The organism is Citrobacter sp. wls711, from assembly GCF_005281055.1.
Taxonomy (GTDB): domain Bacteria; phylum Pseudomonadota; class Gammaproteobacteria; order Enterobacterales; family Enterobacteriaceae; genus Citrobacter; species Citrobacter gillenii.
Genome location: NZ_SZXC01000022.1, coordinates 56,976 through 114,646, shown reverse-complemented (window position 1 = coordinate 114,646; position 57,671 = coordinate 56,976). Strand labels below are relative to the sequence as shown.

Annotated in this window: 55 protein-coding genes (2 of these 55 cut by a window edge); 14 read left to right on the top strand and 41 right to left on the bottom strand. The window is 54.7% G+C overall.

Annotated elements, in window-relative coordinates; all coding sequences use genetic code 11:
- Positions 1-1,167 carry the 3' portion of a phosphoenolpyruvate-protein phosphotransferase PtsI gene (gene ptsI, locus FDW98_RS08115; RefSeq protein WP_096756254.1) on the top strand. The gene continues 561 nt to the left of window position 1, outside the view, so the window shows 1,167 of its 1,728 coding nt (coding positions 562-1,728); its start codon lies beyond the left edge, outside the window; its stop codon occupies positions 1,165-1,167.
- 40 nt (positions 1,168-1,207) lie between these two features.
- Complete coding sequence (crr, locus tag FDW98_RS08110; RefSeq protein ID WP_049841435.1) at positions 1,208-1,717, top strand: PTS glucose transporter subunit IIA; 510 nt, start codon at positions 1,208-1,210, stop codon at positions 1,715-1,717.
- A gap of 138 nt (positions 1,718-1,855) precedes the next feature.
- On the opposite strand, the gene FDW98_RS08100 is transcribed toward crr, so the two are convergent.
- Entirely contained in the window at positions 1,856-2,095 is a 240-nt protein-coding gene (locus FDW98_RS08100; RefSeq protein WP_096756253.1) for a cytoplasmic protein, read from the bottom strand.
- Complete coding sequence (pdxK, locus tag FDW98_RS08095) at positions 2,092-2,958, bottom strand: pyridoxine/pyridoxal/pyridoxamine kinase (protein WP_096756252.1); 867 nt, start codon at positions 2,956-2,958, stop codon at positions 2,092-2,094. Before pdxK ends, FDW98_RS08100 begins: the two co-directional genes overlap by 4 nt.
- 82 nt (positions 2,959-3,040) lie before the next feature.
- Here pdxK and ptsJ point away from each other — a divergent pair, with 82 nt between their 5' ends.
- Positions 3,041-4,333, top strand: coding sequence for a transcriptional regulator PtsJ (ptsJ, locus tag FDW98_RS08090; RefSeq protein WP_096756251.1), 1,293 nt, complete (start codon positions 3,041-3,043; stop codon positions 4,331-4,333).
- A gap of 13 nt (positions 4,334-4,346) precedes the next feature.
- Positions 4,347-5,063, top strand: coding sequence for a type 1 glutamine amidotransferase (locus tag FDW98_RS08085; RefSeq protein ID WP_096756250.1), 717 nt, complete (start codon positions 4,347-4,349; stop codon positions 5,061-5,063).
- Positions 5,064-5,154: 91 nt separating this feature from the next.
- Here the strand turns inward: FDW98_RS08085 and cysM are convergent, their stop codons facing one another.
- The 10 genes from cysM to FDW98_RS08035 form a co-directional block, all read right to left on the bottom strand.
- Complete coding sequence (cysM, locus tag FDW98_RS08080) at positions 5,155-6,066, bottom strand: cysteine synthase CysM (protein WP_096756249.1); 912 nt, start codon at positions 6,064-6,066, stop codon at positions 5,155-5,157.
- Positions 6,067-6,184: 118 nt separating this feature from the next.
- Complete coding sequence (gene cysA, locus FDW98_RS08075; RefSeq protein WP_096756248.1) at positions 6,185-7,282, bottom strand: sulfate/thiosulfate ABC transporter ATP-binding protein CysA; 1,098 nt, start codon at positions 7,280-7,282, stop codon at positions 6,185-6,187.
- Entirely contained in the window at positions 7,272-8,147 is an 876-nt protein-coding gene (gene cysW / locus FDW98_RS08070; RefSeq protein WP_096756247.1) for a sulfate/thiosulfate ABC transporter permease CysW, read from the bottom strand. Before cysW ends, cysA begins: the two co-directional genes overlap by 11 nt.
- The gene (cysT, locus tag FDW98_RS08065) at positions 8,147-8,980 is read right to left on the bottom strand and encodes a sulfate/thiosulfate ABC transporter permease CysT (RefSeq protein ID WP_096756246.1); all 834 of its coding nucleotides are present in this window, start codon (positions 8,978-8,980) and stop codon (positions 8,147-8,149) included. The genes cysW and cysT overlap by 1 nt, the downstream gene beginning before the upstream one ends.
- Positions 8,981-9,994: a thiosulfate/sulfate ABC transporter substrate-binding protein CysP gene (cysP, locus tag FDW98_RS08060; protein ID WP_096756245.1), complete on the bottom strand. Its 1,014-nt coding sequence runs from the start codon at positions 9,992-9,994 to the stop codon at positions 8,981-8,983. It abuts the gene before it with no gap.
- A gap of 157 nt (positions 9,995-10,151) precedes the next feature.
- Positions 10,152-10,943, bottom strand: a complete 792-nt coding sequence (gene ucpA / locus FDW98_RS08055) for an SDR family oxidoreductase UcpA (RefSeq protein WP_096756244.1) — start codon at positions 10,941-10,943, stop codon at positions 10,152-10,154.
- A gap of 198 nt (positions 10,944-11,141) precedes the next feature.
- The gene (gene yfeX, locus FDW98_RS08050; RefSeq protein WP_096756243.1) at positions 11,142-12,041 is read right to left on the bottom strand and encodes a porphyrinogen peroxidase; all 900 of its coding nucleotides are present in this window, start codon (positions 12,039-12,041) and stop codon (positions 11,142-11,144) included.
- A 93-nt stretch (positions 12,042-12,134) separates the two neighbouring features.
- Complete coding sequence (locus FDW98_RS08045; protein WP_096756242.1) at positions 12,135-12,710, bottom strand: RpoE-regulated lipoprotein; 576 nt, start codon at positions 12,708-12,710, stop codon at positions 12,135-12,137.
- A gap of 60 nt (positions 12,711-12,770) precedes the next feature.
- Complete coding sequence (locus FDW98_RS08040) at positions 12,771-13,220, bottom strand: DUF2919 domain-containing protein (RefSeq protein WP_096756241.1); 450 nt, start codon at positions 13,218-13,220, stop codon at positions 12,771-12,773.
- Positions 13,207-13,632, bottom strand: coding sequence for a GNAT family acetyltransferase (locus FDW98_RS08035; protein ID WP_096756240.1), 426 nt, complete (start codon positions 13,630-13,632; stop codon positions 13,207-13,209). Before FDW98_RS08035 ends, FDW98_RS08040 begins: the two co-directional genes overlap by 14 nt.
- 212 nt (positions 13,633-13,844) lie before the next feature.
- Here FDW98_RS08035 and amiA point away from each other — a divergent pair, with 212 nt between their 5' ends.
- Both amiA and hemF read left to right on the top strand, forming a co-directional pair.
- Positions 13,845-14,714 (top strand): N-acetylmuramoyl-L-alanine amidase AmiA, encoded by an 870-nt coding sequence (gene amiA, locus FDW98_RS08030; protein WP_096756239.1) that lies wholly within the window; start codon positions 13,845-13,847, stop codon positions 14,712-14,714.
- Between the two features lie 2 nt (positions 14,715-14,716).
- A complete protein-coding gene (gene hemF, locus FDW98_RS08025; RefSeq protein WP_096756238.1) occupies positions 14,717-15,634 on the top strand; it encodes an oxygen-dependent coproporphyrinogen oxidase in 918 nt (305 codons plus the stop codon).
- An 87-nt stretch (positions 15,635-15,721) separates the two neighbouring features.
- Here the strand turns inward: hemF and eutR are convergent, their stop codons facing one another.
- The 21 genes from eutR to FDW98_RS07920 form a co-directional block, all read right to left on the bottom strand.
- On the bottom strand, positions 15,722-16,774 hold the full coding sequence (gene eutR / locus FDW98_RS08020) for an HTH-type transcriptional regulator EutR (protein ID WP_096756237.1): 1,053 nt from the start codon (positions 16,772-16,774) through the stop codon (positions 15,722-15,724).
- Positions 16,775-16,822: 48 nt separating this feature from the next.
- Positions 16,823-17,368: an ethanolamine utilization microcompartment protein EutK gene (gene eutK / locus FDW98_RS08015; RefSeq protein ID WP_096756236.1), complete on the bottom strand. Its 546-nt coding sequence runs from the start codon at positions 17,366-17,368 to the stop codon at positions 16,823-16,825.
- Positions 17,369-17,379: 11 nt separating this feature from the next.
- Entirely contained in the window at positions 17,380-18,039 is a 660-nt protein-coding gene (eutL, locus tag FDW98_RS08010; RefSeq protein ID WP_096756235.1) for an ethanolamine utilization microcompartment protein EutL, read from the bottom strand.
- Positions 18,040-18,048: 9 nt separating this feature from the next.
- A complete protein-coding gene (gene eutC / locus FDW98_RS08005; protein ID WP_096756234.1) occupies positions 18,049-18,945 on the bottom strand; it encodes an ethanolamine ammonia-lyase subunit EutC in 897 nt (298 codons plus the stop codon).
- Positions 18,946-18,965: 20 nt separating this feature from the next.
- Entirely contained in the window at positions 18,966-20,327 is a 1,362-nt protein-coding gene (eutB, locus tag FDW98_RS08000; protein WP_096756233.1) for an ethanolamine ammonia-lyase subunit alpha, read from the bottom strand.
- 11 nt (positions 20,328-20,338) lie between these two features.
- Positions 20,339-21,742, bottom strand: a complete 1,404-nt coding sequence (eutA, locus tag FDW98_RS07995) for an ethanolamine ammonia-lyase reactivating factor EutA (protein WP_096756232.1) — start codon at positions 21,740-21,742, stop codon at positions 20,339-20,341.
- On the bottom strand, positions 21,739-22,986 hold the full coding sequence (eutH, locus tag FDW98_RS07990; protein ID WP_096756231.1) for an ethanolamine utilization protein EutH: 1,248 nt from the start codon (positions 22,984-22,986) through the stop codon (positions 21,739-21,741). Before eutH ends, eutA begins: the two co-directional genes overlap by 4 nt.
- A 123-nt stretch (positions 22,987-23,109) precedes the next feature.
- Complete coding sequence (eutG, locus tag FDW98_RS07985) at positions 23,110-24,297, bottom strand: ethanolamine utilization ethanol dehydrogenase EutG (RefSeq protein WP_096756230.1); 1,188 nt, start codon at positions 24,295-24,297, stop codon at positions 23,110-23,112.
- Positions 24,287-25,126 (bottom strand): ethanolamine utilization protein EutJ, encoded by an 840-nt coding sequence (gene eutJ / locus FDW98_RS07980; protein ID WP_096756229.1) that lies wholly within the window; start codon positions 25,124-25,126, stop codon positions 24,287-24,289. The genes eutG and eutJ overlap by 11 nt, the downstream gene beginning before the upstream one ends.
- Positions 25,127-25,138: 12 nt before the next feature.
- Complete coding sequence (locus FDW98_RS07975) at positions 25,139-26,542, bottom strand: aldehyde dehydrogenase family protein (protein ID WP_096756228.1); 1,404 nt, start codon at positions 26,540-26,542, stop codon at positions 25,139-25,141.
- Positions 26,543-26,553: 11 nt separating this feature from the next.
- A complete protein-coding gene (eutN, locus tag FDW98_RS07970) occupies positions 26,554-26,841 on the bottom strand; it encodes an ethanolamine utilization microcompartment protein EutN (RefSeq protein WP_096756227.1) in 288 nt (95 codons plus the stop codon).
- Positions 26,842-26,962: 121 nt separating this feature from the next.
- Positions 26,963-27,256 carry an ethanolamine utilization microcompartment protein EutM gene (gene eutM / locus FDW98_RS07965; RefSeq protein ID WP_005121908.1) on the bottom strand — a complete coding sequence of 98 codons (294 nt, stop codon included), beginning with the start codon at positions 27,254-27,256 and terminating at the stop codon, positions 26,963-26,965.
- Positions 27,257-27,294: 38 nt separating this feature from the next.
- Complete coding sequence (pta, locus tag FDW98_RS07960) at positions 27,295-28,311, bottom strand: phosphate acetyltransferase (RefSeq protein ID WP_096756226.1); 1,017 nt, start codon at positions 28,309-28,311, stop codon at positions 27,295-27,297.
- The gene (gene eutT / locus FDW98_RS07955; protein ID WP_096756225.1) at positions 28,308-29,111 is read right to left on the bottom strand and encodes an ethanolamine utilization cob(I)yrinic acid a,c-diamide adenosyltransferase EutT; all 804 of its coding nucleotides are present in this window, start codon (positions 29,109-29,111) and stop codon (positions 28,308-28,310) included. Before eutT ends, pta begins: the two co-directional genes overlap by 4 nt.
- Positions 29,112-29,120: 9 nt before the next feature.
- On the bottom strand, positions 29,121-29,834 hold the full coding sequence (gene eutQ, locus FDW98_RS07950; protein WP_096756224.1) for an ethanolamine utilization acetate kinase EutQ: 714 nt from the start codon (positions 29,832-29,834) through the stop codon (positions 29,121-29,123).
- Entirely contained in the window at positions 29,812-30,291 is a 480-nt protein-coding gene (gene eutP, locus FDW98_RS07945; protein WP_096756223.1) for an ethanolamine utilization acetate kinase EutP, read from the bottom strand. The genes eutQ and eutP overlap by 23 nt, the downstream gene beginning before the upstream one ends.
- A gap of 12 nt (positions 30,292-30,303) precedes the next feature.
- Positions 30,304-30,639, bottom strand: coding sequence for an ethanolamine utilization microcompartment protein EutS (gene eutS / locus FDW98_RS07940; RefSeq protein ID WP_096756222.1), 336 nt, complete (start codon positions 30,637-30,639; stop codon positions 30,304-30,306).
- Between the two features lie 219 nt (positions 30,640-30,858).
- Positions 30,859-32,313, bottom strand: coding sequence for an MdtP family multidrug efflux transporter outer membrane subunit (locus tag FDW98_RS07935; RefSeq protein WP_096756221.1), 1,455 nt, complete (start codon positions 32,311-32,313; stop codon positions 30,859-30,861).
- Complete coding sequence (gene mdtO, locus FDW98_RS07930) at positions 32,310-34,358, bottom strand: multidrug efflux transporter permease subunit MdtO (RefSeq protein ID WP_096756220.1); 2,049 nt, start codon at positions 34,356-34,358, stop codon at positions 32,310-32,312. The genes FDW98_RS07935 and mdtO overlap by 4 nt, the downstream gene beginning before the upstream one ends.
- Positions 34,358-35,389 (bottom strand): multidrug transporter subunit MdtN, encoded by a 1,032-nt coding sequence (mdtN, locus tag FDW98_RS07925; RefSeq protein ID WP_096756219.1) that lies wholly within the window; start codon positions 35,387-35,389, stop codon positions 34,358-34,360. The genes mdtO and mdtN overlap by 1 nt, the downstream gene beginning before the upstream one ends.
- Positions 35,390-35,408: 19 nt before the next feature.
- The gene (locus FDW98_RS07920) at positions 35,409-35,684 is read right to left on the bottom strand and encodes a YtcA family lipoprotein (RefSeq protein WP_096759360.1); all 276 of its coding nucleotides are present in this window, start codon (positions 35,682-35,684) and stop codon (positions 35,409-35,411) included.
- Positions 35,685-36,088: 404 nt separating this feature from the next.
- Here FDW98_RS07920 and FDW98_RS07915 point away from each other — a divergent pair, with 404 nt between their 5' ends.
- A complete protein-coding gene (locus tag FDW98_RS07915; RefSeq protein ID WP_096756218.1) occupies positions 36,089-37,330 on the top strand; it encodes an anaerobic sulfatase maturase in 1,242 nt (413 codons plus the stop codon).
- Positions 37,331-37,373: 43 nt separating this feature from the next.
- On the opposite strand, the gene FDW98_RS07910 is transcribed toward FDW98_RS07915, so the two are convergent.
- Positions 37,374-38,969 (bottom strand): sulfatase-like hydrolase/transferase, encoded by a 1,596-nt coding sequence (locus FDW98_RS07910; RefSeq protein ID WP_226794662.1) that lies wholly within the window; start codon positions 38,967-38,969, stop codon positions 37,374-37,376.
- On the opposite strand from FDW98_RS07910, the gene FDW98_RS23615 reads away from it, so the two are divergent.
- Positions 38,896-39,300: a hypothetical protein gene (locus FDW98_RS23615; protein WP_226794686.1), complete on the top strand. Its 405-nt coding sequence runs from the start codon at positions 38,896-38,898 to the stop codon at positions 39,298-39,300. The genes FDW98_RS07910 and FDW98_RS23615 overlap by 74 nt on opposite strands.
- A 351-nt stretch (positions 39,301-39,651) precedes the next feature.
- Here the strand turns inward: FDW98_RS23615 and maeB are convergent, their stop codons facing one another.
- Entirely contained in the window at positions 39,652-41,931 is a 2,280-nt protein-coding gene (gene maeB / locus FDW98_RS07905; RefSeq protein ID WP_096756215.1) for an NADP-dependent oxaloacetate-decarboxylating malate dehydrogenase, read from the bottom strand.
- Positions 41,932-42,210: 279 nt separating this feature from the next.
- Here maeB and tkt point away from each other — a divergent pair, with 279 nt between their 5' ends.
- Positions 42,211-44,205, top strand: a complete 1,995-nt coding sequence (gene tkt, locus FDW98_RS07900; protein ID WP_096756214.1) for a transketolase — start codon at positions 42,211-42,213, stop codon at positions 44,203-44,205.
- On the opposite strand, the gene FDW98_RS07895 is transcribed toward tkt, so the two are convergent.
- From FDW98_RS07895 to aegA, 3 genes are all read right to left on the bottom strand, one after another.
- The gene (locus FDW98_RS07895) at positions 44,195-45,238 is read right to left on the bottom strand and encodes a DUF1176 domain-containing protein (RefSeq protein WP_096756213.1); all 1,044 of its coding nucleotides are present in this window, start codon (positions 45,236-45,238) and stop codon (positions 44,195-44,197) included. The two genes, tkt and FDW98_RS07895, sit on opposite strands and share 11 nt — an antisense overlap.
- A 120-nt stretch (positions 45,239-45,358) precedes the next feature.
- Entirely contained in the window at positions 45,359-45,937 is a 579-nt protein-coding gene (gene nudK / locus FDW98_RS07890; protein ID WP_096756212.1) for a GDP-mannose pyrophosphatase NudK, read from the bottom strand.
- A gap of 67 nt (positions 45,938-46,004) precedes the next feature.
- Entirely contained in the window at positions 46,005-47,984 is a 1,980-nt protein-coding gene (aegA, locus tag FDW98_RS07885; RefSeq protein WP_096756211.1) for a formate-dependent uric acid utilization protein AegA, read from the bottom strand.
- 264 nt (positions 47,985-48,248) lie between these two features.
- Between aegA and narQ the strand changes: the two genes are divergently transcribed.
- On the top strand, positions 48,249-49,946 hold the full coding sequence (gene narQ / locus FDW98_RS07880) for a nitrate/nitrite two-component system sensor histidine kinase NarQ (RefSeq protein WP_096756210.1): 1,698 nt from the start codon (positions 48,249-48,251) through the stop codon (positions 49,944-49,946).
- A 184-nt stretch (positions 49,947-50,130) separates the two neighbouring features.
- Positions 50,131-53,244: a multidrug efflux RND transporter permease AcrD gene (acrD, locus tag FDW98_RS07875; RefSeq protein ID WP_096756209.1), complete on the top strand. Its 3,114-nt coding sequence runs from the start codon at positions 50,131-50,133 to the stop codon at positions 53,242-53,244.
- A gap of 76 nt (positions 53,245-53,320) precedes the next feature.
- On the opposite strand, the gene ypfM is transcribed toward acrD, so the two are convergent.
- The gene (ypfM, locus tag FDW98_RS07870) at positions 53,321-53,380 is read right to left on the bottom strand and encodes a protein YpfM (RefSeq protein ID WP_001386977.1); all 60 of its coding nucleotides are present in this window, start codon (positions 53,378-53,380) and stop codon (positions 53,321-53,323) included.
- A gap of 388 nt (positions 53,381-53,768) precedes the next feature.
- Here ypfM and FDW98_RS07865 point away from each other — a divergent pair, with 388 nt between their 5' ends.
- Genes FDW98_RS07865 through FDW98_RS07855 form a run of 3 tightly spaced genes read left to right on the top strand, consistent with a single transcriptional unit; the run spans position 53,769 to position 55,493 of the window.
- The gene (locus tag FDW98_RS07865; RefSeq protein ID WP_096756208.1) at positions 53,769-54,134 is read left to right on the top strand and encodes an ArsC family reductase; all 366 of its coding nucleotides are present in this window, start codon (positions 53,769-53,771) and stop codon (positions 54,132-54,134) included.
- Positions 54,135-54,137: 3 nt separating this feature from the next.
- Positions 54,138-55,265: a succinyl-diaminopimelate desuccinylase gene (gene dapE, locus FDW98_RS07860; RefSeq protein WP_096756207.1), complete on the top strand. Its 1,128-nt coding sequence runs from the start codon at positions 54,138-54,140 to the stop codon at positions 55,263-55,265.
- A 27-nt stretch (positions 55,266-55,292) separates the two neighbouring features.
- Positions 55,293-55,493, top strand: coding sequence for a hypothetical protein (locus FDW98_RS07855; RefSeq protein WP_096756206.1), 201 nt, complete (start codon positions 55,293-55,295; stop codon positions 55,491-55,493).
- Between the two features lie 83 nt (positions 55,494-55,576).
- On the opposite strand, the gene ypfH is transcribed toward FDW98_RS07855, so the two are convergent.
- Both ypfH and FDW98_RS07845 read right to left on the bottom strand, forming a co-directional pair.
- Positions 55,577-56,275, bottom strand: coding sequence for an esterase (ypfH, locus tag FDW98_RS07850; protein ID WP_096756205.1), 699 nt, complete (start codon positions 56,273-56,275; stop codon positions 55,577-55,579).
- Between the two features lie 73 nt (positions 56,276-56,348).
- On the bottom strand, positions 56,349-57,671 hold the 3' portion of the coding sequence (locus FDW98_RS07845; RefSeq protein ID WP_096756204.1) for a tRNA(Met) cytidine acetyltransferase TmcA. It continues 693 nt past the right edge of the window; 1,323 of the gene's 2,016 nt are visible here — the last part of the coding sequence; its start codon lies off the right edge, out of view; it ends in the stop codon at positions 56,349-56,351.

The following is a 57,671-nucleotide window of genomic DNA, read 5'->3' as shown; positions in this document are numbered from 1 at the left end:
TCCCATACCTCAATCATGGCGCGTTCTCTGGAACTGCCTGCCATCGTGGGTACCGGCAGCGTCACCTCTCAGGTGAAAAACGACGACTATCTGATTCTGGATGCCGTAAACAATCTGGTTTACGTCAATCCAACCAACGACGTTATTGAGCAACTGCGTGCCGTTCAGGAGCAAGTTGCTACCGAGAAAGCGGAACTCGCTAAGCTGAAAGATCTGCCAGCTATCACGCTGGACGGTCATCAGGTTGAAGTGTGCGCCAACATCGGTACCGTGCGTGACGTTGAAGGCGCTGAGCGTAATGGCGCTGAAGGCGTGGGTCTGTATCGTACCGAATTCCTGTTCATGGACCGTGACTCGCTGCCAACTGAAGAAGAACAGTTTGCGGCGTATAAAGCCGTTGCTGAAGCCTGTGGCTCGCAGGCGGTCATCGTGCGTACCATGGACATTGGCGGCGATAAAGAGCTGCCGTACATGAACTTCCCGAAAGAAGAAAACCCGTTCCTGGGCTGGCGTGCTATTCGTATCGCGCTGGATCGTAAAGAAATCCTGCGTGACCAGGTTCGCGCCATCCTGCGTGCCTCTGCTTTCGGCAAACTGCGCATCATGTTCCCGATGATCATCTCTGTTGAAGAAGTACGCGCACTGCGCAAAGAGATCGAAATCTACAAACAGGAACTGCGTGACGAAGGCAAAGCATTTGACGAAACCATTGAGATTGGCGTGATGGTGGAAACACCGGCTGCGGCAACCATTGCACGTCATTTAGCCAAAGAAGTTGACTTCTTTAGTATCGGCACCAATGATTTAACGCAGTACACCCTGGCAGTTGACCGTGGTAATGATATGATTTCCCACCTTTACCAACCGATGTCGCCATCTGTTCTGACGCTGATCAAGCAAGTTATTGATGCTTCTCATGCTGAAGGCAAATGGACCGGCATGTGTGGTGAGCTTGCAGGCGACGAACGTGCTACACTTCTGTTGCTGGGGATGGGTCTGGACGAATTCTCTATGAGCGCCATTTCTATCCCGCGCATTAAGAAGATTATCCGTAACACGAACTTCGAAGATGCGAAGGTGTTAGCAGAGCAGGCTCTTGCTCAACCGACAACGGACGAGTTAATGACGCTGGTTAACAAGTTCATTGAAGAAAAAACAATCTGCTAATCCACGAGATGCGGCCCAATTTACTGCTTAGGAGAAGATCATGGGTTTGTTCGATAAACTGAAATCTCTGGTTTCTGATGATAAGAAAGACACCGGAACTATTGAGATTATAGCTCCGCTCTCTGGCGAGATCGTCAACATCGAAGACGTGCCGGATGTAGTTTTTGCTGAAAAAATCGTTGGTGATGGCATCGCTATCAAACCAACCGGTAACAAAATGGTTGCCCCTGTAGACGGCACCATCGGCAAAATCTTTGAAACCAACCATGCGTTCTCTATCGAATCTGATAGCGGCATTGAGCTGTTCGTTCACTTCGGTATTGATACCGTTGAACTGAAAGGCGAAGGCTTCAAGCGTATTGCTGAAGAAGGTCAACGCGTTAAAGTGGGCGACCCGGTTATTGAATTCGATCTGGCACTGCTGGAAGAAAAAGCCAAGTCTACCCTGACGCCGGTTGTTATCTCCAACATGGACGAAATCAAAGAACTGATCAAACTGTCCGGTAGCGTGACCGTGGGCGAAACCCCGGTTATCCGCATCAAGAAGTAATTCTGCGTAGGCCGGATGAGGCGTTTACGCTTCCATCCGGCAATCAGGCAGCACTTTACCGGATGGCGCTGCGCTTATCCGGCCTACAAAGAAACTCTCATCGTAGGCCGGATAAGACGTTCACGCCACCATCCGGCATTAAATCTGCGAGGTCATCGGGCGGTAACACGCTTCGCGCATCAAAATTTTCATCCCTTCAGGCCCGCTTTCCAGCATCCGTCTTTCTGAATCCGCCACCAGCAGTTCACAGTCATATCCGCCGGCAATACCAAACATCGCGCGCGCCACGCAGATATCTTCCAGCGCCTCGGTGCCGCTGGTATCAAAATGCCCCACTAAACGTCCATGCTGGCGAACCACCAACCGATAACTCTTCATCGCGCCTCCCCTGCCGGTGGCAGAATTAATTCATCACACCCGCACAGGTGGGTCCAGGTCATCACTTCCAGCACGCGCTGCGCAGCATCATGTGTGGCGGCGGTAAGCGCTTTTCCTGCAACGATACCGCTTATCAGTTCAGCGCAAAACAGATCGCCGGTTCCCTTGAGGTCCGTTTTCACCCGCGGATGGGCTAACACCTCAACCGTTTCAGCCGTCACCACCGCCACGTTGATGACCTCCTCGACATCACCCGGTGCGCTGGTAATTACCACCCATTTTAGCGTGTCGGTGAGCAGGGATTTTGCCGCCAGAATCGCCTCATCAAGCGTGCGACACGGTTTTCCACTCAGCATTTGCAGTTCAAACACGTTCGGCGTCACGCCCTGCGCCAGCGGGAGCAGGTGCGTGCGGTACGCCTCCGGAATCTCGGCCTTCACGTACATCCCGCTGTCGATATCACCCATCACCGGATCGACCAGAATACACAGCTCTGGATGCGCGGCGCGAACGGTTTCCAGCCACCGTGCGAGCAGCGCTATCTGCTCTGCGCTTCCCATATAGCCGGTCGTTACCGCCTTGAGTTCACGTAAGGCATCGCGCTCATGTAAAGCAATGAGATAACCATTAAACCAGTCGCCGGGGATAATCCCGCCATAAAAGGTTTCATAATGTGGGGTGTTACTGAACAGCACCGTCGGTACCGCCGTCACCCGTAACCCATGCGCTTTAATGGCCGGCACGGCAATACTGTTGCCTACGCTGCCATACACCACCTGTGACTGGACGGCGACGATATCGGTTTGTAACGCCCGATGCTTGTCGTCGAAGAGCACTGACTGTATTTCACTCTCCTGCTCCATAAACCTCTCCTCTCGCTGGACAGCGGGCTGATGCCTCACTATTATCGTCATATGCTAAAATTCATTTTGTCATAGGTCAATAATGATCGACGGAAAAACCGCTAACGAAATTTTTGACAGTATTCGTCAACATATCACTACAGGCGTACTTGTCGCAGGAGACACGCTGCCGCCGGTCAGGGATCTGGCAACGGTATTAAACGTTAATCGCAATACTGTCGCAGCGGCCTATAAACGCCTGGTCACTACCGGACTGGCACTTAGCCAGGGACGTAACGGCACGGTAATCAAGGGCGTATCCTCGCCCGTTGCGCTGGAAGGGGGGAATCCGGATACACCGCTAACCGACCTTTCCGGCGGCAATCCTGCGCCTTCACGCCTCCCCGACCTGAGTCACTATTTCGCGAAAATAAATAACTCCCCCCGCTTGTATGGCGACGAGGTTGTCTCCCCTGGGCTTAAGACGTGGGCGACGCAATGGATGCAGGATGTCCTGCCCGGCCCAGGTGAAATTGATATTACCAGCGGCGCCATTGATGCCATCGAACGGCTACTGTGCGCCCATTTGCTGCCGGGTGATAGCGTCGCCGTCGAAGATCCCTGCTTTTTAAGCAGCATCAATATGCTGCGTTATGCCGGGTACTCAGCAAGCCCGGTCAGCGTGGACAGCGAAGGCATGCAGCCAGACATGCTGGAGCTGGCGCTACAGAAAGGAGCGCGGGCGGTGATCCTGACCCCGCGCGCGCACAATCCAACCGGCTGTAGCCTCAGTGCTATCCGCGCCGCCCGGTTGCAGGATATCCTGTCACGTTACCCGCAAACGCTGGTGATTATCGACGATCACTTTGCCCTGCTGTCCGCATCCCCGTTGTACCCGGTGATTGCGCCGCAGACAAAACACTGGGCAGTCATCTGTTCGATGTCAAAAACATTAGGCCCGGATCTACGCCTCGCCATCGTTGCCAGCGATCCCGATACCTCGGCAAAACTGCGTCTGCGGCTTAACGCCGGCAGTCAGTGGGTCAGCCACCTGTTGCAGGATTTGGCCTGCGCCTGTCTGAGTGATGAGAACTATCAGCGCACGTTGGTGCAGACTCAGCAGTTTTACGCCGCTCAGCAACAAAAGCTAAGCCAGGCCCTTCAGCAACAGGGCATTGAACTTGCCGCTGGCGATGGTCTGAATCTGTGGCTGCCGCTACAGACCCACAGCCAGTCGCTCGCTTTCGCGCTGGCGAAAGCCGGCTGGCTGGTACGAGAAGGCGAAGTATTTGGCATCAATGCGCCGTCACACGGCCTGCGCATTACGCTGTCAACATTAGACGACCACGACATTACCAGGCTGGCGGCTGATATTCATCAGGCGCTGAAGCGCTAACCGGAGAGAATACATGCGAGTTCATTTTGTTATTCATGAGTCATTTGAATCTGCTGGCGCATATCTGCCATGGGCCGAAGAACGCGGTTACGCCATCAGCTGGTCGCGCGTTTACGCCGGAGAATCCGTTCCCGCCAGTACCGACGGTTTCGATATGCTGGTGGTCTTCGGTGGCCCGCAATCACCGCGTACCACGCTGGCAGAGTGCCCATATTTTGATGCTCAGGCTGAACAGCACCTGATCAACCAGGCGATTGCGGCGCGTAAGATTGTGGTCGGTATTTGTCTCGGTTCGCAACTGATCGGTGAGGCTCTGGGGGCGAGAGTGTGTCAAAGCCCGGAAAAAGAGATTGGTCATTACCCCATTACGTTGACCGACGCAGGTAAAACGCATCCGCTGATCGCCCACTTCGGTTCACCGCTGATGGTCGGGCACTGGCATAACGATATGCCGGGGTTAACCGATCAGGCCACGGTTCTTGCCACCAGCGAGGGTTGCCCACGACAAATTGTGCAGTACGGTAATTTTGTCTATGGTTTCCAGTGCCATATGGAGTTCACTGCCGAAGCGGTTGAAGGGCTGATCCAGCACTCAGAGCAGGAACTGGCGGATGCCAAAGGTAAACCGTTTATTCGATCCGTTACAGAAATGCGTGCATGGAACTACGCGCAGATGAACGAGAAGTTGTGGCAGTTCCTTGATTTGCTGGTAGAAAAACGTAACGATTGAACATTGCAGGCCGGATAACACGCTTTACGTCATCATCCGGCGATCGTGTCGTATGTTTGCCTGATGGCGCTACGCTTATCAGGCCGACAAATTAGATCCCTGCGCCCTGGTTGAAGTGCTCTTCACCGAACACGCCGGTCGAGAGATAGCGATCGCCGCGATCGCAAACGATCGCCACCACAACCGCACCAGGGTTTTGCTCTGCTATACGGCGCGCACCGGCTACCGCGCCGCCGGAACTCACACCACAAAAAATACCCTCGCGAACCGCCAGTTCACGCATGGTTTTCTCAGCGTCGTCCTGATGAATATCCAGTACTTCATCCACCAGCGAAGCGTTAAAAATCCCCGGCATATATTCCGCGGGCCAGCGACGTATCCCCGGAATACTGCTGCCCTCTTCCGGTTGTAATCCGACGATGGTCACGGGTTTGTCCTGCTCGCGTAGAAAACGCGACACGCCAGTAATGGTGCCGGTGGTGCCCATACTGGAAACGAAATGAGTGATACGGCCTGAGGTTTGCTGCCAGATCTCCGGCCCGGTGGTGGTGTAATGCGCGTACGGATTATCAGGGTTGTTAAACTGATCGAGTAGCGTGCCCTCACCGCGCTGAGCCATCTCCAGGGCTAAGTCGCGCGCCCCTTCCATGCCCTGCTCTTTGCTAACCAGAATCAGCTCAGCACCGTAGGCGCGCATCGCGGCACGACGCTCCTGACTCATGTTGTCCGGCATCAACAGCTTCATACGATAGCCTTTCAGCGCAGCAATCATCGCCAGCGCGATCCCGGTATTGCCGCTGGTCGCCTCGATCAGCACATCACCAGGCTTAATTTCTCCACGTTTTTCCGCTTCGACAATCATCGACAACGCGGCGCGATCTTTCACCGACCCTGCCGGGTTATTGCCTTCCAGCTTGACCCAAATTTCACTGCCGTTATCCGGCGCCAGACGTTGCAGTTTTACCAGAGGCGTATTGCCTATTGTTTGTTCTAATGTGTTCACGTTTTCTGCTCAATAAAATGCCGGGTGGCGCTGCGCTTACCCGGCCTACAGGTCATGATTTAGCCCGTAGGCCCGGTAAGCATAGCGCCACCGGGCGATAACTATGCGAATTAACCTATCAGGCGGATTGTGCCAGAGCAAGTTCGGTTTCACGCGTTTCAATCCGCTGTTCACCGTTATACAGACGCGCATTTTGCAGTCCCACAAACAGACGTTCACCGCGGCTTGGGGGGTTATCGCCCTGCATCACCACCGTCAGCGGCTCGTTATACCACCCCAGTGGCTGGACAACTAATTGGGTGTAGTGACCTTTCGGACTGGCTTCCAGCACCTGTACCGGCAGCGGCGAATCGAGGCTGGTACGGCGGCTCACATCGACTTCCCACGGACGCAGGAACAGATCGACCGGTCCCTGATACGCGGGCGTATATCCCAGCGGCCAGCGATGCGCGCCAACGTGGAACTGCCCACCGCGTACGGTGCCCTGCAGGCGGTTCACTTCGCCCATAAACTCCAGCACAAAGCGGGTGGCCGGTTCACGCCATACCTGATCCGGCGCATCGGCCTGCTCGATATGACCCTGGCTCATCACCACCACGCGATCCGCCACTTCCGTCGCCTCTTCCTGATCGTGGGTGACGAACACGCTGGTGAATTTCAGTTCTTCATGCAACTGACGCAGCCAGCGACGCAACTCTTTACGCACCTGGGCATCAAGCGCGCCAAATGGTTCGTCGAGCAGCAGGATCTGCGGCTCTACCGCCAGCGCACGCGCCAGCGCCACACGCTGCTTTTGACCGCCGGAAAGCTGCGCCGGGAAGCGTTCTGCCAGATGGGCCAACTGTACCATTTCCAGCAGTTTGGTGACTTTTGCTTTGATCGCCGCCGCATTCGGACGCTCGCGACGTGGCAGTACCGTCAGACCAAAGGCGATATTGTCGAAGACGGTCATATGCCGGAACAGCGCGTAGTGCTGGAATACAAACCCCACCTTACGCTCGCGAGCGTGCAGACGACTGACGTCCGTACCGTGAAAGCGAATATGTCCGCTGGACTGATGCTCCAGCCCGGCAATAATGCGCAGCAGCGTAGTTTTGCCTGAACCGGACGGCCCCAGCAGCGCGACCATCTGACCTGAAGGAATATCCAGTGAGATATCGTTCAGCACCTGGGTGCGACCAAAAGACTTCTTAATATTGGCAATCTCAATGCTCATGATTTTCCTCCTGCTGCGCGCGTTTTTCCTGGTTCTCCAGACGCCATTGCAACATGCTCTTCAAAAACAGGGTAACAATCGCCATCAGCGTTAATAACGCCGCAGCGGTAAAGGAGCCGACAGTGTTGTAGTCCTGCTCCAGTAATTCAATCTGCAGAGGCAGCGACAGGGTTTCGCCGCGAATCGAGCCGGACACCACCGACACCGCGCCAAACTCACCAATCGCGCGGGCGTTGGTCAGCACCACGCCGTACAGCAGCGCCCAGCGAATGTTTGGCAAGGTCACGCGGCGGAACATCTGCCAGCCGGATGCGCCAAGTAGAATAGCCGCCTCGTCTTCATTGCTGCCCTGGCTCAACATCACCGGTACCAGCTCACGCACCACAAACGGACAGGTGACGAAGACCGTGACCAGCACCATTCCCGGCCAGGCGAACATCACCTGCAGGTTGTGCTCATCCAGCCAGCCGCCGAGCGGGCCGTTGGAACCATAAAACAGCAGATAGACCAGACCGGCGACCACTGGCGACACGGCAAACGGGATATCCAGCAACGTCAGCAGCAACTGGCGACCGGGGAAGTTAAAGCGCGTGACCAGCCACGCCAGCAGCACGCCAAACACCAGGTTCACCGGTACCGCAATCAGCGCAATCAGCACCGTTAGCCAAATAGCGTGCAGCATGTCCGGGTCGGCCAGGTTCTGTAATACCGGCATTAATCCCTTGCTGAACGCCTGCACGAAGATATAAATCATCGGCACCAGCAAAATGAACGCGGAGACCAGCATACCCGTGCCGATCAGAAACCATTTCCCCCAGTTGATGTGGGGCGCGCCATAGCGTTTCAATTGGGTAATCTCTGCCATCAGTGACCTACCACGCGTCGACCAAAGCGACTCTGCAGGGTGTTAATCGAAAACAGCAACAACAGCGATGCCCCGAGGATCACCGACGCAATCGCGCTGGCGGCCGGATAGTCAAACTCCTGTAAGCGAACAAAAATCATCAGCGAAGTGACTTCCGTTTTCCAGGCGATGTTCCCGGCGATGAAGATAACCGCACCAAATTCTCCCAGGCTGCGGGTGAACGAAAGTGCGATCCCGGCAACCAGCGCCGGAGATAATTCCGGCAGCACCACTTTACGAAAGCTCTGCAAGCGCGTGGCGCCGAGTGTTTCCGCAGCTTCTTCATACTCCGGGCCTAACTCTTCCAGCACCGGCTGTACGGTACGCACTACGAACGGAATGCTGGTAAACGCCATGGCGACCGCAATACCGAGCCAGGTGTAGGTTACTTTAATATCCAGTTTCGCCAGCCACTCGCCGTAAAAACCGTTAACCGAAAACAGCGAGGCCAGCGTCAGGCCCGCCACTGCTGTAGGCAGCGCAAACGGCAGGTCCATTAACGCATCCAGCAGTGTGCGACCTGGAAAGCGATAGCGGGTTAAGATCCACGCCATCAGCAGGCCGAACACGCCGTTAAAGATCGAGGCCACAAACGCGGACAGCAGCGTGACCTTATAGGCTGCCACCACCTGCGGATTGGTAATCACTTCCCAGTATTGCGCCCAGCTCATTTGCGCCAGTTGCATCACCAGCGCACTGAGCGGCAGCAGCAATATCAGGCAGACAAACAGTAAGCTGGTGCCCAGGCTTAAGGTAAAGCCGGGCAGCACGCGTCGGGAGGAAACAGCAAACATTTACTTACGCCCCGCCGCCAACAGTTTGTCCAGCTCACCGCCGCTGACAAAGTGCGTTTTCATCACCTCAGGCCATGCGCCAAACTGATCTTCCACGCGGAACAACTCGGTCTGCGGGAATTTATCTTTCAGCTTATCCATCACCTGCGGGTTATTCACACGGTAGTAGTAATCCGTGATGATGGTCTGCGCCTGCGGGCTGTACAGCCAGTTCAGGTAGGCTTTCGCCGCTTTCTCAGTGCCATTGGCCTGCACGTTTTTATCGACCCACGCCACCGGGAACTCGGCGAGGATATTGGTCTTAGGAATAACGACCTCGAAACCCTGCGCTTCATACTGCTTACGAATGTTGTTCACTTCTGATTCGAAGCTGATCAGCACATCGCCCAGCCCACGTTCTGCAAAGGTGGTGGTGGCACCGCGACCGCCGGTATCAAAGACTTCAACATTTTTCAGGAACTGGGTCATGAACTGTTCGGTTTTAGCGTTATCGCCGCCGTCCGCTTTTGCTGCCGCACCCCACGCCGCCAGATAGGTATAGCGCGCGTTACCGGAGGTTTTCGGGTTTGGGAAGATCAGTTTGACGTCAGAACGCACCAGATCATTCCAGTCATGGATGTTTTTCGGGTTCCCTTTACGCACCAGGAAGCCCATTGTGGAATAGAACGGCGAGCTGTTATTCGGCAGACGGCTTTGCCAGTCGGCGGGGATCAGCTTTCCTTTGTCATGTAGAATCTGTACGTCAGTGACCTGGTTATAGGTCACGACGTCGGCTTTAAGCCCCTGCAGAATCGCCAGCGCCTGTTTTGATGACCCGGCATGAGATTGTTTAATCGTCAGCTTGTCACCGCCGTTATCCTGCGCCCATTGCTGTTCAAACGACGGGTTAAGGGCGGCAAACAGCTCACGAGACACATCATAGGAACTGTTCAGCAGTTCCGTTGCCTGCGCCTGACCGACCAGCAGCAGCGCCGCCAGCGTCAGGGTTCTTTTTTTCAGTAAGTTAACGGCCATTGCGCACCCTTATAAATTTAATGACTTTCTTATGGCCATCATATTTATAACGGGAGTAAAAGGAGTAACGGTTTTATATACCGTTTGATGATTTGAAAGTTGAAAAGAGAATAAGAGGTAACTCCTCCCCTGTTCGCGGGGAGGAGACAAGCATCACTCAGACGCCGACGCTAACACTTTCTGGCAGGGTGCTGCCGCCATCGATCACGTTCTGCGTGCCGGTTAAGTAGCTGGACTCATCAGACGCCAGGAACGCCGCCAGTTCACCGACTTCAAGCGGACACGCCAGGCGACGCAGCGGAATGGCTTTTGCCATTTCAGTTAACACTGATTCCGGATCGTCCGGGTTAGACTGACGCGCGATGTTTTCCGCCATTGGCGTGCGGACATAGCCGGGGCAAATCGCATTAACGCGGATGCCGGATTGCGCGTATTCCACCGCCAGCGATTTGGTTAAGCCGATAATCGCGGCTTTTGACAGCGCATAGGCCGTTTCCCCCGGATCGGCGACCATATCGCCGGTGACGGATGACATCATCACGATGCGCCCATCCTTGCGAGCAACCATCTCCGGCAGAACGGCTTTCGTCACATTCCAGACACCTTTGATGTTGATATCAATATGGAAGTCGCGATCTTCATCGCTCATTTCAAGGAAGCTGCCGAGGCGGCATACGCCTGCGTTGTTGACCAGAATATCAATTTTGCCCTCAATGTTCTTCGCGCGTTTTACCGCCGCCGTGACAGAAGCAAAATCTCTGACGTCCGCATGAACTGCCGTACAACGGTGACCGCGTCCAACAAGCTCATCCGCCAGTTTTTCAATCTCATCGGAGATATCCAGCAAGATCAGGTTCGCACCGTGGCGGGCAAATGTTCTGGCAATCCCTTCGCCAATACCCTGAGATGCGCCCGTAATCAATGCTGTTTTGCCCGTGAGTTTTCCCATTTCAATATTCTCCTTTTGAATATGAAGCATCCGCTTCATTCACGCAGAAGATACAGCATTAACAAATCAGTGCTGCGAAATGGCTCACTAAATCAGGTTAATTTCAGGTAAAAAAAATCCCCGACGGTGCGGGGAGATGTATTTTACGCCAGCGTGTAGGCCGGAGAAGGCGTTATGCCACCATCCGGCAACTCACTCTCACAGCGCCATTAAGCGGTCCAGCGATGGCGCAAAATAATAGCCGCCGGTCACCGGCTTGGTGAAGCGCAGCATGGCGTCACGTTTACCGTCGGTGTCGCCGAACATGCTCAGCAGTTGCTGCTCAATATTGTGCAGGCGCGCGCAGTAAGCGCAGAAGTACAGACCGTGCGTACCGCTGGCGGTACCGTATGGCAGGCTCTGGCGGACAATTTTCAGCCCTTTACCGTCTTCTTTCAAATCCACGCGGCTCAGGTGAGAGGTGGCCGGGCGATCGTCGCCGTCGATCTCTTCGTTGGCTTCTTTGGTACGACCAATCATCATTTCCTGATCGTGGATGCTCATGCGATTCAACTGCTTCAGGTTGTGCTCCCAGCGCTGCACGAACACATAGCTACCACCCGCATCCACGCCATCTTTGATAACCGCAACGTCACGACGCGTCTCTTCCCCGGCCGGGTTTTCCGTACCATCAACGAAGCCGCTCAGATCACGCTCTTCGACCCAACGGAAACCGTGGATCTCTTCTTTCACGTCGATGCAATCACCAAAGGCGTCCATGGCCGCCTGCGCAACAGAGAAATTCACGTCATGACGCAGAGAAAGAATGTGGATCAGCACGTCATACTGCGTTGCCGGGGCCAGACCTTTACCGTAAGGGATAAAGTCCTTTAACTCTTCAGCCCCTACTCCACCGCTCAGCGTGCGCCAGGTTTTGTTACCGAAAGCCACAACCGCGCCCAGATGGGCATCCGGGAATTTTGCTTCAAAGGTCGCCAACTTATCAGCAAATGTTTTGCTGGCAGCGCGCAAAGCCTCAACGTCGCCTTTTACATTGGCTTCAATCCAAATCGCCGCACGGCAATGTTCTGGCAAAATGCCACTCTGAACCTGAGACATTGTTCCTCCTGAAAAAAAGATGCCACGACCTCGTGGCATTGATGGGCGTTATTCTACCTGTTTTTTTAGTCTGTCGATTTGTTCAGACGCAAATTAACGCCGCCAGATAATTTTGCTTACTTTCCAGTCTTTCAGCGTATCGTCAGACGGCATTATGCCTTCAGGACCGCTCCACTCACCGGAAAAAATGTAGCTAATATGCTGACTTCCCTCAGCTTTACACTCAACACCTGCACTGTCATCGCCGGTCGCTTTCTGGCAATTACCGAACGCTTTGGTGTAAAGGTCACTAAACGGTGTACCGATTTCTGCACCGGACGCTGACGAAATATCGCCGTCCAGTACATCAATACGGCTGATGGTCCCCCCATCGCCATTGATCACCATCGCCAATTTATCTTCTTTCATTGCTTCAAAAAAGCGCACCACATTGCCGTTGTCGGTCTTCATCCCGCTGCGCAGGCGATAATCTCCGTCCAGCGCATCGGCAATGGCTTTCTCATCCAGCGGCGTCGCAGCAGTGAGTTGTCCCACCCCCTGCTCGGTGACTTCCGTCGAAGAACCAAACCAGTTCCACGGATTTGCGGCGGACCAGTTCACCGACGAGAGCGTCGAGCAGCCAGTCAGTACCAGCGGCATCGCGCATAACATCAAACGCAGCGATTTCATCTCACATCCTTTCTTTATTAATTAACGTTGCTTGGAGTCCGGCTTCATAAAAAAGTGCCGTTATTCTTTTTCGATGGCAAAACAGGCACGTAAACGCGGGTTAGTCAGTAGCCAGACCAGGGCGACAACATCGGCTACCAGCAGCGCCAGCCCAACGCCATTGACCGGATCGCCCCCCAACCACAGCAGTGGCTGCCAGCAAAGCAACGCCAACTGGGCCAAAATCAGTAATCCGCGCAGCCAGCGCCACAGCGCAGGAAATGCAAAACGCCGCCCGCTGAGTAAAAACGCCAGCACTGCGGGAACACCTGGGAGCAATCCCAGCCAGAACGCATCGTGATCGGGGTAAAACAAATTCAGTAAGGTGTTGCCCTGTTCGCGAGAAGATCCCGCAATCACAAACAGCACCCACGTACGCGCCTGAAGCAGCAGCACGCACCAGAACAAAACAGGGAGGCGCAGACGCCCGTGACTGTCATAGTCGGCGGGATGAAACTCAGTACTCTTCATCTTCAATCAAGCGCTTGCCCAGATTGAGTACGTCAGCATGTTCATATCCCAGACGTTCATACATGCCCAGCACGATGTCATTGTCGTCACGCACCATAATTTGAATCTTCGGGCATCCGCGGGCAATGAGCTTTTTCTCCAGCCGACTAAGCAGCGCATTAGCAATGCCACGAGCACGAAATTCAGGGTGTACGCCAAGATAGTACGCTGAGCCGCGATGACCGTCGTAACCCCCCATCACCGTGCCAACGACTTCACCGTTCACCTCGGCGACCAGGAACAAGCTGACGTCGTGATTCACCTTGCGCTCAATGTCCATTTCCGGATCGTTCCATGGACGCAGCAGGTCGCAGCGCTCCCAGAGGGTGATAACCTCTTCGAAATCTTCCTGGCGAAATACGCGTATCTCCATGGTATTGAGACCCTTTTTAGCCCTAAAAATAGTGATTATGGCGTGAACAACTGATTAAGCCAATATCTGACGCGAAGCGGCGTAAAAAATGGCATAATAAGCAACTGTCACGTATTGAAATGAAAAGTAAAACAATTATTATCCCGATCCGTCGCAACGGACTACGCGATACGATATAACATCTGGAACTTATTTATTACAACTCAGGCCGTATGAGCACTTTTAAACCACTAAAAACTCTCACATCGCGCCGCCAGGTGCTGAAAGCCGGGCTGGCTGCCCTGACGCTGTCAGGTATGTCGCCAGCTATCGCTAAAGAAGAAGCGCTAAAAACCAACAATGGTCACAGTAAACCGAAAGCGAAGAAATCGGGCGCAAAGCGCGTTGTGGTTCTCGATCCGGGTCACGGTGGCATTGATACCGGGGCAATTGGTCGCAACGGTTCGAAGGAAAAACACGTGGTGCTGGCGATTGCCAAAAACGTGCGATCCATCCTGCGTAGCCAGGGGATCGATGCCCGGCTGACCCGCTCCGGCGATACCTTTATTCCGCTTTACGACCGCGTCGAGATCGCCCACAAGCACGGTGCCGACCTGTTTATGTCCATCCACGCAGACGGTTTTACTAACCCCAGCGCGGCGGGGGCGTCGGTCTTTGCTCTGTCTAACCGCGGCGCCAGTAGCGCCATGGCAAAGTATCTGTCCGATCGTGAAAACCGCGCGGATGAAGTCGCCGGGAAAAAAGCCACCGGCAAAGATCATTTGCTGCAGCAAGTGCTGTTCGATCTGGTTCAGACCGACACCATTAAAAATAGCCTGACCTTAGGGTCGCACATCCTGAAGAAGATCAAGCCAGTACACCGTCTGCACAGCCGCAGTACAGAACAGGCCGCCTTCGTGGTGCTAAAATCGCCGTCCATTCCTTCGGTGCTGGTAGAAACCTCATTTATTACCAACCCGGAAGAAGAACGCCTGCTGGGCACCACGGCATTCCGGCAGAAAATTGCCACCGCCATCGCCAATGGCGTTATCAGCTATTTCCACTGGTTTGATAACCAGAAAGCCCACTCGAAGAAACGTTAATCATGAAGCCCGATGCCCAGCGCGTTAAACAGTTCCTGCTCAGCCTGCAGGATGATATTTGCCAGCAACTGTCTGCCGTAGACGGCGCTGAATTTGTTGAAGATAGCTGGCAGCGCGAAGCGGGTGGCGGCGGACGTAGCCGGGTGCTGCGTAACGGTGGGATTTTTGAACAAGCGGGCGTGAATTTCTCCCATGTCCATGGTGACGCGATGCCAGCCTCGGCGACAGCACATCGACCAGAACTGGCCGGGCGCAGTTTTGAAGCGATGGGCGTGTCACTGGTGGTGCACCCGCTCAACCCGTACATTCCTACCAGTCATGCTAACGTGCGGTTTTTTATCGCCGAAAAACCCGGTGCCGATCCGGTCTGGTGGTTTGGCGGTGGCTTTGATTTAACGCCCTACTACGGCTTTGAAGAGGACGCCGTTCACTGGCACCGCACGGCGCTTGATCTGTGCCAGCCGTTTGGCGATGACGTTTACCCGCGTTACAAAAAGTGGTGCGATGACTACTTTTTCCTTAAGCATCGCAACGAACAGCGCGGCATCGGCGGACTGTTTTTCGATGATTTAAATACCCCGGACTTCGACCACTGTTTCGATTTTATGCGAGCAGTTGGCACAGGCTATACCGACGCGTATCTGCCGATCGTTGAGCGGCGTAAAGTGATGAGTTGGGGTGAGCGCGAGCGCAACTTCCAGCTTTATCGTCGTGGACGCTACGTGGAATTTAACCTGGTGTGGGATCGCGGCACGCTGTTTGGTCTACAGACCGGCGGGCGTACGGAATCCATTCTGATGTCGATGCCGCCGCTGGTGCGCTGGGAGTATGACTGGCAGCCGGAAGCGAACAGCCCGGAAGCCGCCCTTAACGAGTTTATTCAGGTGCGCGACTGGGTGTCATTGCCTGATGGCGGCTAACGCCTTATCCGGCCTACAACTTCAAAAATGGCACCGTCCCTTAGGTCGGATAAAACGCGAAGCGTCGCATCCGACTCAATAATCTCATCACGCCCACTGACGCATACGCTGATGCAGCGTGAGCGACGGTTTCTCGGCGAATAGCTGCTGGTAATCGGTGGCAAACTGCCCTAAATGCCAGAATCCCCACTGCATCGCGGCATCTTTTACCGTCGTACTCTGCGACCACGGGCTGATAAGCTCACGGCGCACTGCGTTCAAACGAATGCGTTTTAACCAGGCATTCGGCCCGATCCCGAGGATCGCATGGAAGGCATTTTGCAAGGTTCTTCGGCTGACATGCAGCTGATTGCACAGGTCGAGCACGGTCAGCGGCTCCGACATATTTTCCAGCACATATTCGCGCGCACGCGACAGCAACCGACGGTAACTCTGATGGCTGATACTCTCGGCGGTGATGATCGGCTGGGCTTCATCCAACATGGTACCCATCGCCAACAGCAGATTATCCCCTAACACTTTGCGCACCGCAGGCTGGTGAAGATTTTCAGGATTCTCGCTAAACGTCGCCAGCGCCTGTTGCACAAAGCCCCACAATGCGGCTTTGTGTTGTTCTTTTACTTCCAGCGCCGACTGGTTGCGCAGCATATGCAGCACCCTTTCCGGGTTGTGCAGGAAGTTAGCCTGACGAGCGATTGCCTCTTCAGAGATCACGACGCCAAGAATGGTGTAGTCATCCGGCGTACTCAGCTCAAATTCCGTCCCGCCCGGACGGGTGGCAATTTCAGCGCTACCCAGACATTGGGTGCCAATAAACCCCTGTTCGCCGCGCGTAGCAGGAATACCAAACCAGAATGAATTTGGCCAGACGAGACAGGACTGACGTAGCGCCAGCCCGGTGTATTCACGGAACACCTGAATATCATCAAGCAGGATTTCAGTGAACTCGCCATGAAATTTACCTGGATGCAGCTGGTCGTAGATCTGCTGCCAGGCGGTAATGGTCAGCGCGTGCTCATACACATCCGTTGTTCGCCGCTGATGAACGTTGTCCACTTCCACTTTCGGCGTAAGTTTAACGTCTTCGGGTAATACTTCATGATAAAGATGGTGCAGGTTTGCAGTACGTTTCTTTTTCATGACCTTTGAAGCCGGAAGCTTCACTGAAGCCCCCGGCCCTCCGACAGGTTAATTTTTTAAGCGATAGCGACTACTGCGTTTACGCAACGCTCCGGCAGAAAAGAGCTGTTCCAGCGCAATTCTGGCTTTATCAAGTGACCAACCAAAGTGCGCGGCCACTTCCCCTGCCGTCATTCCCTGACGGACCGATGTTAACAGCGCCAGTAATTCGTCAGAGGATTCAGAGGACACCGGTGCTTCCTGCGTCTTCTCTGTTTTCACGTCTGATGTCACTTCCGGCTTCGGTTCTGATTTCTTCGGTTCTGGTTTTTTCGGCTGGCGCGTAAAACCGCCGATCAGCCACTGGGTGTCATCATCCGGCCGTCCTATCTCCTTGCGGCTGATAACACGTCCTGTACGCGCAGCAGCAGCACAACCGGCATCCAGCGCTGCACGACACGCCGCCAGATCGCCTTCCACCACCAGCGTTAGCCTGCCAGGATCGAGCACCTGGTGGCTAAGCAGACGCACGTTCGCGGCTTTCAGCATGGCATCCGCCGCATCTACGGCAGCCACCATGCCATCCACTTCCAGTAATCCCAGTGAATTGATCATTGCAACCTCTCTTACGCGCGCTGGACAGGATTACGGGCAATATCCAGAACAGCATCAGCGAAGGCATTACAGGCGGCTTTACAGGCGGCCTGGCTACCGGTTAAAAACGCCGCCGAGTAGTTGGTTTCTGACGGTGGCGGCACGTAGGTAACAATCTGTACATCGGCAGATTTCAGCGCAGCATCAATCCCGTAGGTTGCTTCTAATGGCGGAGCCACCAGATAAGCCATCGGATCGCCCAGTACGCATCCCGCCGTAGCAGAAAGATATGAACCGGTACGCGATACCACGTGTGCCAGGAAAGCCGTATTTTCTGCATCATTGGCCCACTGGAACGCGGCGCCATTTTCAATATTGGCCACCATCGCATCCAGACCCGCGCGAACTTCCGCCGGGTTAGGTCCACCGAGCATAATCAACACTTCACCTGCCGTTGGAGAAGGTCCGTGCGCCGCACCGGCATACAGCGAGCGGCCATAAACCACTTCGACCATTGCCTGTTTTGTCGCTTCGTCTGCGGCAATATACGCCACGTCATCAGAGTCTGCTGTGATGAGTCCGAGGCTACGTATATGTGGCGGTAATTTAAGTTCGCGGGCAAAACCGTCATTTACCGAGGCAATCACGCGCATGGCGGTGACTGAAGGTCTAATCAAATCTAATGCTGGCATGATGCCTCCTTAACGGGTCATGTTGATGCCGGACGCTTTTTGCTCCAGCATGCGTTTGGCCAAATCCACGATTACCGCAGCCGCTTCGACCGGTGGCGTACCGCCCTGGTGAATGTTGGAAATACAGGTTCTGTCGGCCTCAACGGTAGTCGCCACGCGCGGTGAATAGACCGCGTAGCAGGAAAGACTTTCCGACTGGCCTAAGCCCGGACGTTCACCGACCAGCAGGATCACCGCTTTCGCACCCAGCAGCTCGCCAATCTGATCTTCGATTTTCACGCGGCCATAGCGGACAAAGAACGGCGTGCCAACCTTCAGCCCAGCCTGTTTTAATCCAGACAACAATGGCGGCAGGATCTCTTCGTAGTTGGCGGTGATGGCATCCGTAGACAGGCCATCAGAGACAATCACCTGGACATCCGGGTTCGCCACGCACTGGGATTTCAGCGCTTCAATCGCTTCCGCACTCAGACGACGGCCCATGTCCGGGCGGGTCAGGTACAGATTTTTGTCACTGATTTCCGAGCGCACTTCCAGCAAGCCTTGTGCTTTCACCCACTCTTCCGGCACCTCTTTCAGCACGGTATCTTTCGAGCGTGAGTGGTCAGCCAGGAAGCGCAGCAGCGCCTGGGTACGCGGACGCGGGCCAGCACGACCGGTACAGACACGTGCAGCGGTGCTGCGACGCAGTTCCGTCAACACTTCTGCGCGGTGCGGGTTTTCAACGCCGATCCACGCTTTCGCTTCCGGCGATCCTAAATCCATGGCACAGCTTTCGCCCGTTGGTGCGGCGCACTGCGTGGTGCTACATTTCACTTCCGCTGACGGCGCTTGAGCCTGCGGTTGTGACTCACCCATTGACGCCATTACGCTGCGTACAATTTCTTCAATCTGTTTTTGATCCATCGTGTGTCATCCCCGCGTCATCAGAAGAACAGTGACGGATCGCCCGCCCGTTTGGTCAGGCGACCGTTTGCCATAATGCCCATGTTTTCCAGCCAGCGTTCAAACTCCGGCGACGGACGCAGGTTCAGCAACTGGCGCACAGTCGCGGTGTCGTGGAACGCGGTGGTCTGATAGTTGAGCATGATGTCGTCACCGAGCGGCATGCCCATGATGTAGTTGCAGCCTGCAGTGGCGAGCAGAATCATCAGGTTTTCATTGAGGTTCTGGTCAGCATCGGCATGGTTGGTGTAACAACAGTCACAGCCCATCGAAATGCCGCTCAGCTTGCCCATGAAATGATCTTCTAAACCGGCGCGAATAATCTGGCGGTCATTGTAGAGATACTCTGGCCCGATAAAGCCGACAACGGTATTCACCAGGAACGGATCGTAGTGGCGTGCCAGCCCATAGTTACGCGCTTCCATCGTCACCTGATCGGCACCGAAGTTAGCGCCAGCAGAAAGCGCAGACCCCTGCCCGGTCTCAAAGTACAGGCAGTTTTCCCCGGCGATACGGTTGAATTCAGCGCCCACTGCACGCGCCTCGTCCAGCATCGCCAGCTCAACGCCGAACTCTTTCAAGCCTTTCTCGCTACCGCAGATACTCTGGAAAATCAGCCCGCCCGGCGCGCCGCGACGAATCGCTTCGATCTGGGTAGTAACGTGCGCCAGCACGCAGCCCTGGGTAGGAATGTTGTATTTGTCGATCACGCCATACACGGTGTCGAGTACGCGGCTTAAGTTCTCCACGTCATCGGTTACCGGGTTAACGCCGATCACCGCATCGCCCGCACCGAAAGAAAGCCCTTCGTAGATTTGCGCGGCAATACTCTGCACATCGTCACGGGTGTCGTTCGGCTGCAAACGGCAGCTGAAGGTGCCCGGCAAGCCGATCGTGGTGTTGGCTTTTTTGATCACCGGCATTTTTTTGCCGCCGTAGATCAGGTCCGCGTTGGAGCAAATTTTTGCCACCCCAGCGACCACTTCTGACGTTAACCCTTTGCGCATAAACGCAATGTCATCGACAGAGGTTTCATCACTCAACACGTACTCGCGCAGCTCACTGATGCTCCAGTTTTTGATGCGGTTATAGGCCGTTTCGTTGACGTCATCCTGAATCAGACGCGTGACGCAGTCCTCTTCATAGGAAATCACCGGGTTGTTGCGGATATCCGCCACCGTCATTTCCGACAACACCTGTTTGGCCGCCACGCGCTCCTGTGAGCTTGTCGCGGCGACACCTGCCAGCACATCCCCCGAACGCAGTTCGTTGGCTTTGGCCAGCACCTCTTTTACATCCTTAAACTGATAAACATTGCCGAACAATGTGGTCTTTAGTTTCATAAGTCGTTCCCTCAGGAAGGAAATGCGAGTGATTTCACCGTCACCGGCACAACCGATCCGCCAAAAAGAGGCGTACCAATGTCGATATAGTCCCCCGCCCGGACAATCACCTCATCGATGACCGCCAGCGGGTGTTGCTGTAACTGTGGGCGTAACAGCATGCCCAGGGCTTTACCAAAATCCTGCTCGGCTACCACCAGCAGGGGATGCGGATTCGGATAACGCGCGACAAAGGCCAGCAGCGCGTCGATGACCGTTAACAGCGCGGCGTAGCGCACCGGCAGCGACCCGGGCAGCGCCAGCACATAGGCATCTGTTTTCGGATCAAGATCGAGCTGCATCAGCGCCTGCTGCCAGGCCGCCACTAGATCAGCCTCATCAACCGGGATCGCCACCGGCAGATTGCGCAGCGGGAGCGCCACGCCTTCCAGCCAGATGGTGCTGCCCGACAGCGACAGCGTATGCGCCCCGGCGCCAATCACCGTGGCGCGCACGGTTTGCGCCGGGAACTGCACGTTCATCTCACGCAAGCGCGGATGTTCATGCAGCGCCGTCGCCAGCAGCGGTCCAATGTCAGAAAAACAGAACGGATCGGCAGGCTGGTTGCGGTAGCACTCGCCCACTCCTCCGGAAAGCGTAATCACATCCGGTTTCACGCCCGCAGGCAGTAAACCGGTTTGCATCAGCGCCTGCGCCAGGGCAGAAGGCGTGCCGTCAATCACTTCCACGATCAGATTCGCCATTCGCCGCGCGACCTGGACAAGCTGTGCGGCATTGAGCGTTCGGGCGTCAGTACCGGCACCAAACACCTCGTCGACGATCATCTGTCCCGGCTGGTGCGCATGGACCACGCGCCCCTGGCCGTCAGTTTCCAGCAGTCGTCCCCCGACGTTCAGGCACGCAGAGCCGCTGACCTTTCCGGCATCAAACAGTACGTAGTTTGACGTCCCGCCGCCGATGTCGATATTCAGCACGCTGCACAGACGCTGCTCAGACAGAGTTTGTGCACCAGCACCGTGACCGGCAATCACCGATTCCAGATGCGGACCGGCACTGGCCACCACGAAGTCACCCAGCGACTGGGAGAGCGTCATCACCGCCGGACGGGCGTTGCGGGTTTTCGCGCTTTCTCCGGTAATGATGATCGCGCCGGAATCAACCGTTTCCGGCGCAATACCCGCCGCCTGGTACTGGGCCAGGATCAGCGCTTTAAGTTCAGCCTCTTTCAACCCGCCCTGCTTATCGACGGGTGTGAAGAAGACCGGGCTTTGCCAGCTAATTTCGCGTTTGATAAATTCGTAGCGCGGCACCTGCGACACTGCCGCACGGTTAACCAGCTCAAGGCGGGAGAAGATCACCTGAGTGGTGGTGGTGCCGATATCGATACCGACGCTCAGTAGCTGGCGAGTATTCACGATTGCGCCTCCGCTTTTGCTTCTGCAGTTTCCGCGTCAACAACGGCCGGAACATTTTCGTCTTTTGGCACCAGCATCATCGCCACGCCAATCGCCGTCACACCACCAATCAACTTGCCGACAATCATCGGGAAGATCATGGCGTTCATGTTCGCGGCGGCAAAACCTAAGTGGTCACCCAGAGCGAAGGCTGCAGAGACCGCGAACGCGCAGTTGATCACTTTGCCGCGGGTATCCATATTTTTCATCATGCCGAACATCGGGATGTTGTTCGCCAGAGTTGCCACCATACCCGCAGCGGCTATATTGTTGATTTTCAGCAGGTTGCCGACACTCATTAGCGGTTTTTCAAACCAGCGGGTCAGCAGCAGCACCATCGGGTAGGCACCCAGCAGCACGCAGGAGATAGAACCGATTACTTCGATGGCGCGCATCACTTCGCCGGGCTTATCACCCGCAGACATGAAGATAGGATCGAGACCCGGGATCAGCTCCCAGCCAAGCAGGAACTTAATGACCGCCGCCGCCAGGCCGATGGTGATCAGCGCCACCAGGAACTTGGCGAAGATCTGGAAACCGTTAATCATTTTTTCCGGGATAAATTTCAGCCCCAGCGCCACCAGGATGGCGACGATCAGCACCGGAATCATGTTCATCAGAATCAGCGCGAAGGTGAACTCCACCGGTTGCCCGTTGATTTCAACCCCGGAGTACATTGCCACCAGGCCGCCTGCGATACAGCCAACCGGAATGGTCACGATACCGGCCAGTACGCCCAGAGCCAGATAACGACGGTCTGACGGTTCAATAATTCCCAGCGCAACCGGGATGGAGAAGACCAGCGTCGGCCCCATCATTGCCCCGAGGATCAGGCCAGAGTACAGCCATGCGGCCACATCGCCACCCGCCAGTTCTTTCGCCAGGAAGAAGCCGCCCATATCACACGCCAGCAGCGTTCCGGCAAACATTGACGGGTTCGCGCCCAACATTTCATACAGCGGAATAATTACCGGTCCGAGCACATGCGCCAGTACCGGCGCCAGCGCAGTCATACCGACCATCGCCAGACCCAGTGCGCCCATCGCCATAAAACCTTCTTCAAACTGACCGCCCGATCCCTCGATGCTCTTACCAAACTTACCGAGGTAACGCGCTGAACCACCGAACTGCGACAGGATCCTGTCCACGGCGGCAATCAGCATAAAGAACATCATGATGTACATGATGATTTCGTTAATTCCCATAGCCCTATCTCCATTTGCCAGGTGCTTAGTAGGCCTGATAAGCGCAGCGCCATCAGGCAATGATGTCGCGTTGTTGCCGGATGGCGGCGCGAACGCCTTATCCGGCCTACGTCCTGGTATGCCTTATTGTGCCGCCGCGTACAGGCCGATAATCTGTTCCTGCGTGGCGGTTCGTGGGTTGCTGCGTATACAAATATCGTTCAATGCGGCTTGCGCCCAGGTACTGTAATGCTCAGGTTTCGCGCCTACGTCAGCGAGCCGTTTGGTCTGGCCCACTTCGGCGATCAGCTCAATGACCGCGCTGATAGCGTCACGATCGTCTGATTTCTTATTGGTTAACGCTCTGCCGATATGGCTGAAGCGTTCACGGCACACCATGCGGTTAAAGCCCATTACCGTAGGAAGCAGCATGGCATTAGCCTGCCCGTGCGGGATGTGCAGCGCAGCACCTGGCTGGTGAGCCATCGCATGACACAAGCCCAAACCTGCGCTGGAAAAAGCCATCCCCGCCATACAGGAAGCCAGTAACATGCTTTCGCGCGCCGCCAGGTCATGGCCGTAACCCACCGCTTTAGGCAGCGACTTGCCGATCATCGCAATCGCGCCAATTGCCAGGCTGTCGGTAAACGGTGTCGCGTTCAGCGCGCTGTAGGCTTCAACAGCGTGGGTGAGTGCATCGATGCCAGTCATTGCCGTCACGTGCGGCGGTACGCCTTCCGTTACCGCCGCATCGAGAATGGCGACGTCCGGCATCAGCGTGGCGTGGGCCAGCACTTTTTTCAGTCCGGTAGCGGCATCGATAATCACCGTGACGTTGGTGGTTTCTGACCCGGTCCCGGCGGTGGTTGGCACGGCAATCAGCGGTAAACGAGGACGCAGCACGCTGTTTTCCGTCATATCAGCCAGTGTCTGCGTTGGGTTGGTTACCAGCAACGCGACGGCTTTGGCGGCATCCAGTACCGAGCCGCCGCCAAAGGCCACAACACCGTCACATTTTGACTCGCGCAGCTGTGCGACCGCCGCGCAAACGTCAGTGATGCACGGTTCCCCGACCGGGCACGGCCACAGCGTCATCGCCACGCCTTTCATCGCCAGGCTGCGTTCCAGTGAGGCGGTCATTCCCGCTTCATGCAGGAAGCTATCTACCATAACGAACATGTGCGTCAGCCCGCGCGTTTGCGCTTCCTGTCCGCAGGTGCTGAGCGCTCCCAGTCCGCATAGCGTGACCGGTGGAACGCTGAACGTTTTTACGCGTTGTAGATTCAGGGCATCGAATGCCTGAAAGAGCGCGGTCTGCAATTCAGCTTGCATAGATTCCTTCCGCTTTTACTTTTCCGCTATTGGCAATCGCCAGCGGGGTCATAAACAGACTGTGCTGCGGTAAATGCACCTGCAGCTCCGGGAAACGCTTACGGAACAGCTCATCAACCCCCGGCTGCATACAGGACCCACCGGCCAGCCATAAATCCATGACGCCCTGCCCGGCAATATGGTGGGCGACAATTTCCGCCATTTTTTCGTAAACTGGCTTCACTACCGGCCAGATTTCCTTGCCGTTGCTGCGCTTGTACTGCTCGGCTTCTTCCAGTTGAATACGACGATTCCCAGCCAGCGTCAGAGAAATGTGATGCCCACCGGTCGCTTCGTCGGCGGAATAGGTCACTTTGCCCTGCTTCACGATGGCAATACCGGTCGTCCCACCGCCGATATCCACCACGCCTGCGTTATCCAGCTGAAGTAGATCCGCCACGGCGGTGGGCTCATCCAGCACATGGCTAACCTCAAGTCCGGCAGACTCCAGCACGTTAATGGAGATACGCGGGTCCGTTCCTGGCGGGAACGAGGTTGCCGCGTGGGTAAAGCGGCAGCCCAGTTGTTGTTCGAGCGTATCGAGATGGCGACGAACAATGGTCACGGCACCGAAAAAATCCCAGACGATGCCGTCACGCACGACGTCGGCCCAGTCCAGACAAACCGCAACCGGCTGTCCTTCACTGTCGACAACCATCGACACCACATCACAGGTCCCCAAATCAACGCCGAGCCACAGCGGTGAATCACTCGCGGCCGGCGTCTGGTTACACAGCGTTGCTGCTTTTTGCAGTCTGGGTGTGAGCCACAGTTGTTCGTCATGCGCCATCTCTTTCACTCCTTATACGATGCGAAACGCATCCACCAATACACAGCGACGCAGGCGGACAAACGTGCGCGCACTGGTCACCCCTTCCCCGGTTGGCGTAGTAATGGTCATGGTGGTCCAGCCTTCACCGCCAAGCCCAAGACCGGCAATGCACGGTCCGTTCTTGACGAAAATGCTGGTATCGATGGCGTTAGCCATACGGTTCATGTTATCGATGTTGCGTGAGTGCATCGCCGCCGTATGGTGGCAACCACCTTCAAGCGTGACCGCCAGCGCAATGGCTTCGTCAACGTTAGCCACCCGCACTACCGGCAGCACCGGCATCATCAGTTCAGTTACCGCAAACGGATGTGTGGCTGAGGTTTCGACGAACAACAAGCGGGTTTGCTCCGGGACATTCAGGCCGATCGCCGCGGCGATTTTGGCCGCATCGCGCCCGACCCAGTCACGGCTAACCGTGCCTTTACCGCGTTCATCGACGTTTTTCATCAACACCGGCTGCAATTGCTCAGCCTGAGCTGCAGTGAGCTTGACCGCGTGCTGACCTTCCATCAGACGCATCAGCTCGTCGGCAACGCTATCCACGACGATCAGGACTTTTTCATCGGCGCAGATGATGTTGTTATCAAACGACGCACCTTTAACGATGGACTGCGCGGCGCGCGCCAGATCGGCGGTTTCATCCACCACCACCGGCGGGTTACCCGCACCTGCGGCAATCAGACGTTTGTTGGTGTGCTTACGCGCAGATTCCACCACCGCTTCGCCGCCGGTCACCACCAACAAGCCGATGCCTGGGTACTTGAACAGACGCTGAGCGGTTTCGATATCCGGATTGGCAACGGTCACCAGCAGGTTTGCCGGACCACCCGCAGCGACTACCGCCTGGTTAAGCAGACCGATCGCACGCTGAGAAACGCCTTTTGCAGCAGGATGCGGCGCAAAGACCACGCTGTTACCCGCCGCAATCAGGCTGATGGCGTTATTAATGACGGTCGCGGCCGGGTTGGTGGACGGCGTTACCGATGCCACCACGCCCCACGGCGCATTTTCAATCAGCGTCAGGCCGTTATCGCCGGTCAGTACCTGTGGAGACAAGCATTCCACGCCCGGCGTGCCGCGTGCCTGCGCCACGTTTTTGGCAAATTTATCTTCAACGCGCCCCATGCCGGTTTCACTGACGGCAAATTCCGCTAATTCTCTGGCGTGTTTTTCGCCTGCTTCACGAATGGCGTGAATGGCCAACTGGCGCATAGCGACGCTTTTCAGCTCCTGCTGTGCCAGTTTTGCTGCCGCCACTGCGTCATCCAGGGAGGCAAATACGCCCATTTCTTGAACGGCACTGACGGGTTGGCTGCTGTCTTTCATTTTCAGCAGCACCGCTTTCACGACCTGTTCAATATCCTGTTGATTCATGATTTTCTGCCTTATTTATGGAAGATCACCTGACCACCTGCCACCACTTCATCGACAATGCCAATCACGCACAGATCGACAGGCGATGAGTCACTACTGTGCGCCTGGCGGGCAGAGCTTCCACTGACCAGCAGCACCCACTCTCCGGTTCCCGCCCCGATGCTGTCGGTAGCAACAGCACACTGCCCGTCGGGATTTCCCTGAGCATCAATCATTTCCACCATCAGCAACTTGTCGTGCGCGAGCCCCTGATGGCGTACGGTACAAACAATTTGTCCTGTGACGATTGCCAGTTTCATACCCGCCTCCGTGGCATATTTCAGGTAAAACCTCCCCCTACCCTCCGCAGAAGGTAATGTGAAAAGGAGAGAGGGTGACGCCAGCTTTCTCTTAACAATCCAGTGGCGTCACATGGACGACTTACATATCGTTGCTGTCGCCTTTGAAGCTGATCGGGAATACTTCTTCCAGATCGCCATGCGGACGCGGGATAACGTGTACAGAAACCAGTTCGCCAATACGCTGCGCAGCAGCAGCTCCGGCATCCGTAGCTGCTTTGCAAGCGGCCACATCACCACGAACCATGGCAGTACACAGGCCGCCACCGATCTGCTTCACGCCAACCAGTTTCACGCGTGCCGCTTTAACCATTGCGTCAGAAGCCTCAATCAGTGCAACCAGGCCCCGGGTTTCGATCATTCCTAATGCTTCCATTGTGTTTTCCTCTTAGTAGAAGGGGTCCAGAACGGGACCTAAACAACCAGTGTTTGCGAGGCGCTTTCACGACTCATTTCAGTCTGGCGCGGCACAGCTGCCACCAACGCCAGTTCGATAATTTCCTGCACGCTACAGCCGCGAGAGAGGTCGTGAAGCGGTGCGGCAAGTCCCTGAATTAAGGGGCCGACTGCACGATACCCTCCCAGGCGCTGGGCGATTTTATAACCAATATTGCCTGCCTCCAGCGACGGGAAAACCATCACATTGGCATTGCCCTGTAGCGGACTGGCGGGCGCTTTTTGCGCGGCGACATCCGGTACAAAAGCGGCATCAAACTGCAGTTCACCGTCGACGGTAAGCTGCGGCGCGCGTTCACGAACGATGTCCGTTGCCTGCTGCACGTTAGCGACGTTGGGATGACGGGCACTGCCATTACTTGAAAACGACAGCATGGCCACTCGCGGCTCTTCACCGGTAATCGCCTGCCAGGTTTCCGCGCTGGCGATGGCAATATCCGCCAGCTGTGCGGCGGTCGGCTGCGGCACCACGCTACAGTCGGCAAATCCTAATGACGGTCCGAGATACTGCGGCAGCATCAGGAAAATCGACGACAGCGTTTTGCAACCCGGCTGTAAGCCAATGATGCGCAACCCTGCGCGCAGCACGTTTGCCGTTGACGACAGGTTGCCGGCAATACAGACATCGGCTTTACCGGCACTGACCATCGCGGCGGCAAACATCAGCGGATCGTTGAGTTTTTCCCGCGCATCCGGCGGCGTTTTTTCGCCCGCACGGGCCAGCCAGCGCAGGGCAAATTCTTCACGCATTTGCACATTGCTTTGCGGATCGACAACCTGAATACCGTCCATTGCCACGCGGTGACTGAGGGCAAACTGGCGCAATGCAAATGGGCTGGCGACGAGAATAGGGCGAGCCAGACCGTGCTGATGCAGGTAGTTCGCCGCTTTCAGCACTCGGACATCCAGCGCATCCGGGAACACCACCCGAGCAGGTGAACGTTTGGCGAGTTGGCGAGCGCGTTCAATGATCATGACTTCTCCCCTAATCGCTGTTGGATTTGGCTGACGCTCAGTGGATGCTTCGCCACGCTCAAAATCATCATTACGTAAACCGTACTCGAAAGACGGTTTAGCGCCTGCAGGATGTCTGGCCGCAACACATCAAAACCACGGGTGATAAACACCTGCGCCGCCACCGTTTCCGTTTCACGGACTTTAGTGCGCAACAAATTAAGCAGTGCAGCATCACGACCGTGGCTGGCTTCCGGCACCAGATGGTCGTGGTCCAGGTAGCGCAGCGGTTGATGCGAGAGCCGGTGTAAATCTCCGTCGCTTAAGCCAACAATGGCCTGTGCATTCAGAGGTTCGTCCATGGCGTCGGCGCGCATAATGTTGCCTAAGCGCGAGCGGATATCCGCCAGCCACGGCTGCCACGGTTCGGCCAGCTCAATCTGTAACCACACGGCCAGCGCAATGGTGCTGTCCAGCGCCGCGCGAAATCCCAGGCGCGGGTCACTTTTGGCGACCATTTTGTCCGCTGTCAGATGCGTCAGCGTGTCAGGTTTCTTCGCCACCGGTTGATGACACAGCTCGCAGCTTGCCTGCGGGTGTGCATCGCTGCTGGTTAAACCATGCACCGGCTGCGGTTGCTGCTGCTCGTCGTCGATAAACAGGCTTCCCTGCTCATCGATAAACTTAATGCGCAGTCGACGACTGTCCAGCAACTCCCGGGCAGACGGCGTCAGGCGAGCATCAGCGGGGAGATGAATTTCAGCCCCTTCGCTAAGCGTATGATTCGCCCTGAGCCATGCTTCGGTAATGAAATCCTTCATACATCCGCCTTAGCAGGACTGCCAGTTCGCAGGCCAGGCCACATACAGGAACTTCACCGTCGTCGGCGTACCAAACTCAATGCTGGAACCTTTCGGGATAAACATCACATCCCCGGCCTTCGCAATCATGGTTTCGCCTTCATGACGAACGTGCAGCTCGCCTTCCAGAATCATGTCAATTTCGTCGTAGTTCAGCGTCCATGGGAAAAATGCGTTATCCCACTGCATAAACCCGGCGGCCATGCTGCTCCCGTCCTGGTCAGTGACTAAGTCGGTTAAGCCGACGCAGTGCGGCTGGGCACCATCAAAACGGCCAAACTTGACGCTGCTGCCGTCAATGACTTTGACGCCACCTTTGCCGGTCACCGAGGCAAAGCTGGGCTGCATTCCGCCCTGCTCCAGCGACTGTTTCTCCTTCATCACTTTGTCCATCAACTGCGCGACCAGGCTTTCGGTAAACTGTCCTTCCGGTAACTGCGCAATGATGGTTTCGCGAATACGCTGGCTTTCCGTTTTGCCGTCATCCACCGCAGTTGGTGCTGCCGTAGACGTTGATACGGCTGCCGGCGCGGATTCATCGCATTCAGTGATAGTGACGCCCAGCAGCGCCGCAACTTCGCGTGCTTCCGGGGTGATGATACTGGCGCGCAGAACAACCGATACGTCCTGTTCACCGCGTGCGTGGGCCGCACGAATATCGTTAGCTGTGATGAGTTTTTTCACCTGCCCTTTCCTCCTTTTGGCTGAGCTCAGTCAGATAATCCACCAGGTGCTGCACACTGCTTGGGTCATGGCTATTGAGCTCAAAAATCGGCTCCTGAAACCCTATCCCGCGAAGTAATTGTCGCGTTGCGGCGACATTGGCATCCGGCACATCCGTTTTGCTGATAACGGCGATTTGTCGTTTACTGGCGCCGATATCCAACAGCCCGGCAGGTAAGCGACTTTCCAAATCATTTGCCGCGTGTATATAAATCAACGTATCAACATCCTGCAGCGTGGTAATTAAGGCGTGATACCAGCGCGGATGGCTAAAATATTCTCCCGGTGTGTCGATATCGCCGTTTTCATTAAACTCGACAGCCTGTGTTTTTCTGGCGAGGGAATAATTCCCCTGGAGCGCATTAAAGAGCGTGGTTTTTCCCGCCCCCACCGTACCGACAAACGCAATACGTTTCATCGCCGCCTCTGATTAACTTTTTGTCAGGTTGCACAAAGTGAAATTTAATAACCGACCCAGACCACTTACCGTCTGGAGCAACGCCTCTTCCACTGCACCTACAGAGCCGTAGATCACCAGCGCACCGCTGAATCTATCGAGAAAGCCGATATGTACATCCGCCGCTTTCATGGCTAAGTCACCGGCAATCATCGCCGTTTCACCCGGCGTTAAGGTCATAATGCCGATCGCGCCAGACTCGGGAACGCCGATCTTTTTCGCCAACTCTTCACCGGGGTGCGCTATCAGATGCGCCAGCGTGACCTGTTTCCCCGGCACAAATTCCTGGATGATGCGTTCTTTTTCCATTGCTCACCGCCTCTGCTAAAACTGACCCCATCGTGGCAATTTTTCGTCAGAGTAAATAACAAAATTCGGCAACCAGGTTTAAAAGGTGAGGGAGATCACTAAGAAAATAAAAATAAGGGTTAAAAATCAGGATGAGGTGATTTATTAATGCGGGGGAGAGTGTGCGTATAAAAAATGCCGAGTGAAGGGCTTCACGCGGCATCATCACGACTTTTCAAACTATTCTTTTGTTACCGCTGGAGCCTGGTAACCGCCCCCCAGCGATTTCATTAGCTGAATATTTTGAATAACCCGCTGGGTGTCCAGGATGAGTAGCGATATCTCTTCCGCCAGAACGGGAAGCCGGGCTTCGGTTGCCTGTAAGCGGCTTCCCAGACCACGTTGAAAGGCGGCTTCAGCGGCAGCCTGGGTATAGCGCATCGCCTCAACCCGGTCTAGTTGCATTCCTCGTTCTTCATTCAGCGTCTGCAAACGCGTACCGTTGATCGCAACATCGCGCACGGCGTCGAGTACCTGTTGATTATAGCGTTCAATCATCATGTTACTGGCGGCCCGGGTGTGCTGCAGGTTGGCATTGAGACGCCCGCCATCGAACAACGGCAGGCGCAAGCCAGGAATGAAGTTAATCTGCTTGCTGGTACTTTTAAACAGCTGGTCGAGATGAATTGCATCCAGGCCAAAAAACGCTTTGATATCGAAACTCGGATAGAACAGCGCGCGAGCGGCATCCACCTGGCTTAGCGATGCCTGCACGTACCAGCGCATCGCCTGTAAATCAGGACGTCTGGCGAGCAATTCATACGATAGCGTTGCTGGAAGACCGGTTTGTATCTGCGGCAAAGCAATCGGCTTGATATCAGGAAAATCGCTGGTACCGATCAGCGCCCGCAGCGACTCCCGCGTTTCTTTGATTTGCCCTTTTACCGCCGCAATCTGTTTGTCCACTGCCAGCATCTGCGCTCTGGCACCGTGGTACGGCACCTTCGCTTCCAGCCCGTGGGCAACTTTGCTCTGGTGCGCTTTCACGGCGAAATCAATAACGTCACGGGTTTGTTGCAGCAGATCAAGCATCTGATAGCTAGCCTGCATACTGTAATAAAGCTGCGCTACGCCAGCGCTGAGAGACAGCTCAACTGCCGCCGTCTCAGCAAGTGCAGCATTTTGCGCGCCGATGGCCGCCGCAACCGCTGAACGATGCGCGCCCCACAGATCAAGATCCAGACCGGCAAACAACCCCACCGTCGCTTCAGTGTAGTAAGGGCCGTCCATACCAAGCTTTGGCGCATCCATCGCATAAGGGCTAAGGAAGCCGTTGGCCGAAACCCGTTGCCGATTGACCATCCCTAATGCGGCAACCTGGAGCCGTGATCCGGCCTCTAACAGATCGGCCTGCGATTGTGCCTGCTCTTCGCGCAGTTTCGCCTCAGCCAGCGTATGCGAGCCGGAAAGCGTTCGCTGAATCAGAGTGTCCAGTTGCGGATCGTTGAACTGACGCCACCATTGCGCCTGCGGCCATCCCTGGCTGGCGAGATGAATGTCATCAGCCAGTTTGATTTGATCGGGCTGAATGGACTGATGCTGGGCAGAATCTTTACGTATCAGCGCACAACCGGTGAGCGCTGTGGTGCTGGCAAGAATGCCACAAAGTAGTAATCGTGGAAGGTTACTGGTCATAGTTGAGAGACTCCTTGCACCGGCTCTCTGGCTGGCGATTGATCCGTGTGGGTCCAGTCGGGTAAACGGATCATCTGCTGCATGACGCATTGCTCCTGTTTGTCTGACCCGGATAATTTTTCCAAAGAGGAGGATGAGAGCGCGATATCAGGAGGTGAACTCGTGCCGCCCGTCAGGCCCTGCGCGTATTTTTCTAACGCATCGGCAAAACGGGCCGCTCTCGCCTGCTGTGCTTCGTCGTCCAGCATTCCGGTATGCTCCCAGGTTGTTTCCCAGGCATAAAGAATTTCTCGCCCCTGGTGAATAACCTGCTGGCCGTAATTAACCAGCCTGATGCGCTCATCGGCATCCAGATGACGCTCTAATGCCACCCGCTCGCAAATTTCCTCGCAGCCGCTGATGGTTGCCAGAAAACCGATGCGCAGTTGCAAATAGTTGCGCTGAGCCACCGCATCCTGCGGGCGCGGAATACGCATCAGCTTACTGAGTATCCCCAGCGCGCCCGCCAGCTTTTTCGGCAGCACGCCCGCTTCGCTTTCTGGCCAGATGAAGGTGTAGACAACGGCTGAAACCGCAGTACCAATCAGGATCCCGATGGCACGATCGCGCACTTCAACCAGGTCGTAGATCGGCCCGAATGTGTTCTCAAGCGTTGCCAGTGCGAAAGTGACGACCATCTGCGTACCGATGTAGGACGAGCGTTCCGAGCCGGTGGCGATCCACGCGCCAAGCAGGAATATCGGTGTCAGAACACACAATAATTCAACGATACCGTCTAGCCAGGGCATAATAAAAATCGTCACCAGCAGTGCTAAAATTGCGCCATATAGCGCACCGCCAAAGCGCAACGCCATTTTCTGATACGACGAAGCAATACTGGCATTCGCCACAATGATGCAGGTCAGCATACAGGTGTGGATGCCTTCCCAATCGACGCCGGAATAAAAGACATAGCAAATCAGGCATGCCAGCAGCGTTTTCAGGGCATAGCGGATATAGACCGGATTGGTAAACGCATCAGCAGCCATTGACGGCGGCTTCGCTGCCGGGGTTGGCGGCGCGTCGGGATCCATATGCCCTTGCTGTAACAACATCTGACAGAGCGTTTGCAGACCACACGCCTGCGCGACGGCACTCTCGTCAGTGCTGAGATGCCATTCGCTACGCCAGGGGTCACCCTGAGTAATCGCATTTTGCAGCCCGGCAATTTCACCGCGCAGCTTACTGATTAACTCGCCGGTTGGCGGGTCGCTGGGTATGGCCGAAATATCAAAGCGGTTAAGCGTGGCATATATCCAGGTCACCGTTGTGACACAGGTCTGCCACCAGGCGCTTCTTGCGCGCCAGTCAGCATCATCAGCCATGCAAAAGACGTTAAGCTTTTGCAGAGCCAGCGCTTCTTTCTCAATGTTTTTTTCTGCCAGAGGCACAACGGGCGACGTCAAATGGCTAACTGCGTCATCCAGCCTCTCGCAAAGCGCCGTGCGCATCTGCAGAACCGCCCGGCTGGGAAACCACAAAACGCCGGTCAGCACCATCAACAGGGTGGGATAGAGGCCAACCACAATACACCACAGCGTTAAACGCAGTACGATATCCGGATAATCGAGCATCCCCGGAAAGGTTTGGCCATATACCGCCACAATGGCAACGGCGAAAAAGACCAAACCCAGGCGATGGGTGCGCATCATAAACATGCTTCCCAACACAATCAGGCTGGCAATACCCATGCGTAGTAACGGATAGCTGTAGGTCCATTTGTAGATCAGCAGCAGGCTACAAATCTCAAGTACGGTGGCGACCACAAACAGAATCGCCACAAATTTGGTATAAAAGGCGTTGGACTGAATACCGTAAAACAGCACCGCCAGCGATATTGCCAGGAATGGGATTTCAAAGGTCATTGAAACCAGCACCACCACCAGGCAATTCACCCATAGCAGCATCGTCTGATGGGTCCGCCCCGGACGCCGCTCGCTTAGCTCTTCATGAAAGAATGCCAGCAGCCGAACACATGACATCGGTAAATAATTGAGGGCGCGCATTATTGCGGCTCGAGCGTTGCGACAGCCGAAGCGCCAATACGAAACATCTCTGCATCCGGTTTATCCACCCTAATTTTCACCGGAAAACGCTGTGCCACGCGGACCCAGTTAATTGAGCGGGATACGTGCGGTAATCCTCCCAGCACAATGCCACCATCATCGGGCAGCACCCCGTAGCCAATCGAATCCACTTTTCCCTGGAAGGTTCTGCCAGAATCGCTCATCAAATGAAGAGTCGCGGGAACGCCCGGGCGAATATTTTTTAAGTCCGTCTCGCGAAAATTAGCGATGACATACCACTGGCGTGTGTCGATCAGGGTAAATACGGGCTTCATTGCTGAAGCAAACTGGCCGACGGACGTTTTCAGAGAAACAATCCGTCCATCAAAAGGTGCACGAACAATCGTCATATCCAGATAGAGCTTAGTCAGGGCGATATCAGCCTGTACAACCTCACGCTGGGCCACCAGCGCATCAACGCCGCTCACGGCGCTGGCCGCCTGCTGTGCCTGGAGTAAAATAGCATTGAGATCGGCCGCGGCGGCCCGCTGCGCCGTTCTGGCGCGGTCAACATCCTCCGCCGAGACAAAGCCTTCCGATAACAAAGGCTCGGTGCGATGCAATGTATCACCCGCCTGTTTTGCCGCGGCGCGCGCTTTTGCAACTGCCGCCTGAACGGAATCAGCACCGTATTTTTGTGCATCTACGCTGCGCTGGGTCAGCATAATCTGCTTATCAAGCGCGGCAAGCGCGGCTTCCGCCTTCGCCAGATTGGCTTGATACTGGCGCGGATCGATGCGGAAAAGCAGATCCCCCTGCTTGACCGGCTGGTTATCTTTTACCGCCAGCTCGACAATGCGCCCACTGACTTCGGGTACAACGTCAATGGTATCCGCAGCGGCATAGGCATCATTTGTTGATGGCGAACTGTCCACTCGCCAGATCACAAACACCAACACGACCAACGTCAGTAGTACCAGAACCAAAGCCGGTATTTTTTTACCCGGCGATTTTTTCAGTGAACTTTCCATGAGGGCATCTCAACATGAATTAAAAAAACACCAGCCAGAACAGCATGGAGTAGAGGATAAAAAGGCTGGTATACACAATAGTGGGAAATCCTGGCCGTATATTTCTGTAAGTAATAAATCGCCGGGTGAGCAATGTCAGAAGTACGCCCATAATAATGCAAAATAGCCAACCAGGATAATATGCGCCGATAACGGGAATAGCGGGCGACAGGGTACATCCGGTTAATAACATCGCTGGCGTAAGCCAGAAAATCTTTTCAACTTGCGTCACAATACGGGATTTAGATTTTTGCATAATGAAATACATCCTGTTTATTGCGAACAATATCCTGAGTGAATATAAAATATCTTAAGAAGGTAAAAGTATCGCTACCCATTACTAATAGTAAACTCTTTTATCAACTCACCGCATTCATAGCTTATATTTAATATCTATTATCCCGTCAAATACATTCAGAAAATGGATAATTAAATGCTTTAAGAAGCTCACAACCAACCTCTCTCCTCATGATATTACCGCGCTATAGTGTCATAATAGCCAACATCAGCATGTATTATTCTGAATTTACGTCTCGACCTCAATAAATTCTCAGGTGATATGGTTGAATGTCATTACTACCAATAGACGCATTGCCCTGCCGCCCCTCTGAGTAAGGCGTAGCAGAGCATCGGAAAATAGTTTTTAAGGGTCAGAGTAATATGTCTCAAAATATATCAACCCGTGCTTTTCATGCTATGGCGAAACCCAGCGGGTCGGACTGCAACCTGAACTGCGCTTACTGCTTCTATCTCGAAAAACACGCGTTATATGACGATGTTCCACAACCTCGTATGAATGATGCAATGCTGGAGCATTATGTCCGCGATTATATTGCCTCATGCAATCCAAAGTCAGAGGTGGCATTCACCTGGCAAGGTGGCGAGCCGACGCTACTGGGACTGGATTTTTACCGTCGCGCTGTCGCCCTTCAGGTCCAATATGGTAACGGGCGGCAGATCAGCAATAGTTTTCAAACCAACGGCGTGCTGTTAGATGATGCGTGGTGCGAGTTTTTTGTACGCCATAATTTCCTGATTGGCTTATCGCTGGACGGGCCTGAGGACATTCATAACGAATACCGCCTGACTAAGGGTGGCCGTCCGACGCACAAGCTCGTGATGCGTGCTTTAGCGCGGCTTCAGCAGCATGGCGTGCAGTATAACGTGCTGGCCTGCGTGAATCACCATAGCGCCCGGCAGCCGGAGAAAGTGTACGAATTTCTCGTCGCCAGCGGTATCGAGTTTATTCAGTTTATCCCCGTCGTCGAGCGTCTGGCCGACGCATCAGCACAGCAGTCCGGCCTGACGCTACGCTCGCCCGGCGAAGCCTCCGGGACGCTAACATCATGGTCGGTACAACCTGAAGACTATGGTACATTTCTTTGTCACGTTTTTGACCGCTGGGTTAAGCGTGACGTAGGTAAAGTTTACGTCATGAACATTGAGTGGGCATTCGCCAGCTTCGTCGGCATGCCCGGCGCGGTCTGCCATCACCAGCCTACCTGCGGTCGTTCCGTGGTTGTCGAGCATAATGGCGACGTTTATGCCTGCGACCATTACGTCTACCCGCAATATCATTTAGGCAACATCTGTGAGCAAACCTTTGCAGCAATGCTGGACTCAGCAAAACAGGTTGATTTCGGTAAAGATAAATACACCACTCTGCCCAATCAGTGCCGTCAGTGTTCGGTACTAAAAGCCTGCTGGGGCGGATGTCCAAAGCATCGTTTTGCGTTAACGCAAGAGGGCAAACCGGGATTGAATTATTTGTGTGCCGGATTTCGCCGCTATTTCCAGCACTTACCGCCATATCTGAAGGCAATGGCCGATCTGATGGCGATGGGCCGCCCGGCCAGCGATATTATGCATGCCCATTTACACAATCGCAGAAAAGAGAAATAAGATAACCGGCTGCATAAGAAGCCGGTTATCTACTGAATAAAACTTAGAGTTTAATCTGCACTTTAGGCGGGTATTTTTTCAGAATTTCCATGTAGTTATGGACTTCAGTCTGTAAAGGTACCCCCATCGGAATATGGCGTACACCAACACTTTCATCTTCCTGCGGATTGGTATAGAGGTTAAATATCATCGTACCCGCCGTTTTCATAATTGCGCCGGTAAACCCGCCTTGATAGCCGGTTTGCGTGAAAGCAAAAGGCTGCTGGATAAGCAGATGATATTTAAATTCATCAATACGAACCGCCGAAAGCTCGCCATTGAGGAAGTAGTGTTCTGCTTTACGGTTTGACTGTCCGTCTTTACCGATAAAGAAAGATGCCTGGTCAACGCCATCAATAAAGGTTTTTTCAGGCACCAGTTTCGCCAGCTCCGCGCCCGGATGGCCTGCCAGTGAAAGACTGGTCGGGAACAAATCCGCCAAATCCACAATCCCGTCGGATCTACGCGGTTGGATCATTCCCTTCCAGTAAACAAACGTCGGCACGCGCACCCCGCCCTCCCACGTTGAGCCTTTCGCGCCACGGAACGGCGTGCGGCCATGTGGCGGCACTTCCGCTTCCGGGCCGTTATCGGAGGTGAAGACGATCAGCGTATTATCCAGTTGCCCGCTGGTCTCCAGCGCTTTGTACAGGTTGGCAAAGACGTCATTCATCTCCACCATACAATCGCTGTAGGAAGTGCGTGCTGGCGAGCGCCCGGCATAATGGGCATTCGGATAGTTATCAAAATGGCAACCACGCGTTCCGTAATACAGGAAGAACGGCTTATCTTTCTTCGCCATGCTGTTAATAAACTCAACGCCGTACTTCATCCAACGCTGGTCCAGATCTTCCATATACTTCGGCGTGATTTCGGCTACAGCTTCCTGCTTGCCTCCGCGTACCGCATGGACATCATTTTTATCGAACGGCAGATTCTGAATATACTGGCTACGGGCAGGACTTAGCGCCACCTCCGGATTCACATTCGGATCGCGCCATTCGGTGTACATGTCGGAGACGGAGTTAAAACCGCGGAAATCGTCAAAACCGACGTTTTGCGGCTGCGAACCGGTATTCTCGCCCATGTGCCATTTACCGATGGCTTGCGTGATATAGCCTTGATCGTGCAACAGTTGCGGTAGCGTGGTCAGTCCTTCAAGACCGCCAGGCATACCGTACATTGGCGGCATTAAAATTCCATGGTGAACGGAGTATTGCCCGGTCATGATCGTCGCACGAGTTGGGGAAGAACTCGGTTGCGAATAGGCCGACGTCAGGACTAATCCCTGATTTGCGACGGCATCGATATCCGGCGTCGGGTTACCCACGGCCTCCCCTCCCCCGTTAAAACCGACATCCATCCAGCCGACGTCATCAAGAATGAACACCACAATATTAGGCTTTTTGCCCGTTTTCTTTTCTAACTCGGCCAGCTTCTGCCGCGTATCTTTATCCTGTGCAGGATGAGACATGACCGGCATCAAGTTGTCAGCAATTTTTGTCGCTGGCGTAACAAGATATTGATTGGGATGGTCGTATCCTGCATGTCCATCCTGGGAAGTCGCAACGGCGGGGGTATCTGCCGCGCTGACGGTCAATGGGATCGCTGCGGCAATAGCTATTGCAAGCAGCCTTGGAGAAAATGCTAAGTCCATAAGAATAAGCTCCCTAATTTTTTGTTCCCCAAAGGGGATTGAGACAACAGCCATGCCAAATAATGACTTTAGCCATATTTATCGTCATGACTTACTGGTTATTATTGAATTCAATGTAACTGTACCAATTACATTTAACATTACTGGTAGAACGCTGGAAATCATCATGATTTCAGTTACGTCATTTCAATACCATCTCGATATCACCTTTGTAAATGCTATTACGTTAGCAATTCTCTCTGGCCATCAATACAAGTATCAATACCGTGAATAAAATCATTTCATCTGTTACAGCACAGTTCTATTAAATATTAATAAACAGCCCATAATTAATTGTATTCAAGTGAATTTCATCACCAATCACAACCCACGCACTTCATACAAAATACAAAGCAATATAATCAATGAATATATTATTAATATTTTCTTACAAAAAAATTAGGTAAAATAGCATTTCATAAAAAATGAAAAACAAATCAAAGAAATGAATATCCTGTTATCTAATGTACAAAAAGACGGGATAATTAATATCGTACATTGATAATATCAAGATTTGAATAATGGTAAAATCAGAGAAAACGAGAAGTGAAGTAAAGGTGCGGGAGAGTTCCCGCACCAGTATATATTACAGCGGTTGTGTTTGCGCTTCTACAACAGCCAGCGCCACCATATTCACGATACGACGAACAGAGGCGATCGGCGTTAATACATGAACCGGTTTCGCCACACCCATCAGCACCGGGCCGACCGTTACACCTTCAGAGCTGGACACGCGTAGTAAGTTGTAACTAATACGCGCCGCTTCCATATTCGGCATCACCAGAATATTGGCGGAGCCTTTCAGCGGACTGTCCGGCATCCGATCGTTACGAATGCTTTCTACCAGCGCGGCATCACCGTGCATCTCACCGTCGATCATCAGTTCTGGCGCACGCGCCTTGATAAGCTCCAGCGCTGCGCGCATTTTGCTGGCCGACGGACAGTTGGAAGAGCCAAAGTTGGAGTGCGACAGCAATGCCACCTTCGGTTCGATACCAAAACGCCGTACGGTTTCGGCCGCCATCACGGCGATTTCCGCCAGCTGATCCGGCGTCGGGTCATCGTTAACGTAGGTATCGGCGATAAAGGTGTTGCCGCTTGGCAGCAACAGCGCGTTCATCGCCCCCGCCGTATGCACACCGTCGCGGTGACCAAATACCGCTTTCACCACGCTGAAATGCTCGTGATAGTCGCCAATCGTGCCGCAGATCATCGCATCCGCTTCACCGCGTTGCACCATGATCGCACCAATCACCGTGGTGTTGGCAATCACCGCACGCTGCGCCTGCTCCTGGGTGATCCCCCGGCGCTTCATAATCTGATAATACTCACTCCAGTACTCTTTGAAGCGCGGATCGGATTCGTTGTTGACGATCTCAAAATCAACACCGGCTTTGATCTGCAGCCCCAGTTTCTGGATGCGCATTTCGATCACGCTCGGACGGCCAATCAGGATCGGCTTCGCCAGACCTAAGGTGATCAATTCCTGGGTCGCATGCAGCACGCGCGCCTCTTCCCCTTCCGTCAGCACCACGCGCTTCGGCGCTTTGCGTGCCAGCGAGAAAATCGGCTTCATGAACAGGTTGGTTTTGTAGACAAACTCACTCAGCTTATCGATGTACGCATCAAAGTCGGCAATCGGGCGCGTTGCCACGCCGGAGTCCATGGCCGCTTTCGCCACCGCCGGTGCAATTTTGACAATCAGACGCGGGTCAAACGGCTTAGGAATGATGTATTCCGGGCCAAAGCTCAGGTCCTGATCGCCATAGGCGGAGGCCACCACTTCGCTCTGCTCAGCATGCGCCAGTTCCGCAATAGCGTGTACCGCCGCCAGCTTCATCTCTTCGTTGATTGCAGTGGCACCCACGTCCAGCGCACCGCGGAAGATGAACGGGAAGCACAGGACGTTGTTGACCTGGTTCGGGTAGTCGGAGCGACCGGTACAAATAATGGCATCGGAACGCACTTCTTTCGCCAGCGGCGGCAGAATTTCCGGTTCCGGGTTGGCCAGCGCCAGAATCATCGGCGCACGCGCCATTTTCTTGACCATCTCCTGGCTCAGCACTTTCGGGCCGGAACAGCCAAGGAAGATGTCAGCCCCGTCAATCACGTCATCCAGTGTACGCTTGCCGTCATCTTCCACCGCATAGGCCGCTTTGGTTTCGGCCATGTTCGGTTCGCGATCTTTGTAAATCACGCCTTTGGAGTCGCAGACCACGATATTGTGCTTCTGCATGCCCAGCGCCACCAGCAGGTTCATACAGGCAATCGCCGCCGCGCCCGCACCGGACACCACCATACGTACATCAGAGATATTCTTCTCCACCACCCGCAGACCGTTAAGGATCGCGGCGGTGCTGATGATAGCCGTGCCGTGCTGGTCGTCGTGGAATACCGGAATATTCATGCGCTCACGCAGTTTTTGCTCAATGTAGAAGCATTCCGGTGCTTTGATATCTTCGAGGTTGATGCCGCCAAACGTCGGCTCAAGGGCCGCCACCACGTTAATAAATTTATCCGGATCGAGTTCGTCGACTTCAATATCGAACACGTCAATCCCGGCAAATTTCTTAAACAGAACGCCTTTCCCTTCCATCACCGGTTTGCCGGCCAGCGCACCAATGTTGCCCAGCCCCAGTACCGCAGTACCGTTGGAAATCACCGCCACCAGGTTGCCGCGCGCGGTGTATTTGTAGGCCGCCAGCGGGTCTTTTTCGATTTCCAGACACGGGGCTGCAACACCGGGTGAATAGGCCAGCGCCAGGTCACGTTGGGTGGCAAGGGGTTTGGTTGGCGAAACCTGAATTTTGCCGGGTACTGGAAACTCGTGGAAATCGAGGGCGCTTTGTCTTAACTGGTCATCCATCTTGTTGTTCCTTTCACGTATCGATCAATAAAGTGGCGCAGGTAACCCTTTTGCAGAGCCGCACATTATCACCTCAGTCAGCGGCGCAAACTTTGAAGGTCGCCAAACTCTCACTACTCAAAGAAAGAATTTGTTATCAATTTATAACAGCCATGTTACCTGCTTAAGCCAGCAATACCATGCCTGTCTGCTATGCTTTTTGCTGACAACACCTGCAAATTCTCCAAAAGTGTGAATTAACACACGCTCTAACACTTTACTTTTCAAGGAGTATTTCCTATGACCCGTAAAGAGCTTGCCAATGCCATTCGTGCGCTGAGTATGGATGCGGTCCAGAAAGCCAACTCAGGCCATCCCGGCGCACCGATGGGCATGGCCGATATTGCCGAAGTGCTGTGGAACGATTTTCTCCGCCATAACCCGAGCGATCCTCACTGGTACGATCGTGACCGGTTTATTTTGTCCAACGGTCACGCCTCAATGCTGCTTTACAGCCTGCTGCATCTTTCCGGTTACGACCTGCCGTTGGACGAGTTAAAGAACTTCCGCCAGCTGCATTCAAAAACGCCCGGGCACCCGGAACTGGGCTACACGCCGGGCGTGGAAACCACCACCGGGCCGTTGGGTCAGGGCCTGGCAAACGCCGTCGGGCTGGCGGTGGCCGAACGAACGCTGGCCGCGCAGTTTAATCAACCGGGCCATGAGATTGTCAGCCATTTCACCTATGTTTTTATGGGCGACGGCTGCCTGATGGAAGGGATTTCCCACGAAGTCTGTTCGCTGGCGGGGACGCTGGGACTGGGCAAGCTGATCGGCTTTTACGACCACAACGGCATCTCTATTGATGGCGAAACCAAAGGCTGGTTTACCGACGATACCGCGAAGCGCTTTGAAGCGTATCACTGGCATGTGGTACACGAGATAGACGGGCACGATCCTGAAGCGGTGAAGAAAGCCATTCTGGAAGCCCAAAGCGTGACCGATAAGCCATCACTCATTATCTGTCGGACGGTAATTGGCTTTGGCTCGCCGAATAAGGCCGGGAAAGAAGAGGCGCACGGCGCGGCATTGGGTGAAGAAGAAGTGGCGCTGACCCGCCAGAAGCTGGGCTGGCATCATCCCGCCTTTCACATCCCCAAAGAGATTTATCGGGCCTGGGACGCGCGAGAAAACGGCGAAAAAGCCCAGCAGGACTGGAATACGACCTTCTCCGCGTACCAGCAAGCATATCCTGAACTGGCAGCAGAGTTTACCCGCCGGATGCGTGGTGGGCTGCCAAAAGAGTGGGAAAAGAGTACCGAGAAATACATTCGCGAATTGCAGGCTAATCCGGCAAAAATTGCCACCCGTAAGGCATCGCAAAACACCCTCAACGTCTATGGCCCGATGCTGCCCGAGCTGCTTGGTGGTTCTGCCGATCTCGCCCCCAGCAACCTGACCATCTGGAAAGGCTCAACCTCGCTGAAAGACGACCCGGCCGGGAATTACATTCACTACGGCGTGCGTGAATTTGGCATGACCGCCATTGCCAACGGCATCGCCCATCATGGCGGTTTTGTCCCGTATACTGCCACCTTCCTGATGTTTGTCGAATACGCCCGTAACGCCGCACGCATGGCAGCATTAATGAAAGCCCGACAGATCATGGTCTATACCCACGACTCGATTGGTCTGGGGGAAGACGGTCCGACTCACCAGGCGGTAGAGCAGCTCGCCAGCCTGCGCCTGACGCCCAACTTCAGCACCTGGCGTCCGTGCGATCAGGTCGAAGCGGCGGTAGGCTGGAAACTGGCCGTTGAGCGCCATAACGGTCCCACGGCGCTGATCCTTTCCAGGCAGAACCTGGCACAGGTTGAACGCACGCCTGAGCAGGTCAAAGAGATTGCCCGCGGCGGCTACGTGCTGAAAGACGGCGGCGGGAAGCCGGATATTATCCTGATTGCTACCGGGTCAGAGATGGAGATCACGCTGCTGGCGGCGGAGAAATTGACGGGTGAAGGGCGTAACGTTCGCGTGGTCTCCCTGCCCTCAACGGATATCTTCGACGCCCAGGACGAGGCATACCGTGAATCGGTCCTGCCAGCAAACGTCAGCGCACGCGTGGCGGTCGAAGCGGGCATTGCCGATTACTGGTACAAATACGTCGGTCTGAAAGGCGCGATTGTCGGCATGACCGGTTATGGGGAATCCGCCCCGGCGGACAAATTATTCCCGTTTTTCGGCTTTACAGTGGAGAACATCGTCGAAAAAGCACATAAGGTGCTTAACGGGTGATCCACAATGTGGGCCAGGCGTCGGGGCCATGCCAGTTATCACAGCTTGGCTCCTGCGCATAACGCACCAGACGAAAACGCTGGCCGTCAAAACGCCAGCGCGTCTGGATACCGCAGTCCGACAAACCTCGGCCCTTGGCGAGCGTAATCAGCTCGCGCGATTTTTCATCGAACGCAGCATTGGTCAACTCCATATCATTGCTTTCTGCATCCGTTTTAAACGGCAGACTCAACCGCACGGAGCGGGAGGTCAGCGGTTTGCTGCGGGACACAATCCATGCCAAATCGATGGTGTTATATGCCCCGGCCTCACAGCCGATCATCAGCAGCGCTTTGTCGTCCGTTAACGCAGACACCCGCACCTCGCGACGCATCGGGTCGAGCGAACAACGCAACCCGTTTATCCGCCAGTTCCCGTAATCCAGCAGGTCGTTGCGTTCTTGTTCAGACAGCGGCGTTGGCGTGGGATTCACGATGGCCACACCTTTCAGGGCGGGTGCCGGCGGCACGCTGAGCGGCGGCTCGTCACCTTTTTGTATCCAGGCGGTTTCACTGCCTACACGTTTTTGCTGTGCGTCAATAAACAACAGCGCGGCTTTCAGTCCTGCCAGCGACAGGGTTTGCCCCCCTTTTTGCAGGGTAATAGCCTGCGCATTTTGCACGGTCTGTAAAAAGGCGCTAATGGTGACAGGATCGTCAGTCATCAGATGCCAGGGCGTAATATTCCAGTGTTCACCGGTCAACGGCAGCGGTGCGCCGTCGAGCAGCAAACGCGGCGCAATCTCTGCCTCTTTGGCATCGGGGGAGTCCAGTCCCCCCAGTTCGATGCGCAACACCGCGTCGGTATGCGCCCCCGCGCTGCGGCTTAGGGTCATCACCAGGCCGTGATGTTCACCGGTATTGCGCGCCACGCAAAAATTCTGGTTATTGCAGGTCACCTGCCAGTCGGAAAATACCTGCTGCGCAGGAGCCGCCCACAAAAAGCGGACCGGCAGCAAACCGAGCAGAAAGATGAAAATAACGCGATAGCGCATGGACGGTACAACCCCGAAGTCAAAACCAACAACCTGAGCCGTATCTTCCTTGCGCGATTGATGAGGCTCAATCAGAATCGTCGGATTGGCCGTTATTTTGTAAAGAAATATAAATCCCGATCATGAGTCCATGAGATGTGACGACTGCAAATAGTTCAGCAATAGCACCGTTTTACCATCTCGGATCTCGCCGGTTTTGATCATCTCCAGCGCCTGCGTGAAGGGGAGCTCCAGAACCTCAATATCTTCATCTTCAACGCCGCCACCGGCATTCGCCCGCTGGCTGTCACTGTATTGCGCGATAAAAAAGTGGATTAATTCGGTCACGCCGCCCGGCGACATGTACAACTCAAACAGTTTACGCACCTCACCCACTTCATAGCCGGTCTCTTCTATCGCTTCTTTGCGAATGCAGGCTTCCGGCTCGTCGTTGTCCAGCAGTCCGGCGCAGGTTTCTATCAGCTGTCCGCTTTCGTTACCGTTGACCCAGGTCGCGACGCGAAACTGGCGGATCAGCACCACGGTCTTTTTCTCCGGGTTATACAGCAGGATGGTGGCCCCGTTACCGCGATCGTAAACCTCGCGTTTGTGGCGGATGACCTCGCCGTTGCTACGGGTCAGTTCATAGGTGATATTGCGCAGGATGAAGTAGTTATCGGAAAGGACTTTGTCTTTGATGAGGGTGATTTTTTGCGACATACCGGCTCCACGGCGAGAAGTGAGCAATAATACTACGCCGTGAAACCGGGTTTGTCTTGACCCCAGCTTAGTGAGATTTAACTGATTTTATACCCAGCCAGTCGACGATCCCCTGCGCGGCATGACGCCCTTCTGCCATGGCCGTCACCACCAGATCGGCTCCGCGCACCGCGTCCCCCCCGGCAAAAATCTTCGGGTTCGTGGTTTGATAGCGGTAAGCGCTCTCAACGTCCGCAGCGATCCGCCCCCAGCTATCAACCTTCACGCCGTGCGCCTCCAGCCATGGCATGCCGTGCGGATGAAAACCAAACGCCATGATCACCGCATCGGCAGGCATCACAAATTCACTCCCGGCGATGGGAACCGGACGCTGCCGCCCCTGCGCATCAGGTTCACCGAGTTGGGTGCGTAAGAAACGCACGCCGCTGACGCGCCCTTCAGCATTCAGCACCAGCTCAACCGGCTGGACGTTAAATTCAAAGTTAGCCCCCTCTTCGCGGGCATTTTTGACCTCTTTTTTCGAGCCGGGCATGTTGGCTTCATCCCGACGGTAAGCGCAGGTGACCTGGCTTGCCCCGTGGCGCAGCGCGGTACGCACGCAGTCCATGGCCGTATCGCCGCCGCCGAGGATCACGACGTTCAGTCCGGCGGTGTCAATAAACGGCTCCTCTGGCAGTTCATCCAGTCCCATCACCTGCTTGGTATTGGCAATCAGGAACGGTAGCGCGTCATACACACCGGGGGCGTCTTCATTCGGCAGATCCGCTTTCATCGAACGATAGGTCCCGACGCCCACGAACACCGCATCGTAGTCTTCCAGCAACGCGGCCAGCGTCACGTCCTTGCCGACTTCGCAGTTCAGCTCGAAATGAATACCCATGGCACTGAAGATTTCACGACGGCGCGCCAGCAATGATTTATCCAGTTTGAAGGCCGGAATACCAAACGTCAGTAAGCCGCCAATTTCAGGATGGCGATCGAAGACGGTGGCGCTAACGCCGTTGCGGGCTAACACATCCGCACAAGCCAGCCCCGCCGGACCCGCACCGATAATGGCGACGCGTTTATCGACTTTCTGTACATGACTTAGGTCCGGTCTCCACCCTTTGCTCAACGCGCGGTCGGAGATGTAACGTTCAATATTGCCAATGGTGACCGCACCATGTTCATCACGTACCGTACAAGCCCCTTCGCAGAGCCGGTCCTGCGGACAGACGCGCCCGGTAATTTCCGGCAGACAGTTGGTCTGATGCGAAAGCTCAACCGCTGCGTCAATGTTTCCGGCTTTCACCAGTTCGATCCACTGTGGAATATGGTTGTGCAGCGGGCACGTCCACTCGCAAATACTGTGCTCGCCACACTTCAGGCAGCGGGAGGCTTCCCGTTCAGCCTGCGCCGTGCGGAACGGCAAATAAATTTCATCAAAGCTGGTTTTACGGGCTTCAATCGGCAGTTTATCGGGCTCACCGCGCGCGGGCGTGGCCCGCATTTGTTCAACTTTACTGGTGACATGCTGCGTCACTCCGCTGGCAATCGCATGCCAGGGTTGACACTCCTGACTGGCTGCGCGCAGCCTGCGTGCTTTTGAGAGACTGGCAAGTGAGCTTTCAGTCACCTGCTGTAGCGCCTGCGCCGGACAGTTCTCAACGCAGGCCGGTCCTTCTTCCCGCCCCTGACACAAATCGCATTTATACGCGGTCGCTTTCACCTTTCCTTTCGCCACGGGTGTCAGTACGATCTGCATCGTGCCAAAAGGACAGGCAACAACACAGGATTTACAGCCAATACACTGTTTCGCGTTCACCTGCACGCTGTCATTGTCATGGCGGATTGCGCCATTCGGGCAGCTTCTGGCACAGGGCGCGTCCTCACAGTGGCGGCAGGTCACCGCGCTGCGCTGGTGCTGATGTTTGATGACGGTAATGCGCGGCTGAAAATGCCGTTGGCTCAGGACATGCTGCTCATCGTTATGCGCCATGACACAGGCGACCTCACAGGCGTGGCATCCCAGGCACTGTTGGCTGTTGACCATAATAAAACGATTCATGGCTTCCTTCTTTTTTGGTTGCAAAAACCTTATTCTTTATATGACTGTTGTTATTAACCGACCCTGAAGTGAGCGGCAATGTCCATTTGCCCAGAAAGTACAACTATTTATCCAGAACCTGTGGCAGATCAATTTATTTCATCGCATATGAAATTGTGTTTCAGTTACCATCCTGTTTCATGGCGATTTTATTAACATTTAACAAATACACTGAGTCGTTCGGGCTGCAACCAGGCGCGAGGCGCATTGTGTGAGGATGTGCGAGTGACGGTAAAGCGTCCTGTCTCGGCCAGTTTAGCCAAGGCTTTTTTCTACATCGTGCTGCTGTCAATTCTCTCTACGGGCATTGCGCTGCTTACGCTCACCAGCAGTTTGCGCGACGCGGAGGCAATTAATATTGCCGGTTCCCTGCGTATGCAAAGTTATCGGCTGGGGTATGATCTGCAAAGCCAAAGCCCACAACTCAACGCCCATCGCCAGCTTTTCCAGCAGGCGTTAAACGCGCCGGCATTACAAAATCTGAACGCCTGGTATGTTCCAGAGGCAGTAAAAAGCCGCTATGGACGTCTGCATGCGAACTGGCTGGAAATGAACACCCGACTGATAAGCGGCGATTTGCCCTGGTATCAGGCCAATATCAACAACTATGTCAATCAAATCGACCTCTTCGTGCTGGCGCTGCAGCATTATGCTGAGCGCAAAGTGATGCTGGTGTTTGGCATATCGCTGGCGGGCGGGATCGGCATATTCACCCTGGTGTTCTTTACTTTGCGGCGTATTCGCCAGCAGGTAGTACGTCCACTCAATAACCTGGTGATGGCCAGCCAGCAGATTGAACACGGTCAGTTTGATATCCCCCAACTGGATACCGGCTTGCCCAACGAACTGGGGCTGCTGGCGAAGACGTTTAGCCAGATGTCGAGTGAACTGCATAAACTGTACCGCTCGCTGGAAGCCTCCGTGGCGGAGAAAACACACGACCTTCACGAAGCCAATCGCCGCCTGGAGGTGCTGTATCAGTGTTCCCAGGCGCTGAATACCAGCCAAATTGACGTGCACTGCTTCCGCCATATTTTACAAATTGTCCGCGAGCACGACGCTGCATATTTCCTGGAACTCACCGTCGGGGATAACTGGCGGATTAGCGAAGGGACTAAAAGCCCCGAACTGCCGATGCAGATCCTGCCGGTCACCATGCAGGAGACCGTCTATGGCGAACTACACTGGCAAAGCCCTAACGTGAGTGCTTCTACGCCGCTGCTTAATAGCGTGTCGACCATGTTGGGACGCGGGTTGTACTTCAACCAGGCGCAAAAACATTTTCAGCAGCTGTTGTTAATGGAAGAGCGAGCGACCATCGCGCGTGAACTCCACGACTCGCTGGCGCAGGTGCTGTCTTATTTGCGCATTCAGTTAACGCTACTGAAGCGTTCGATTCCGGAAGATAATGCCCCGGCACAGGGCATCATGGCCGATTTCTCCCAGGCGTTGAATGATGCGTATCGCCAGTTGCGCGAACTGCTCACCACCTTCCGCCTGACCTTACAGCAGGCCGATCTGCCTTCTGCCCTGCATGAAATGCTGGAAACGCTGCAAAACCAAACGTCGGCTAAACTGACGCTCGATTGCCGGTTACCGACGCTGGCACTGGATGCGCAAATGCAGGTGCACCTGTTGCAGATCGTTCGTGAAGCAGTGTTGAACGCCATTAAACACGCCAGTGCGAGCGAAATTGCCGTCAGCTGCGTAACCGCGCCGGATGGGAATCATACCGTGTATATCCGCGATAACGGCGTCGGTATCGGTGACCCGCAAGAACCCGCGGGACACTATGGTTTGAATATTATGCGTGAGCGAGCAGAAAGACTCAGCGGTACACTGACCTTCTCGCAACCCTCCGGAGGCGGAACGCTGGTCAGCATTAGTTTTCGATCGGCAGAGACAGAAAGTCAGCTAACGTAAAGAACAGCAATGCGCCGTCTGGTCTGCACCCAGTCCAGACGGCGTTGGCACGAAAGGTACGCTGTAAACGCGTATGATAATTTACATTATCTTCTTTTTTTCTCCACGTTTGGCTCGTACCTTGCCGCTACAGTGAAGCAGGTCATACCCACAAATATACGCAGAAACACGAGGTCCCCTTTTAATGGCGAATTTTTTTATCGATCGCCCCATTTTTGCCTGGGTGTTAGCTATCCTGTTGTGTCTCACAGGAACCCTGGCTATTTTTTCGCTGCCCGTTGAGCAATATCCCGATCTGGCGCCGCCGAACGTGCGCGTCACCGCGAACTATCCAGGCGCGTCGGCACAAACGCTGGAAAACACCGTGACCCAGGTTATCGAACAGAACATGACCGGTCTCGATAACCTGATGTATATGTCGTCGCAAAGCAGCGGGACCGGCCAGGCGTCGGTGACGCTCAGTTTTGTGGCAGGGACCGATCCTGACGAAGCCGTACAGCAGGTACAAAACCAACTGCAGTCGGCGATGCGTAAGCTGCCGCAGGCGGTACAGGATCAGGGGGTGACGGTACGTAAAACCGGGGATACCAATATCCTGACTATCGCCTTTGTCTCCACCGACGGCTCAATGGATAAGCAGGATATTGCCGACTACGTGGCGAGTAATATTCAGGACCCGCTCAGCCGTATTAACGGCGTGGGGGATATTGACGCCTACGGCTCTCAATACTCCATGCGTATCTGGCTCGACCCGGCCAAGCTGAACAGCTTCCAGATGACCGCCAAAGACGTCACCGACGCTATCGAGTCGCAAAATGCGCAAATTGCAGTCGGCCAACTTGGCGGTACGCCTTCGGTGGACAAACAGGCGCTGAATGCGACGATCAATGCTCAGTCATTGCTACAAACGCCGGACGATTTCCGCGCGATTACGCTGCGCGTGAATCAGGACGGTTCCGACGTCAAACTGGGCGACGTCGCCACAGTCGAAATGGGCGCAGAGAAATACGATTACCTCAGCCGCTTTAACGGCAATCCAGCCTCCGGCCTGGGGGTTAAATTAGCCTCTGGCGCCAATGAAATGGCGACAGCGAATCTGGTTATCAATCGCCTGAATGAGCTGTCGCAATATTTCCCGCACGGACTGGAATACAAGGTGGCGTATGAAACCACCTCCTTCGTCAAAGCGTCGATTATCGACGTGGTAAAAACGCTGCTGGAAGCCATCGCGCTGGTCTTCCTCGTCATGTATCTGTTCCTGCAAAACTTCCGTGCGACGCTTATCCCAACCATCGCCGTCCCGGTGGTGTTAATGGGCACCTTCTCCGTGCTCTACGCCTTTGGCTACAGCGTCAACACGCTGACGATGTTTGCGATGGTGCTGGCCATCGGCCTGCTGGTCGATGACGCCATTGTGGTGGTGGAGAACGTCGAGCGCATCATGAGCGAGGAAGGTCTCTCGCCGCGTGAAGCCACGCGGAAATCGATGGGGCAGATCCAGGGTGCGCTGGTGGGTATCGCCATGGTGCTGTCCGCGGTATTTATCCCGATGGCCTTCTTCGGTGGCACCACCGGGGCGATTTACCGCCAATTCTCGATAACTATCGTCTCGGCAATGGTGCTGTCGGTGCTGGTGGCGATGATCCTGACCCCGGCCCTGTGCGCCACATTGCTCAAGCCGCTGCACAAGGGCGAACATCATGGTCAGACCGGGTTCTTCGGCTGGTTTAACCGCATGTTTAACCGCAATGCTGAACGCTATGAAAAAGGCGTTGCCCGAATTTTACATCGCAGCCTGCGCTGGATCCTGATCTACGGCTTGCTGCTCGGCGGCATGGTATTCCTGTTCCTGCGCCTGCCAACCTCGTTCCTGCCGCTAGAAGACCGCGGCATGTTTACCACCTCGGTACAGCTGCCCAGCGGTTCCACGCAGCAGCAGACGTTAAAAGTGGTGGAAGAAGTCGAGAAGTATTATTTCACCCATGAAAAAGACAACATCATGTCGGTCTTCTCAACCGTCGGCTCTGGCCCTGGTGGGAACGGGCAGAACGTAGCGCGCATGTTTGTCCGCTTAAAAGACTGGGACGATCGTGACGCCACCACCGGCACCTCATTTGCCATTATCGAACGCGCCACCAAAGCGTTTAACCAGATTAAAGAGGCGCGCGTATTTGCCAGCAGCCCTCCGGCCATCAGCGGCCTGGGTAGCTCTGCCGGTTTTGATATGGAGTTGCAGGATCACGCCGGTGCGGGTCATGACGCGTTAATGGCCGCACGGGACAAACTGATAGAACTTGCCGGGAAGGACACCTCTCTCACCCGCGTACGTCATAATGGCCTCGACGACAGCCCGCAGCTGCAAATTGATATCGATCAGCGCAAAGCACAGGCGTTGGGGGTTTCTATCGATGATATTAACGACACGCTGCAAACGGCCTGGGGCTCCAGTTACGTCAATGACTTTATGGACCGCGGCCGTGTGAAAAAAGTCTACGTGCAGGCGGCGGCGAAATATCGCATGCTCCCTGACGACATCAACCTGTGGTACGTGCGCAACAATAGCGGTGGTATGGTGCCGTTCTCGGCGTTTGCCACCTCGCGCTGGGAAACCGGTTCACCGCGTCTGGAACGCTACAACGGCTACTCTGCCGTCGAGATCGTCGGCGAAGCCGCGCCCGGCGTCAGTACCGGGACGGCAATGGACGTGATGGAATCGCTGGTGCATCAGCTTCCGACCGGATTTGGCCTCGAATGGACGGCGATGTCTTATCAAGAACGGCTCTCGGGCTCTCAGGCCCCTGCCCTGTACGCTATTTCGCTGCTGGTGGTGTTCCTGTGTCTGGCGGCACTGTACGAAAGCTGGTCGGTACCGTTCTCCGTCATGCTGGTAGTGCCGTTGGGGGTGATTGGCGCGCTGCTGGCGACCTGGATGCGCGGTCTGGAAAACGACGTTTATTTCCAGGTCGGGCTATTAACGGTTATCGGGCTGTCGGCGAAAAACGCGATATTAATTGTTGAGTTCGCCAATGAAATGAATGAAAAAGGACACGATTTGCTCGACGCCACACTGCACGCCTGTCGTCAGCGTTTACGTCCAATTTTAATGACCTCACTGGCGTTTATCTTCGGGGTGCTGCCGATGACCATCAGCAGCGGCGCAGGCTCCGGCGGCCAGCATGCGGTAGGGACCGGCGTGATGGGCGGAATGATATCCGCCACTATTTTGGCCATTTACTTCGTGCCGCTGTTTTTTGTGCTGGTACGCAGGCGCTTCCCGCTGAAGCCACGCCCGGAATAATCAGGGCACAAAAAAGGCGACTTATTATGAGTCGCCTTTTTTTATCCCTTGCGGGATCAGGATGTCTGCCAGAAATTTATTTACGAAGCATGACTTCGATAAAGTCTTTCCAGTTCCCCAGTTCACGTTCAATCATAACAACCTCTCTTATTATTATGGGCATTCTACGGAATCATCATCATTAAAAGAAGACAATTTAACCAATGGTTGTGATTGCATCCTCCCGTGTGTGGGGTGTATGTCATCACTATGCGCTATACCCATAAATTTTATGTGACTTACGGCAATATTTTGAAATATTCATACATAATCTACGACTTTACCAATTCTGATGGAAAAACAGTCGGATGCAAAGCGGTAAATTCTGAATTTCACGCCAGCCGAGGTTCTGGAACTTTCAGGAATCATTATTCACTGTTGTTCAACAATGTTATATTTTTCTATAACGATTGAGTGACACTATGTATTATCTGCAATAACACAGATTAAGAATAAATATTCAAATTACGTCAATAAGGATTCAAATGGTCACCCTTTACGGCATTAAAAACTGCGATACGATTAAAAAAGCCCGACGCTGGCTGGAGGAACGAGGTATTGAGTACCGCTTCCATGATTATCGCGTTGACGGTCTGGATAACGCACTCATGCAGTCTTTTATCAACGAGTTAGGTTGGGAGGCGCTGCTCAATACGCGCGGAACCACCTGGCGCAAACTGGATGAAACCACGCGGAGCCACATCACCACTGCGGACGCCGCCGCCGCGTTGATGATTGAAATGCCTGCAATGATCAAACGCCCATTGCTCTGCGCACCGGGTAAGCCTATGCTGCTGGGTTTTAGTGAATCCAGTTATATGCAGTTTTTTAATGATTGTAATGAGGTGTAGTCTATGTCGTGCCCGGTTATTGAGCTGACACAGCAGCTTATTCGCCGTCCTTCTCTGAGCCCGGATGATGCCGGGTGCCAGGCGTTAATGATTGAGCGCCTGCGCGCGGTAGGTTTTACCGTTGAGCGAATGGATTTTGGTGACACACAGAATTTTTGGGCATGGCGCGGACACGGTGAGACGCTGGCGTTTGCCGGTCACACCGACGTCGTGCCTGCCGGCGATGTTGATCGTTGGATCAATCCGCCATTTGAGCCAACAATTCGCGACGGCCTGCTGTTCGGACGCGGCGCTGCGGATATGAAAGGATCGCTGGCGGCAATGGTTGTCGCGGCAGAGCGTTTCGTCGCTCAGCACCCTAACCATAAAGGCCGTCTGGCATTTTTAATCACCTCTGATGAAGAAGCCAGCGCGAAAAATGGCACCGTGAAGGTGGTTGAAGCGCTGATGGCCCGCAACGAACGACTGGACTATTGCCTGGTCGGCGAGCCATCCAGTACCGAAATCGTCGGTGATGTGGTCAAGAACGGGCGTCGGGGTTCACTAACCTGCAACCTGACGATTCACGGGGTTCAGGGACACGTGGCCTATCCGCATCTGGCCGATAACCCTGTGCACCGCGCTGCGCCAATGCTGAATGAACTGGTAGGCATTGAATGGGATCAGGGTAATGAATTTTTCCCCGCGACCAGCATGCAGATTGCCAATATTCAGGCAGGAACCGGCAGCAATAACGTCATCCCCGGCGAGCTTTTTGTCCAGTTCAACTTCCGGTTCAGCACCGAACTCAACGATGAGATGATCAAATCGCGGGTGCTGGCGCTGCTGGATAAGCATCAGCTGCGTTATACCGTCGACTGGTGGCTTTCCGGTCAGCCGTTCCTGACGGATCGCGGTAAACTGGTGGATGCAGTGGTCAACGCCATTGAGCACTATAATGAAATTAAACCGCAGTTACTGACTACAGGCGGGACATCCGACGGGCGCTTTATTGCCCGCATGGGGGCGCAGGTAGTAGAACTTGGGCCGGTCAATGCCACCATTCATAAAATTAATGAATGTGTTAATGCCGCTGACCTACAGCTGCTTGCCCGTATGTATCAACGTATCATGGAGCAGCTCGTCGCCTGATGAGCGTTCCTGCAAGAGGAAATGAGCATGGACTTGCTGGCAAAGTATTGGTGGATTTTAGTACTGGTTTTTCTGGTAGGCGTACTGCTGAACGTAATCAAAGATCTCAAGCGCGTTGACCATAAAAAATTTCTCGCCAATAAACCGGAGCTTCCCCCGCATCGTGACTTTAACGATAAATGGGATGATGACGATGACTGGCCGAACAAGGATCAGCCGAAGAAATAACCGCAGTCCCATAGGCCCGGTAAGCGTTAGCGCCACCGGGCATTAAGTGCCGGATGGCGACCTCGCCTTATCCGGCCTACGGGCTAGATCATCTCAATCACATCATCATCGTGGGGCTTACCGCCGCTCAGTGCTTCATCGAAGTAGTGCTTCGGAACGGTAAAACGCAAATGATCGAGTGCATATTGCATGCTGCGATCGTCAATGGCGTGGCCGAGATCCTCGACGATATCCAGCGTCACATCCCCTCCGGCACGAATTAATGCTTCCTGCGCGGCAACGGCGTGAGACAGTTCGATCACCCGGTCTTCCCCGCCGTGAATCAAATGCACCGTTGTGGCGGTCGTCGCCACCTCCGGCACGCTGGCGTAGCGGCCATTGAAGGCAATCACCCGCGATGCCAGCCCCGGTTCGGCCTTGATACTCTCAAGCGACATAATCGCCCCCTGCGAAAAACCAATCAGCGCGGTAGCCTGAGGGGAAACGCCGCTCTGTTGTTGCCAGTAGCGTACGATGTCGATAAACACCGGCATGATGGCATCAACCCGCTCCTGACGGTTCTGTTCCGTCACGCCCTGCACTGAAAACCACTGTCGGCCACCGGTGGAACCGTAAGGCTGTGCCCCACCGATACTGACAATCAGCGCATCGGGGAACAGCGGTGCAAACCAGGAACCAATTTCGCCCATGGCAACCGGGTTATCGCCGACGCCATGAAACAGCAGCAGCAGCTGTTGCGCGGGTTTATCGGGACTTTGAACAACAAAATGGTCATGTTTCATGGCGATCTCCTTAACTGATAAGAGTAATTCTACGCCGCTTAATCGCAATGACCATGCTAGGAAATTGAAGAAGTCAGTGAAAAAATTGCCATTGCATAATGCGATTCTGTAGCTGTTGCGTCCTGACCGCATCGATCTGGGCCAACGCCTGCGCCGCTTCAGCCCGCTGAACCAACAACAGAGTTTTACGTCCGGACACCTTCAGTCGCTGGCACAGTTCAGCGTCGCCGCATCTCTCGTCGACACGTCCGCGCAATGCCGGAAGAGGTAGCTCGCTGCGCTGGAGCAGACGACTCAGACAGCCTAACGACGTGAGCAGCGGCCGATGCGCAAAAGCAAATCCAGCCAACGCCTGCCAGTCGTCATCATTAAGCGTAGTCTCTTTCAGCGGCACGACCGGGATCGCCTCATCGTTCCACTGTGCCAGAACGTCAGCATCCCGACGCAGGCGCAGGTGTTCGGTTGCGGCGAGGCGTTTTCCCGCCTCGCTTATCGGCAGCAGTGCCATCGCGGTGTAGCAGCCGCTGCTGGCCTCCCGATGATTCCCCATCCGCACCAGCACAAAGCCGCAGCGCTGCCAGAAACGCCATAGCTCACTCGTATAACCAAAACTGACCGACAGATAGTCACACTGCGTGGAATAGTAATGAGCCTGCTCGATTAGCCGTTGCCCAATACCTTCCCGCTGGCGGGCGGGATGAACCGCAATACGGCTTACCCGACGTCCAACGAGCGTCGCCGCCTGTGGGTCACTGCCGTGCGCGGCCAGTGATTGCGCCACCAGGTTTCCTCTTGGACGACGATAACCTGCCCAGACGGCCTGGCTAAGTTCAGCGGATAAGCCGCCTTCATCCACCAACCAGACGGCCCCCGCCACCGCGTCAGCCGCCGATGCCTGCAAAAAATGCTGGCCAGGCGCGTCCATCATTCGGCGCAAATCCAGCGGAGACGTGCGGTAATGCGCCCCGGAGAGCAGCCGGTATACCGCCAGCGGCAGATGCGGATTGCTATGCCAGGCCGTCGACTCAAAGGTGGAGAAGTGGATATCGCCTTGAGGGGGATGCAAAAAAGTGTCGTCGTCGAACACCAGCGCCTCGCTGACGGTTTGTTCCAGCGGACACCCCTGAGCCCACCTGATGGGCTGCTGCAGTTCATAACGCAGAAGATGGGGGAAACGCGCGCAGAACTTCAATAAGAACCCTCTGCCGGTTCCCTCGTAGCCCTGAACGGTGGTAGTCAACAGCACACGTGGAAAACGCGAAACCAGCTGATGCAGCAACGGGGCGGGAATAGCGGCCGCTTCATCCACAATCAGCCAGTCAGCGGTTTCGCTGCCGGTGAGTAACGCATCTGGCGCCATAAAGCGATAACGTTCTCCGGCAAACTGCGCCAGCAC

Bases quoted from the DNA above. Each gene is read 5' to 3' on its own strand.
- FDW98_RS07975 (WP_096756228.1), bottom strand. From the start codon at position 26,542: ATGAATCAACAGGATATTGAACAGGTCGTGAAAGCGGTGCTGCTGAAA.
- FDW98_RS08040 (WP_096756241.1), bottom strand. From the start codon at position 13,220: ATGAAGAGTACTGAGTTTCATCCCGCCGACTATGACAGTCACGGGCGT.
- cysT (WP_096756246.1), bottom strand. From the start codon at position 8,980: ATGTTTGCTGTTTCCTCCCGACGCGTGCTGCCCGGCTTTACCTTAAGC.
- dapE (WP_096756207.1), top strand. From the start codon at position 54,138: ATGTCGTGCCCGGTTATTGAGCTGACACAGCAGCTTATTCGCCGTCCT.
- FDW98_RS07895 (WP_096756213.1), bottom strand. From the start codon at position 45,238: ATGCGCTATCGCGTTATTTTCATCTTTCTGCTCGGTTTGCTGCCGGTC.
- eutR (WP_096756237.1), bottom strand. From the start codon at position 16,774: ATGAAAAAGAAACGTACTGCAAACCTGCACCATCTTTATCATGAAGTA.
- mdtO (WP_096756220.1), bottom strand. From the start codon at position 34,358: ATGCGCGCCCTCAATTATTTACCGATGTCATGTGTTCGGCTGCTGGCA.
- FDW98_RS07935 (WP_096756221.1), bottom strand. From the start codon at position 32,313: ATGACCAGTAACCTTCCACGATTACTACTTTGTGGCATTCTTGCCAGC.
- FDW98_RS08085 (WP_096756250.1), top strand. From the start codon at position 4,347: ATGCGAGTTCATTTTGTTATTCATGAGTCATTTGAATCTGCTGGCGCA.
- FDW98_RS07920 (WP_096759360.1), bottom strand. From the start codon at position 35,684: ATGCAAAAATCTAAATCCCGTATTGTGACGCAAGTTGAAAAGATTTTC.
- cysW (WP_096756247.1), bottom strand. From the start codon at position 8,147: ATGGCAGAGATTACCCAATTGAAACGCTATGGCGCGCCCCACATCAAC.
- FDW98_RS07855 (WP_096756206.1), top strand. From the start codon at position 55,293: ATGGACTTGCTGGCAAAGTATTGGTGGATTTTAGTACTGGTTTTTCTG.
- FDW98_RS07915 (WP_096756218.1), top strand. From the start codon at position 36,089: ATGTCTCAAAATATATCAACCCGTGCTTTTCATGCTATGGCGAAACCC.
- yfeX (WP_096756243.1), bottom strand. From the start codon at position 12,041: ATGTCTCAGGTTCAGAGTGGCATTTTGCCAGAACATTGCCGTGCGGCG.
- eutK (WP_096756236.1), bottom strand. From the start codon at position 17,368: ATGATCAATTCACTGGGATTACTGGAAGTGGATGGCATGGTGGCTGCC.
- maeB (WP_096756215.1), bottom strand. From the start codon at position 41,931: ATGGATGACCAGTTAAGACAAAGCGCCCTCGATTTCCACGAGTTTCCA.
- ucpA (WP_096756244.1), bottom strand. From the start codon at position 10,943: ATGGGAAAACTCACGGGCAAAACAGCATTGATTACGGGCGCATCTCAG.
- FDW98_RS08045 (WP_096756242.1), bottom strand. From the start codon at position 12,710: ATGAAATCGCTGCGTTTGATGTTATGCGCGATGCCGCTGGTACTGACT.
- eutJ (WP_096756229.1), bottom strand. From the start codon at position 25,126: ATGGCGCATGACGAACAACTGTGGCTCACACCCAGACTGCAAAAAGCA.
- hemF (WP_096756238.1), top strand. From the start codon at position 14,717: ATGAAGCCCGATGCCCAGCGCGTTAAACAGTTCCTGCTCAGCCTGCAG.
- pdxK (WP_096756252.1), bottom strand. From the start codon at position 2,958: ATGGAGCAGGAGAGTGAAATACAGTCAGTGCTCTTCGACGACAAGCAT.
- amiA (WP_096756239.1), top strand. From the start codon at position 13,845: ATGAGCACTTTTAAACCACTAAAAACTCTCACATCGCGCCGCCAGGTG.
- crr (WP_049841435.1), top strand. From the start codon at position 1,208: ATGGGTTTGTTCGATAAACTGAAATCTCTGGTTTCTGATGATAAGAAA.
- FDW98_RS08100 (WP_096756253.1), bottom strand. From the start codon at position 2,095: ATGAAGAGTTATCGGTTGGTGGTTCGCCAGCATGGACGTTTAGTGGGG.
- nudK (WP_096756212.1), bottom strand. From the start codon at position 45,937: ATGTCGCAAAAAATCACCCTCATCAAAGACAAAGTCCTTTCCGATAAC.
- eutT (WP_096756225.1), bottom strand. From the start codon at position 29,111: ATGAAGGATTTCATTACCGAAGCATGGCTCAGGGCGAATCATACGCTT.
- eutC (WP_096756234.1), bottom strand. From the start codon at position 18,945: ATGGATCAAAAACAGATTGAAGAAATTGTACGCAGCGTAATGGCGTCA.
- cysP (WP_096756245.1), bottom strand. From the start codon at position 9,994: ATGGCCGTTAACTTACTGAAAAAAAGAACCCTGACGCTGGCGGCGCTG.
- cysA (WP_096756248.1), bottom strand. From the start codon at position 7,282: ATGAGCATTGAGATTGCCAATATTAAGAAGTCTTTTGGTCGCACCCAG.
- ypfH (WP_096756205.1), bottom strand. From the start codon at position 56,275: ATGAAACATGACCATTTTGTTGTTCAAAGTCCCGATAAACCCGCGCAA.
- pta (WP_096756226.1), bottom strand. From the start codon at position 28,311: ATGATCATTGAACGCGCTCGCCAACTCGCCAAACGTTCACCTGCTCGG.
- eutH (WP_096756231.1), bottom strand. From the start codon at position 22,986: ATGGGAATTAACGAAATCATCATGTACATCATGATGTTCTTTATGCTG.
- FDW98_RS07865 (WP_096756208.1), top strand. From the start codon at position 53,769: ATGGTCACCCTTTACGGCATTAAAAACTGCGATACGATTAAAAAAGCC.
- eutP (WP_096756223.1), bottom strand. From the start codon at position 30,291: ATGAAACGTATTGCGTTTGTCGGTACGGTGGGGGCGGGAAAAACCACG.
- eutN (WP_096756227.1), bottom strand. From the start codon at position 26,841: ATGAAACTGGCAATCGTCACAGGACAAATTGTTTGTACCGTACGCCAT.
- tkt (WP_096756214.1), top strand. From the start codon at position 42,211: ATGACCCGTAAAGAGCTTGCCAATGCCATTCGTGCGCTGAGTATGGAT.
- eutL (WP_096756235.1), bottom strand. From the start codon at position 18,039: ATGCCAGCATTAGATTTGATTAGACCTTCAGTCACCGCCATGCGCGTG.
- acrD (WP_096756209.1), top strand. From the start codon at position 50,131: ATGGCGAATTTTTTTATCGATCGCCCCATTTTTGCCTGGGTGTTAGCT.
- eutM (WP_005121908.1), bottom strand. From the start codon at position 27,256: ATGGAAGCATTAGGAATGATCGAAACCCGGGGCCTGGTTGCACTGATT.
- ptsJ (WP_096756251.1), top strand. From the start codon at position 3,041: ATGATCGACGGAAAAACCGCTAACGAAATTTTTGACAGTATTCGTCAA.
- eutG (WP_096756230.1), bottom strand. From the start codon at position 24,297: ATGCAAGCTGAATTGCAGACCGCGCTCTTTCAGGCATTCGATGCCCTG.
- mdtN (WP_096756219.1), bottom strand. From the start codon at position 35,389: ATGGAAAGTTCACTGAAAAAATCGCCGGGTAAAAAAATACCGGCTTTG.
- eutB (WP_096756233.1), bottom strand. From the start codon at position 20,327: ATGAAACTAAAGACCACATTGTTCGGCAATGTTTATCAGTTTAAGGAT.
- aegA (WP_096756211.1), bottom strand. From the start codon at position 47,984: ATGAATCGTTTTATTATGGTCAACAGCCAACAGTGCCTGGGATGCCAC.
- FDW98_RS08035 (WP_096756240.1), bottom strand. From the start codon at position 13,632: ATGGAGATACGCGTATTTCGCCAGGAAGATTTCGAAGAGGTTATCACC.
- eutS (WP_096756222.1), bottom strand. From the start codon at position 30,639: ATGGAAAAAGAACGCATCATCCAGGAATTTGTGCCGGGGAAACAGGTC.